The 56,409-nt window shown below is 67.4% G+C and carries 52 protein-coding genes; 27 read left to right on the top strand and 25 right to left on the bottom strand.

Annotation, left to right across the window (positions count from 1 at the left end):
- The first annotated feature begins 110 nt into the window (after positions 1–110).
- From PIGHUM_RS13125 to PIGHUM_RS13100, 6 genes are all read left to right on the top strand, one after another.
- Positions 111–1,391 (top strand): MdtA/MuxA family multidrug efflux RND transporter periplasmic adaptor subunit, encoded by a 1,281-nt coding sequence (locus PIGHUM_RS13125; protein WP_281279077.1) that lies wholly within the window; start codon positions 111–113, stop codon positions 1,389–1,391.
- Positions 1,388–4,495 (top strand): MdtB/MuxB family multidrug efflux RND transporter permease subunit, encoded by a 3,108-nt coding sequence (locus tag PIGHUM_RS13120; RefSeq protein ID WP_124080056.1) that lies wholly within the window; start codon positions 1,388–1,390, stop codon positions 4,493–4,495. Before PIGHUM_RS13125 ends, PIGHUM_RS13120 begins: the two co-directional genes overlap by 4 nt.
- Positions 4,492–7,614 (top strand): multidrug efflux RND transporter permease subunit, encoded by a 3,123-nt coding sequence (locus PIGHUM_RS13115; protein ID WP_124080055.1) that lies wholly within the window; start codon positions 4,492–4,494, stop codon positions 7,612–7,614. Before PIGHUM_RS13120 ends, PIGHUM_RS13115 begins: the two co-directional genes overlap by 4 nt.
- On the top strand, positions 7,611–9,140 hold the full coding sequence (locus tag PIGHUM_RS13110) for an efflux transporter outer membrane subunit (protein WP_124080054.1): 1,530 nt from the start codon (positions 7,611–7,613) through the stop codon (positions 9,138–9,140). The genes PIGHUM_RS13115 and PIGHUM_RS13110 overlap by 4 nt, the downstream gene beginning before the upstream one ends.
- A 250-nt stretch (positions 9,141–9,390) precedes the next feature.
- On the top strand, positions 9,391–10,194 hold the full coding sequence (locus PIGHUM_RS13105; protein WP_124080053.1) for an IclR family transcriptional regulator: 804 nt from the start codon (positions 9,391–9,393) through the stop codon (positions 10,192–10,194).
- 234 nt (positions 10,195–10,428) lie between these two features.
- Positions 10,429–12,774 (top strand): cytochrome P450/oxidoreductase, encoded by a 2,346-nt coding sequence (locus PIGHUM_RS13100; protein ID WP_124080052.1) that lies wholly within the window; start codon positions 10,429–10,431, stop codon positions 12,772–12,774.
- A 27-nt stretch (positions 12,775–12,801) separates the two neighbouring features.
- On the opposite strand, the gene PIGHUM_RS13095 is transcribed toward PIGHUM_RS13100, so the two are convergent.
- Positions 12,802–13,821, bottom strand: coding sequence for a hypothetical protein (locus tag PIGHUM_RS13095; protein WP_124080051.1), 1,020 nt, complete (start codon positions 13,819–13,821; stop codon positions 12,802–12,804).
- A gap of 204 nt (positions 13,822–14,025) precedes the next feature.
- On the opposite strand from PIGHUM_RS13095, the gene PIGHUM_RS13090 reads away from it, so the two are divergent.
- Both PIGHUM_RS13090 and PIGHUM_RS13085 read left to right on the top strand, forming a co-directional pair.
- Positions 14,026–14,496, top strand: a complete 471-nt coding sequence (locus PIGHUM_RS13090) for a tRNA (cytidine(34)-2'-O)-methyltransferase (RefSeq protein ID WP_124080050.1) — start codon at positions 14,026–14,028, stop codon at positions 14,494–14,496.
- Between the two features lie 160 nt (positions 14,497–14,656).
- Positions 14,657–15,013, top strand: a complete 357-nt coding sequence (locus tag PIGHUM_RS13085) for a Fic family protein (protein ID WP_124080049.1) — start codon at positions 14,657–14,659, stop codon at positions 15,011–15,013.
- 15 nt (positions 15,014–15,028) lie between these two features.
- Here the strand turns inward: PIGHUM_RS13085 and PIGHUM_RS13080 are convergent, their stop codons facing one another.
- A complete protein-coding gene (locus tag PIGHUM_RS13080; protein ID WP_124080048.1) occupies positions 15,029–16,474 on the bottom strand; it encodes an NAD-dependent succinate-semialdehyde dehydrogenase in 1,446 nt (481 codons plus the stop codon).
- A gap of 189 nt (positions 16,475–16,663) precedes the next feature.
- On the opposite strand from PIGHUM_RS13080, the gene PIGHUM_RS13075 reads away from it, so the two are divergent.
- Positions 16,664–17,794: a cobalamin-independent methionine synthase II family protein gene (locus tag PIGHUM_RS13075; protein WP_124080047.1), complete on the top strand. Its 1,131-nt coding sequence runs from the start codon at positions 16,664–16,666 to the stop codon at positions 17,792–17,794.
- A gap of 19 nt (positions 17,795–17,813) precedes the next feature.
- On the opposite strand, the gene PIGHUM_RS13070 is transcribed toward PIGHUM_RS13075, so the two are convergent.
- The 8 genes from PIGHUM_RS13070 to PIGHUM_RS13035 all read right to left on the bottom strand — a co-directional run bounded on the left by PIGHUM_RS13070 (position 17,814) and on the right by PIGHUM_RS13035 (position 23,883).
- Positions 17,814–18,476, bottom strand: a complete 663-nt coding sequence (locus PIGHUM_RS13070) for a Vgb family protein (RefSeq protein ID WP_124080046.1) — start codon at positions 18,474–18,476, stop codon at positions 17,814–17,816.
- A 37-nt stretch (positions 18,477–18,513) separates the two neighbouring features.
- Entirely contained in the window at positions 18,514–19,746 is a 1,233-nt protein-coding gene (locus PIGHUM_RS13065; RefSeq protein WP_124080069.1) for a helix-turn-helix domain-containing protein, read from the bottom strand.
- 78 nt (positions 19,747–19,824) lie between these two features.
- Positions 19,825–20,802, bottom strand: a complete 978-nt coding sequence (locus tag PIGHUM_RS13060) for a Bug family tripartite tricarboxylate transporter substrate binding protein (RefSeq protein WP_124080068.1) — start codon at positions 20,800–20,802, stop codon at positions 19,825–19,827.
- 87 nt (positions 20,803–20,889) lie between these two features.
- Complete coding sequence (locus PIGHUM_RS13055; RefSeq protein WP_124080045.1) at positions 20,890–21,474, bottom strand: LOG family protein; 585 nt, start codon at positions 21,472–21,474, stop codon at positions 20,890–20,892.
- Between the two features lie 22 nt (positions 21,475–21,496).
- Positions 21,497–22,549: an NAD(P)H-dependent glycerol-3-phosphate dehydrogenase gene (locus PIGHUM_RS13050; RefSeq protein ID WP_124080044.1), complete on the bottom strand. Its 1,053-nt coding sequence runs from the start codon at positions 22,547–22,549 to the stop codon at positions 21,497–21,499.
- 15 nt (positions 22,550–22,564) lie between these two features.
- Positions 22,565–23,083, bottom strand: a complete 519-nt coding sequence (secB, locus tag PIGHUM_RS13045) for a protein-export chaperone SecB (protein WP_124080043.1) — start codon at positions 23,081–23,083, stop codon at positions 22,565–22,567.
- 117 nt (positions 23,084–23,200) lie between these two features.
- The gene (gene grxC, locus PIGHUM_RS13040; protein WP_124080042.1) at positions 23,201–23,476 is read right to left on the bottom strand and encodes a glutaredoxin 3; all 276 of its coding nucleotides are present in this window, start codon (positions 23,474–23,476) and stop codon (positions 23,201–23,203) included.
- Positions 23,477–23,478: 2 nt separating this feature from the next.
- A complete protein-coding gene (locus PIGHUM_RS13035; RefSeq protein ID WP_246013161.1) occupies positions 23,479–23,883 on the bottom strand; it encodes a rhodanese-like domain-containing protein in 405 nt (134 codons plus the stop codon).
- 268 nt (positions 23,884–24,151) lie between these two features.
- On the opposite strand from PIGHUM_RS13035, the gene gpmA reads away from it, so the two are divergent.
- From gpmA to PIGHUM_RS13015, 4 genes are all read left to right on the top strand, one after another.
- Entirely contained in the window at positions 24,152–24,904 is a 753-nt protein-coding gene (gene gpmA, locus PIGHUM_RS13030; protein ID WP_124080041.1) for a 2,3-diphosphoglycerate-dependent phosphoglycerate mutase, read from the top strand.
- Positions 24,901–26,262 (top strand): murein hydrolase activator EnvC family protein, encoded by a 1,362-nt coding sequence (locus tag PIGHUM_RS13025; RefSeq protein WP_124080040.1) that lies wholly within the window; start codon positions 24,901–24,903, stop codon positions 26,260–26,262. The genes gpmA and PIGHUM_RS13025 overlap by 4 nt, the downstream gene beginning before the upstream one ends.
- A gap of 135 nt (positions 26,263–26,397) precedes the next feature.
- Positions 26,398–27,912 carry a S41 family peptidase gene (locus tag PIGHUM_RS13020; protein WP_124080039.1) on the top strand — a complete coding sequence of 505 codons (1,515 nt, stop codon included), beginning with the start codon at positions 26,398–26,400 and terminating at the stop codon, positions 27,910–27,912.
- A complete protein-coding gene (locus PIGHUM_RS13015; RefSeq protein ID WP_124080038.1) occupies positions 27,909–28,664 on the top strand; it encodes a HesA/MoeB/ThiF family protein in 756 nt (251 codons plus the stop codon). Before PIGHUM_RS13020 ends, PIGHUM_RS13015 begins: the two co-directional genes overlap by 4 nt.
- A 51-nt stretch (positions 28,665–28,715) precedes the next feature.
- Here PIGHUM_RS13015 and PIGHUM_RS13010 read toward each other — a convergent pair whose 3' ends face one another.
- Positions 28,716–29,855, bottom strand: a complete 1,140-nt coding sequence (locus tag PIGHUM_RS13010) for an alpha/beta hydrolase family protein (RefSeq protein WP_124080037.1) — start codon at positions 29,853–29,855, stop codon at positions 28,716–28,718.
- Entirely contained in the window at positions 29,852–30,409 is a 558-nt protein-coding gene (locus PIGHUM_RS13005; protein ID WP_124080036.1) for a VOC family protein, read from the bottom strand. The genes PIGHUM_RS13010 and PIGHUM_RS13005 overlap by 4 nt, the downstream gene beginning before the upstream one ends.
- 185 nt (positions 30,410–30,594) lie before the next feature.
- Between PIGHUM_RS13005 and PIGHUM_RS13000 the strand changes: the two genes are divergently transcribed.
- From PIGHUM_RS13000 to PIGHUM_RS12990, 3 genes are read left to right on the top strand one after another with little or no spacing between them, the layout of a single operon-like run.
- A complete protein-coding gene (locus tag PIGHUM_RS13000) occupies positions 30,595–32,241 on the top strand; it encodes an FAD-dependent oxidoreductase (RefSeq protein WP_124080035.1) in 1,647 nt (548 codons plus the stop codon).
- Positions 32,238–32,441: a DUF2783 domain-containing protein gene (locus tag PIGHUM_RS12995; RefSeq protein ID WP_124080034.1), complete on the top strand. Its 204-nt coding sequence runs from the start codon at positions 32,238–32,240 to the stop codon at positions 32,439–32,441. The genes PIGHUM_RS13000 and PIGHUM_RS12995 overlap by 4 nt, the downstream gene beginning before the upstream one ends.
- On the top strand, positions 32,438–33,391 hold the full coding sequence (locus tag PIGHUM_RS12990) for an MBL fold metallo-hydrolase (protein WP_124080033.1): 954 nt from the start codon (positions 32,438–32,440) through the stop codon (positions 33,389–33,391). Before PIGHUM_RS12995 ends, PIGHUM_RS12990 begins: the two co-directional genes overlap by 4 nt.
- A 35-nt stretch (positions 33,392–33,426) precedes the next feature.
- On the opposite strand, the gene PIGHUM_RS12985 is transcribed toward PIGHUM_RS12990, so the two are convergent.
- From PIGHUM_RS12985 to PIGHUM_RS12975, 3 genes are all read right to left on the bottom strand, one after another.
- Positions 33,427–34,236: a helix-turn-helix transcriptional regulator gene (locus PIGHUM_RS12985; protein WP_124080032.1), complete on the bottom strand. Its 810-nt coding sequence runs from the start codon at positions 34,234–34,236 to the stop codon at positions 33,427–33,429.
- A 10-nt stretch (positions 34,237–34,246) separates the two neighbouring features.
- Positions 34,247–35,224, bottom strand: coding sequence for a tripartite tricarboxylate transporter substrate binding protein (locus tag PIGHUM_RS12980; RefSeq protein WP_124080031.1), 978 nt, complete (start codon positions 35,222–35,224; stop codon positions 34,247–34,249).
- A gap of 77 nt (positions 35,225–35,301) precedes the next feature.
- Positions 35,302–36,285 (bottom strand): amidohydrolase family protein, encoded by a 984-nt coding sequence (locus tag PIGHUM_RS12975; protein ID WP_124080030.1) that lies wholly within the window; start codon positions 36,283–36,285, stop codon positions 35,302–35,304.
- A 93-nt stretch (positions 36,286–36,378) separates the two neighbouring features.
- On the opposite strand from PIGHUM_RS12975, the gene PIGHUM_RS12970 reads away from it, so the two are divergent.
- Positions 36,379–37,284 (top strand): LysR family transcriptional regulator, encoded by a 906-nt coding sequence (locus PIGHUM_RS12970; RefSeq protein WP_124080029.1) that lies wholly within the window; start codon positions 36,379–36,381, stop codon positions 37,282–37,284.
- Here the strand turns inward: PIGHUM_RS12970 and PIGHUM_RS12965 are convergent.
- The gene (locus PIGHUM_RS12965; protein WP_124080028.1) at positions 37,281–38,651 is read right to left on the bottom strand and encodes an HdeD family acid-resistance protein; all 1,371 of its coding nucleotides are present in this window, start codon (positions 38,649–38,651) and stop codon (positions 37,281–37,283) included. The genes PIGHUM_RS12970 and PIGHUM_RS12965 overlap by 4 nt on opposite strands.
- A gap of 237 nt (positions 38,652–38,888) precedes the next feature.
- On the opposite strand from PIGHUM_RS12965, the gene PIGHUM_RS12960 reads away from it, so the two are divergent.
- The 5 genes from PIGHUM_RS12960 to PIGHUM_RS12940 are packed head-to-tail and all read left to right on the top strand — an operon-like array spanning position 38,889 to position 43,276.
- Positions 38,889–39,857, top strand: coding sequence for a Bug family tripartite tricarboxylate transporter substrate binding protein (locus PIGHUM_RS12960; RefSeq protein ID WP_124080027.1), 969 nt, complete (start codon positions 38,889–38,891; stop codon positions 39,855–39,857).
- A gap of 42 nt (positions 39,858–39,899) precedes the next feature.
- Positions 39,900–40,781 carry a fumarylacetoacetate hydrolase family protein gene (locus PIGHUM_RS12955; RefSeq protein WP_124080026.1) on the top strand — a complete coding sequence of 294 codons (882 nt, stop codon included), beginning with the start codon at positions 39,900–39,902 and terminating at the stop codon, positions 40,779–40,781.
- Positions 40,771–41,505, top strand: coding sequence for a class II aldolase/adducin family protein (locus tag PIGHUM_RS12950; protein ID WP_124080025.1), 735 nt, complete (start codon positions 40,771–40,773; stop codon positions 41,503–41,505). The genes PIGHUM_RS12955 and PIGHUM_RS12950 overlap by 11 nt, the downstream gene beginning before the upstream one ends.
- 54 nt (positions 41,506–41,559) lie before the next feature.
- Complete coding sequence (locus PIGHUM_RS12945; RefSeq protein ID WP_124080024.1) at positions 41,560–42,378, top strand: SGNH/GDSL hydrolase family protein; 819 nt, start codon at positions 41,560–41,562, stop codon at positions 42,376–42,378.
- A 25-nt stretch (positions 42,379–42,403) separates the two neighbouring features.
- Positions 42,404–43,276 (top strand): VOC family protein, encoded by an 873-nt coding sequence (locus PIGHUM_RS12940; RefSeq protein WP_124080023.1) that lies wholly within the window; start codon positions 42,404–42,406, stop codon positions 43,274–43,276.
- Positions 43,277–43,458: 182 nt separating this feature from the next.
- On the opposite strand, the gene slmA is transcribed toward PIGHUM_RS12940, so the two are convergent.
- Both slmA and PIGHUM_RS12930 read right to left on the bottom strand, forming a co-directional pair.
- Positions 43,459–44,037, bottom strand: coding sequence for a nucleoid occlusion factor SlmA (gene slmA / locus PIGHUM_RS12935; protein WP_124080022.1), 579 nt, complete (start codon positions 44,035–44,037; stop codon positions 43,459–43,461).
- Between the two features lie 70 nt (positions 44,038–44,107).
- The gene (locus PIGHUM_RS12930; RefSeq protein ID WP_246013163.1) at positions 44,108–44,860 is read right to left on the bottom strand and encodes a pyrimidine 5'-nucleotidase; all 753 of its coding nucleotides are present in this window, start codon (positions 44,858–44,860) and stop codon (positions 44,108–44,110) included.
- A gap of 384 nt (positions 44,861–45,244) precedes the next feature.
- Here PIGHUM_RS12930 and PIGHUM_RS12925 point away from each other — a divergent pair, with 384 nt between their 5' ends.
- The 3 genes from PIGHUM_RS12925 to PIGHUM_RS12915 are packed head-to-tail and all read left to right on the top strand — an operon-like array spanning position 45,245 to position 49,028.
- Positions 45,245–45,784, top strand: a complete 540-nt coding sequence (locus PIGHUM_RS12925; protein WP_246013159.1) for a (2Fe-2S)-binding protein — start codon at positions 45,245–45,247, stop codon at positions 45,782–45,784.
- Between the two features lie 10 nt (positions 45,785–45,794).
- Positions 45,795–46,802: an FAD binding domain-containing protein gene (locus tag PIGHUM_RS12920; RefSeq protein ID WP_124080020.1), complete on the top strand. Its 1,008-nt coding sequence runs from the start codon at positions 45,795–45,797 to the stop codon at positions 46,800–46,802.
- Between the two features lie 12 nt (positions 46,803–46,814).
- Positions 46,815–49,028, top strand: a complete 2,214-nt coding sequence (locus PIGHUM_RS12915; RefSeq protein WP_124080019.1) for a xanthine dehydrogenase family protein molybdopterin-binding subunit — start codon at positions 46,815–46,817, stop codon at positions 49,026–49,028.
- 111 nt (positions 49,029–49,139) lie between these two features.
- Here PIGHUM_RS12915 and argB read toward each other — a convergent pair whose 3' ends face one another.
- On the bottom strand, positions 49,140–50,066 hold the full coding sequence (gene argB, locus PIGHUM_RS12910; protein ID WP_124080018.1) for an acetylglutamate kinase: 927 nt from the start codon (positions 50,064–50,066) through the stop codon (positions 49,140–49,142).
- Positions 50,067–50,502: 436 nt separating this feature from the next.
- Here argB and cueR point away from each other — a divergent pair, with 436 nt between their 5' ends.
- On the top strand, positions 50,503–50,937 hold the full coding sequence (cueR, locus tag PIGHUM_RS12905; RefSeq protein ID WP_124080017.1) for a Cu(I)-responsive transcriptional regulator: 435 nt from the start codon (positions 50,503–50,505) through the stop codon (positions 50,935–50,937).
- A 27-nt stretch (positions 50,938–50,964) separates the two neighbouring features.
- Entirely contained in the window at positions 50,965–51,261 is a 297-nt protein-coding gene (locus PIGHUM_RS12900; RefSeq protein WP_124080016.1) for a copper-binding protein, read from the top strand.
- 138 nt (positions 51,262–51,399) lie between these two features.
- Here the strand turns inward: PIGHUM_RS12900 and hslU are convergent, their stop codons facing one another.
- From hslU to PIGHUM_RS12870, 6 genes are all read right to left on the bottom strand, one after another.
- Entirely contained in the window at positions 51,400–52,719 is a 1,320-nt protein-coding gene (gene hslU / locus PIGHUM_RS12895; protein WP_124080065.1) for an ATP-dependent protease ATPase subunit HslU, read from the bottom strand.
- 5 nt (positions 52,720–52,724) lie between these two features.
- Positions 52,725–53,261 (bottom strand): ATP-dependent protease subunit HslV, encoded by a 537-nt coding sequence (hslV, locus tag PIGHUM_RS12890; RefSeq protein WP_124080015.1) that lies wholly within the window; start codon positions 53,259–53,261, stop codon positions 52,725–52,727.
- 346 nt (positions 53,262–53,607) lie between these two features.
- Positions 53,608–54,033 carry an RNA polymerase-binding protein DksA gene (dksA, locus tag PIGHUM_RS12885; protein ID WP_425466725.1) on the bottom strand — a complete coding sequence of 142 codons (426 nt, stop codon included), beginning with the start codon at positions 54,031–54,033 and terminating at the stop codon, positions 53,608–53,610.
- 97 nt (positions 54,034–54,130) lie between these two features.
- Positions 54,131–55,261 (bottom strand): CobW family GTP-binding protein, encoded by a 1,131-nt coding sequence (locus PIGHUM_RS12880; protein ID WP_124080013.1) that lies wholly within the window; start codon positions 55,259–55,261, stop codon positions 54,131–54,133.
- Between the two features lie 34 nt (positions 55,262–55,295).
- A complete protein-coding gene (locus PIGHUM_RS12875) occupies positions 55,296–55,784 on the bottom strand; it encodes a Fur family transcriptional regulator (RefSeq protein WP_124080012.1) in 489 nt (162 codons plus the stop codon).
- Positions 55,785–56,133: 349 nt separating this feature from the next.
- Positions 56,134–56,409 (bottom strand): DUF4351 domain-containing protein (locus tag PIGHUM_RS12870; RefSeq protein WP_222929253.1); only part of this gene is annotated, 276 nt, incomplete at its 5' end.

Here is a 56,409-nt window from a genome sequence, read left to right as displayed (position 1 = left end):
AAGGCCCCCACGCTACGCCTTCGGCTGCGCTGCCCCCCGAGGGGGCGCCTTTTGCCTTGGGGCGGCCCGGCGGCAAAAATGAAGGCCCCCACGCTGCGCCTTCGGCTGCGCTGCCCCCCGAGGGGGCTACGCGGTCCCGCGGCAAAAGACCCCGCTGGCCATGGCTGCTGGTCCTGATCGCGGTCCTGGCGGGAGCGGGGTACTGGTGGTGGCATGCGCATCAGCGCGAGGCCGCCGTGCAGGCGCCGGGCCCCGGCCCGGGCGGACCGGGCGCCTTCATGCAGGCGCCGACGCCGGTGCGGGTGGTCGAGGCGCGCAGCGAAGACATGAAGGTGTTCATCAAGTCGCTGGGCACGGTCACTTCCTACAACACGGTCACCGTGCGCAGCAAGGTCAACGGCGAACTGCAGAAGGTGTTCTTCCAGGAAGGCCAATTGGTCAAGGCCGGCGACCTGCTGGTGCAGATCGACCCGCGCGCCTACCAGGTCGCGCTGGCGCAGGCCGAGGGCACTCTCGAGCAGAACCGCGCCCAGCTCGACAACGCGCGGCGCGACCTCGAACGCTACAAGACGCTGTACGAGCAGGACTCCATCGCGCGCCAGCAGGTCGACACCCAGACCGCCCTGGTGCGGCAATACGAAGGCACCATCAAGACCAACCAGGCCGCCGTCGACAACGCCAAGCTGCAGCTCGACTACACCCGGGTGACCGCGCCGATCGCCGGCCGCCTGGGCCTGCGCCAGGTCGACCAGGGCAACCTGGTGACCAGCAGCGACGCCACCGGCCTGGTCATCATCACCCAGACCCAGCCCATTTCCATCCTGTTCACCATCGCCGAAGGCGACCTGCCCGACGTGCTGGCCCAGTTGCGCGCCGGCAAGACGCTGGCCGTGCAGGCCTATGACCGCGCCGATATCCGCCACATTGCCGACGGCGTGCTGGCCACGCTGGACAACCAGATCGACACCGCCACCGGCACGGTCAAGCTCAAGGCGCGCTTCGAGAACAAGGACGAAAGCCTGTTCCCCAACCAGTTCGTCAACGTCCGGCTGCACGTGCGCACCCAGACCGGGGCCACCGTGATCCCGGCCGGCGCGGTGCAGCGGGGCACGCCCGGCACGTTCGTCTACGTGGCGAAGGAAGACAACACCGTCGGGCTGCGCGTGCTCAAGCTCGGGCAGGTCGATGGCGAGCGCGTCGCCGTGCTGGAGGGCCTCAAGCCGGGCGAGCGGGTCGTGGTCGAAGGCGTGGACCGGCTGCGCGACGGCGCCCAGGTGCAGGTGGTCAGCGGCACGCAGCCCGCCGCCGCGGCCACCGTTCCGCCGCAGCAGCGCGGCCCCGGCACGCCGGGTCAGGGCCAGCGCCGCCGTCCCGGACGCGAGGCGCAATGAATCCGTCGCGGATCTTCATCCTGCGCCCCATCGCCACGACGCTGGCGATGGTGGCGATCCTGATCTCGGGCCTGATCGCATACCGGATGCTGCCGGTATCCGCCCTGCCCGAAGTGGACTACCCCACGATCCAGGTGGTGACGCAGTATCCGGGCGCCAGCCCCGACGTCATGACTTCGCTGGTCACCGCCCCGCTCGAACGGCAATTCGGGCAGATGCCGGGCCTGGCGCAGATGTCGTCCATCAGCTCCGGCGGCGCATCGGTCATCACGCTCAAGTTCAACCTCGACCTCGAACTGGACGTGGCCGAGCAGCAGGTGCAGGCAGCCATCAACGCCGGCTCCAACCTGCTGCCCGGCGACCTGCCCGCCCCGCCCGTGTACAACAAGGTCAATCCGGCCGATACGCCGGTCCTGACGCTGGCCATCAGTTCTCCCACGCTGCCGCTCTACCAGGTGCGCGACCTGGTGGACACGCGCATGGCGCAGAAAATCTCGCAGGTCTCGGGCGTGGGCCTGGTCAGCATCGCGGGCGGGCAGCGCCCCGCCGTTCGCATACGCGCCAACCCGCAGGCGCTGGCCTCGCTGGGCCTGAACCTGGCCAGCGTGCGCAGCGCCATCACCGGCGCCAACGTCAACCAGCCCAAGGGCAACTTCGACGGCCCCATGCGCGCCACCACGCTCGACGCCAACGATCAGTTGAAGACCGTCGAGCAGTACAACGACCTGATCATCGCCTACGCCAACAACGCGCCGGTGCGGCTGTCGGAGGTGGCGCAGATCGAGCGCGACGCCGAGAACACGCGGCAGGCAGCATGGGCCGACGGCCAGCCGGCCATCCTGCTGAACGTGCAGCGCCAGCCCGGCGCCAACGTGATCCAGGTGGTGGAGAACATCCGCGCGCTGCTGCCCGGCCTGCAGGCCGGGCTGCCGAGCACGCTGGATGTGGCGGTGCTGTCGGACCGCACCGAATCCATCCGCGCCTCGGTCAAGGACGTGCAGTTCGAGCTGATGCTGGCGGTGGCGCTGGTGGTCATGGTGACCTTCGCCTTCCTGCGCAACCTCACCGCCACCCTGATTCCCAGCGTGGTCGTGCCGCTGTCGCTGATCGGAACCTTCGGCGTCATGTACCTGGCGGGCTTCAGCGTCAACAACCTGACGCTGATGGCGCTGACCATCGCCACCGGCTTCGTGGTGGACGACGCCATCGTCATGATCGAGAACATCGCGCGCTACCTGGAGGAAGGCGAGTCGCCGGTCCAGGCCGCGCTCAAGGGCGCCGCGCAGATCGGCTTCACGCTGATCTCGCTGACTTTTTCGCTGATCGCCGTGCTGATCCCGCTGCTGTTCATGAGCGACGTGATCGGCCGCCTGTTCCGCGAGTTCGCCATTACGCTGGCGGTGTCCATCCTGATCTCGCTGGTCGTCTCGCTCACGCTGACGCCCATGATGTGCTCCAAATACCTGCGCCACGTGCCCGACGCGCAGCAAGGCCGCTTCTACCGCAAGAGCGGGGAATGGTTCGACCGGATCATCCGCGGCTACGACCGGCTGCTGACCTGGGTGCTGGCCCACCAGCCGCTGACGCTGCTGGTGGCGCTGGCCACCCTGGCGGTGACCGCGCTGCTGTACATCGCCATCCCCAAGGGCTTTTTTCCGCAGCAGGACACCGGCGTCATCCAGGCCATCAGCGAAAGCTCGCAGTCGGTATCGTTCCAGGCCATGGCGCAGCGCCAGCAGGCCGCGGCGGACATCATCCTGCGCGACCCCGACGTCGCCAGCCTGTCCTCGTTCATCGGCGTGGACGGCACCAACGCCACGCTCAACAGCGGCCGCCTGCAGATCAACCTGAAGCCGCACGACGAACGCAGCGCCACCGCCGCCGAGATCATCGACCGCCTGCAGCCGGAGCTCGCCAGGCTCGAAGACATCCGGCTGTTCATGCAGCCGGTGCAGGACCTCACCATCGAGGACCGGATCAGCCGCACGCAGTACCAATTCACGCTGCAGAACCCGGACCTGGATACGCTGGGCATCTGGACCCGCAAGCTGGTCGAGCGGCTGCAGCAACTGCCGCAGATGGCCGACGTGGCGCACGACCTGCAGGACCGCGGCCTGCAGACCTACATCGAAATCGACCGCAACGCGGCCTCGCGGGTGGGCGTCACCGCCACCGACATCAACAACGCGCTGTACGACGCGCTGGGCCAGCGGCCGATCTCGACCATCTTCACGCAGGCCAACCAGTATCGCGTGGTGCTCGAGGTCGCACCGCAGTTCCGCCAGGACCCGTCCTCGCTGTCGCGCATCTACGTGGCCACGACCGACGGCAAGCAGATCCCGTTGACCAACATCGTGCGGGCCTCGGAGCGCACCACGCCGCTGTCGATCAGCCGGCTCGGCCAGTTCCCCTCCGCCACGGTGTCATTCAATCTCGCGCACGGCGCCTCGCTGAGCAAGGCGGTGGAGGCCATCCAGCAGGCCGAGCGCGACATCGGCATGCCGCTGGCCATCCAGACCAGCTTCCAGGGCGCGGCGCAGGCCTTCCAGGCCTCGCTCAACAGCACCCTGCTGCTGATCCTGGCGGCCATCGTGACGATGTACATCGTGCTGGGCGTGCTGTATGAGAGCTACATCCACCCCATCACCATCCTGTCGACGCTGCCCTCGGCCGGCGTGGGCGCGCTGCTGGCGCTGATGCTGGCCGGCCGCGACCTGGACATGATAGGCATCATCGGGATCATCCTGCTGATCGGCATCGTCAAGAAGAACGCGATCATGATGATCGACTTCGCGCTGGAGGCCGAGCGCCGCCAGGGCCTGTCGCCGCGCGAGGCCATCCACCAGGCGGCGCTGCTGCGCTTCCGGCCCATCCTGATGACGACCTTCGCGGCACTGTTCGGCGCGGTGCCGTTGATGCTCAGCACCGGCAGCGGCGCCGAGCTGCGCCAGCCGCTGGGGATCGTGATGGTGGGCGGGCTTCTGCTGAGCCAGTTGCTGACGCTGTTCACCACCCCGGTGATCTACCTGATGTTCGACCGGCTCAGCCTGGCGCTGCGGCGCAGGCGCGGCGCGAACACGGCCAAAGCGGTCGGCGCGCCATGAACATCTCGGCGCCGTTCATCGTGCGGCCGGTGGCTACGGTGCTGCTGGCCATCGCCGCCGTGCTGGCGGGCGTGCTGGGCTTCATCAAGCTGCCGGTGGCGCCGCTGCCGCAAGTGGATTTCCCCACCATTTCGGTACGCGCCAGCCTGGCCGGAGCCAGCCCGGAGACCATGGCCTCGAGCGTGGCCACGCCGCTGGAGCGGTCGCTCGGCAGCATCGCCGGACTCAACGAAATGACGTCGCGCAGCAGCCAGGGTTCGACCAATATCACGCTGCAGTTCGACCTGAGCCGCGATATCAACGGCGCCGCGCGCGACGTGCAAGGCGCCATCAATGCGGCGCGCAGCATGTTGCCTTCGGCCCTGCGCAGCAACCCCACCTACAGCAAGCGCAACCCGACGTCCGCCCCCATCCTGATTCTGGCGCTGACCTCCAAGACCATGGATCAGGGCCAGCTCTACGACGTGGGCTCGACCATCCTGGCGCAGCGCATCGCCCAGATCAAGGGCGTAAGCGAAGTGAACGTGGGCGGCAGTTCCCTGCCGGCCGTGCGGGTCGAACTCAATCCGCACGCGCTCAACCACTACGGGATCGCGCTGGACGAAGTGCGCACGGCGCTCTCGAATGCCAATGCGCGCGGCCCCAAGGGCGTGCTGGAGAACGACACCACGAGTTGGCAGGTCGCCACCAACGACCAGCTGCGCAAGGCGCAGGACTACGCCGCCCTGAACGTGGCCTACCGCGACGGCGCCCCCGTGCGGCTGAGCGACGTGGCGCGCGTCGAAGACTCGGTGGAAGACCTGTTCAACATGGGCTTCTTCAACAGCGAGCCTGCCATCCTGCTGGTGGTCAGCCGCCAGCCCGACGCCAACATCATCGAGACCGTGGACCGCATCCTCGACGCCTTGCCGCAGATGCGCGCCATGGTGCCGGGCGACGTTTCGCTGACGGTGGCGCAGGACCGCACGCCCAGCATCCGCGCCTCGCTGGCCGAGGCCGAGCACACGCTGATCATCGCCGTGGTCCTGGTCATCCTGGTGGTGCTGCTGTTCCTGCGCAACCTGCGCGCCGCGCTCATTCCCAGCGTCGCGGTGCCGGTATCGCTCGTCACCACCTTCGCCGTGATGTACCTGTGCGGCTATTCGCTCAACACCATGTCGCTGATGGCGCTGATCGTGGCCACCGGCTTCGTCGTGGACGACGCCATCGTGGTGCTGGAGAACATCTCGCGCCATGTCGAGGCGGGCATGTCGCCGCTGCGCGCGGCGCTGGTGGGCTCGCGCGAGGTCGGCTTCACGGTGCTGACCATGAGCGTGTCGCTGATCGCGGTATTCATTCCCATCCTGCTGATGGGCGACATCGTCGGCCGGCTGTTCCGCGAGTTTTCCGTGACGCTGTCGGTGGCCATCCTGGTGTCGCTGGTGGTATCGGTCACGCTGACGCCGATGATGTGCGCGCGCATGCTGCGCACGCGCCAGGAGCAGGCCCGGCGCGAGCCCGGCCGCGCCGCGCGGGCGCTGGAATCGTTCTTCGCCGGCATGACGCGCGGCTACGGCCGCGTCTTGCAGTGGGTGCTGCGGCATTCGCTGCTGACCTTGCTGGTGCTGCTGGTGGTGATCGGCCTGAACGTCTACCTGTACGTGCAGGTGCCCAAGGGCTTCTTCCCGCAGCAGGACACGGGCCAGATGATGGGCATGGTACGCGCCGACCAGGGCACCTCGTTCCAGGCCATGCGGCCCAAGCTGGAGTATTTTCGCCAGGTGGTGCTGGCCGATCCGGCCGTCGAGAGCATCGTCGGCTACAGCGGCGGCCGCGGCGGCAGCAATACCAGCTTCATGATGATCCAGCTCAAGCCGCTGGCCGAGCGCAAGGTCGATGTGGACGCGGTGATGAACCGCCTGCGCTTCAAGCTCGGCAACGTGCCCGGCGCGCGCATGTTCCTGATGCCCAACCAGGACATCCGCATCGGCGCGCGTTCGTCCAACTCCAGCTACCAGTATTCGCTGATGGCCTCCGAGCTGGACGACTTGCGCACCTGGATGCCGCGCGTGCAGCGAGCGATGGCGCAGTTGCCCGAGCTCACCGACATCGACACCGACGTCGAAGACAAGGGCCGCCAGATCTCGCTGCAGATCGACCGCGAGACCGCCACGCGCCTGGGCGTCGACATGTCCATGATTGCCTCCGTGCTGAACAATTCGTTCAGCCAGCGGCAGGTATCGGTGATCTACAACGCCCTGAACCAGTACCGCGTCGTCATGGAAGTCGACCAGCGCTACGCGCAGAATGCCAGCGCGCTGGAACAGGTCAGCGTCATTACCGCCAACGGCGGACGCGTGCCGCTGTCGGCCTTCGCCAAGTGGACGACCACCAATGCGCCGCTCAGCGTATCGCACCAGAGCCAGTTCGCGGCCGACACGATCTCGTTCAACCTGGCGCCCGGCGTCTCGCTGGACCAGGCCACGCGCGCCATCGAACGCGCGGTGGCGGCCATCAGCCTGCCGACCAACGAGATCCAGGCGGGCTTCGCGGGCAGCGCCCAGGCGCTGAAATCCTCGTTGAACGCCCAGCCCTGGCTGATCGTGGCGGCGCTGGTGACCATGTACCTGGTGCTGGGCATGCTGTACGAGAGCTACATCCATCCGCTCACCATTCTTTCGACGCTGCCCTCGGCCGGGCTGGGCGCGCTGCTCGCGCTGATGATGCTGGGCCACGAGTTCTCGCTGATCGCGCTGATCGGCGTATTCCTGCTGATCGGCATCGTCAAGAAGAACGCCATCATGATGGTGGACTTCGCGCTCGACGCCGAGCGCCGGCGCGGGCTGGCGCCGCGCGAAGCCATCCACGAAGCCTGCCTGATGCGCTTCCGGCCCATCCTGATGACCACCATGGCCGCCATGCTGGGCGCCGTGCCGCTGGTGATCAGCACCGGCACCGGCGCCGAACTGCGCCAGCCGCTGGGCATCACCATCGTCGGCGGGCTGCTGGTCAGCCAGCTGCTGACACTGTTCACCACCCCCGTGGTCTATCTCTACCTGAACCGCCTGCACTTGAAGGTGCAATGGCGCTGGGGCCGCAACAAGCAGGCCGCCCTGGCGCTTCCCGGAGACAATTTATGAACAAGACGTGGCCCGCACCCGCGGGCACGCCCTGCCCTTCGCCGGTCCGGCTCCGCGGCATCCCCGCGAGCGGCGTCCGGCCGGCCTGCGCCGCCTTGCTGTCCATCCTGCTGAGCGCCTGCGCCGTAGGCCCCGACTACGTGCGGCCCCAGGTCGACACCGGCGTCCAGTTCAAGGAAACGGAAGGCTGGAAATCGGCCCAGCCGCGCGACGACGTCCGCCGCGGCCCCTGGTGGGAGGTGTTCGGCGACCAGGAGCTGTCGCGCCTGATGGCCCAGGTCGAAACCGCCAACCAGACCATCGCCCAGGCCGAGGCGCAATACCGCCAGGCCCTGGCGGCCGTCCAGGCCGGCCGCGCCAGCCTGTACCCGAGCGTGAACGCTTCGTCGTCCTTCACCCGCACCGGAACCGGCGCGAGCAGCAACACCACGACCAACAGCAGCGGCACGGTCGTGCAGGGCGGCTCGTCGGGCAGCATACGCAACCAGTTCAGCCTGAGCGGCACCGCGAGCTGGGAACTGGACCTGTGGGGCCGCATCCGGCGCACCGTCGAGTCCCAGACGGCCAGCGCCCAGGCCAGTGCAGCCACGCTCGCCAATGCCCATCTGAGCGCCCAGGCCGAACTGGCGCGCAACTACTTCCAGCTGCGCATCATGGACGAACAGAAGCGCCTGCTGGAGGCCACCATCAAGATCTATGAGCGCTCGCTGCGCCTGAACGAGAACCGCTATGCCGTAGGCGTGTCAGCCAAGGCCGAGATCGCCCAGGCGCGCACGCAGCTGGAATCGACGCGCGCGCAGGCCGTGGACCTGCGGTGGCAGCGCGCCCAGCTCGAGCACGCCATCGCCATCCTGACCGGCCAGCCGCCTTCCGCCTTCAGTATCGCGCCGACCGAGTTCACTGCCGGCCTGCCCACCATCCCGGCCGGCCTGCCGTCGGAACTGCTGGAGCGCCGGCCCGACATTGCCGCGGCCGAGCGCGACATGCATGCGGCCAACGCCCAGATCGGCGTGGCCAAGGCGGCGTATTTCCCCACGCTGACCCTGTCCGCATCGATGGGCTACCGGGCGTCGGAGTTCTCCGATTGGCTGACCGCGCCGGCACGCTTCTGGTCGCTCGGCCCGGCGCTGGCCGCGCCCCTGTTCGACGGCGGGCTGCGCCGCGCCCAGACGCGCCAGGCCGAGGCCGCCTACGACCAGAGAGTCGCCGCCTACCGGCAGACCGTGCTGTCGGCGCTGGCCGAAGTCGAGAACTACCTGGCGCAACTGCGCACCATGGAAGACGAGCAGGTCGTGCAGCAGCGCGCGCTGGACGCCGCGCGCGAATCGCTGCGGTTGACCACCAACCAGTTCGAGTCCGGCCTGATCGACTTCCTGAGCGTGGTGTCGGTACAGACCTCGGCGCTGAGCAACGAGCGTACGGCGCTGACCCTGCTGGGCAGCCGCCTGACCGCCAGCGTCAACCTGATCGCGGCGCTGGGCGGGGGGTGGCATGCCGAAGAGGTCATGCCCCCCACTACGCGCTGACGCGCGCCCTGAATGGTGGACGCCCAGCCGCTACGCGGCAGCCTCCCGAGGGGGCCTGGGCCCGCCTTGGGGCGGCCCGGCGCCGGGCCGAGGGGGCGGAACGAACGGACCGGCAAAGCCGGATCCGCTGTGCCCTGGAACGAGCTAGCTTGCGGCGTCGCGTGCTCGAAGAAGGACGGCCGCAGCTGTTCGACGGTGCCGGCCCGCGCTTTTGCGTAACATAAGCGCTGTCCCGTCGATTCGTCCCGCCATGGCCACTTCGCCTCCTCGCAAGCCTCCCGCGGCCCGCCGCAGCACCGTGCAATCCGCGGGCACCAGCATGGCGGTGCTGAAGAACCTGGCGGCGATGGGCGGCGCGGCGTCTCTGACCGCGCTGGCCGCGCGGCTGGGCGAGAACCCTTCCAAGATCCACCGCTACCTGGCCAGCCTGGTCGAAGCCGATTTCGTCATCCAGGATCCCGCCACGTCACGCTACGTGCTCGGCCCGGAATCGCTGGCCATCGGGCTGGCCGCCATCCGCCAGTCGGACGCGCTCACGCTGGCCTCGGCCGAACTGGCCCGGCTGGGAGAAGCGCACGATTTATCGTGCTTCGTGGCCGTGCTGGGCAACCAGGGCCCCACCATCGTCCGCTGGGTGGAGCCGGTTCATCCGGTCGCCGTCAACGTGCGCGTCGGCTCCGTCATGCCGGTGCTCTGGTCGGCCACCGGGCGCGCCTTCGGCGCCTTTTCGCGCACCGCCGCGCTCGCGGCGCTGATCGACCGCGAATGGATGGGCGCCACGCCCGCCCAGCGCGCGCTGCTGCCCGACCGCGAAGCCGTCGATGCCTTGTTGCGCGAGGTGCGCGCGCTGGGCTGCGCGCCGGTGCGCGACGTCCTGCTCAACGGCATCAGCGCGGTTGCGGTGCCGGTTTTCAATGCGGACGGCGGCGTCGCCGTCGTCATCACCGCGCTGGGCCCTTCCGGCGCGTTCGACCCGGACCCGTCCGGCGCCGTCGCCCTGACCCTGCGCCAGGGCGCGGCCAACATCGGCAAACGCCTGGGCTACGGCCTGTAGGTTCCGCTCCGGAAGATCGGCCTTCCAGGCCGAACCCCGCGCGCCATTCATACCTCCCCCGGTTCCCGGCCTCCCGCCCGGGAACGCGCTCGCACGTCCCGCCATCCGGCGTTACAACATTCAGGGTTAGCCGCTATCGCAAATTTACGCATTGCGTACAATAATTACGCAAATGACCAAGCGCCCCCTGATGTCACCCCACCGCGGGCGCTTCACGCATCAAGGAGACCCGCCGTGGCCGCATCAACTTCTTCCTCCGCCGAGGGCTGCCCCTTCCACGCAGCGCCGCCCGCCCCGCAAAGCGGCCCTACCGGCTGTCCCATCAGCGCGCGCGCCGCCGAGTTCGACCCGTTCAGCGACGGCTACCAGCAGGATCCGCCCGACTACGTGCGCTGGGCGCGCGAACAGGAACCCGTTTTCTACAGCCCGCAGCTGGGCTACTGGGTGGTCACCCGCTACGACGCCATCAAGGCCATCTTCCGCGACAACCTCACCTTCAGTCCGTCCATCGCGCTGGAGAAGATCACACCCACCGGCCCCGAGGCCAACGCCGTACTCGAGCAGTACGGCTATGCGATGAACCGCACCCTGGTCAACGAAGACGAACCGGCCCACATGCCGCGCCGGCGCATCCTGATGGAGCCCTTCACGGCCGAAGAACTCAAGCACCACGAACCGATGGTGCGCCGGCTCGCGCGCGAGTACGTGGACCGCTTCATCGACAACGGCCGCGCCGACCTGGTGGACCAGATGCTGTGGGAAGTCCCGCTCACCGTAGCCCTGCACTTCCTGGGCGTGCCCGAGGAAGACATGGATACGCTGCGGCGCTACTCCATCGCCCATACCGTCAACACCTGGGGCCGCCCCAGGCCCGAGGAACAGGTGGCCGTGGCGCATGCGGTGGGCAACTTCTGGCAGTACGCCGGCAAGGTGCTGGAGAAAATGCGCCAGGCACCGGACCAGCCCGGCTGGATGCGCTACGGCATACGCAAGCAGAAGGAGCATCCGGAGGTCGTGACCGACTCCTACCTGCATTCGATGATGATGGCGGGCATCGTCGCCGCCCACGAGACCACCGCCAACGCCACGGCCAACGCCATCAAGCTGCTGCTGCAGCATCCCGAATCGTGGCGCGAGATCTGCGAAGATCCGAGCCTGATCCCGAATGCCGTGGAAGAATGCCTGCGCCACAACGGCTCGGTGGCCGCCTGGCGCAGGCTGGTCACGCGCGACGCGCGCATCGAAGGCGTGGACATCCCCGCCGGCTCCAGGCTGCTGATCGTGACCTCCTCGGCCAACCACGACGACCGCCACTTCGCCGACGCGGATTTCTTCGACATCCGGCGCGACAACTCCAGCGATCACCTGACCTTCGGCTACGGCTCGCACCAGTGCATGGGCAAGAACCTGGCGCGCATGGAAATGCAGATTTTCCTGGAGGAACTGACCCGCCGGCTGCCGCACATGCGGCTGACCGGGCAGCGCTTCACCTACGTGCCCAATACCTCGTTCCGCGGCCCCGAGCACCTGTGGGTGGAATGGGATGCTGCGCGCAACCCCGAAAGGCAGCGGCCGGAGATCCTGCAAACCCAGGTGCCGGTGCGCATAGGCGAGCCCTCGCGCCACGCCATCGCCCGCCCGGTGGTGGTGGAAAGCGTGGCGCGGGCCGCCGGCGGCATCGTCCGGCTGCGCCTGGCCTCGCCCGACGGCAAGCCGCTGCCGCGCTGGACGCCGGGCGCCCACATCGACGTGGAATGCGGCGATCCGGAGCGCTCGCGCCAGTACTCGCTGTGCGGCGACCCCGCCGATACGCGCACGCTGGAGATCGCCGTGCTGCACGAGCCGCAGGGCCGAGGCGGATCCGCGTGGATACATGCCCATGTGCAGGCCGGCGACCGGCTGCGCATACGCGGGCCGCGCAACCACTTCCGCCTGGACGAGAGCGCGCGCAAGCTCGTGCTGATTGCCGGCGGCATCGGCATCACGCCCATCAGCGCGATGGCGCGGCGGGCGCGCGGACTGGGCCTGGACTATACGGTCCATTACAGCGGCCGGCGCCGCGCGGACATGGCGCTGCTCGACGAACTGGCGGCGCTGCACGGACCGCGGCTGCAGGTCTACGTGTCGGAGGAAGGACGGCGCAACGACCTGGCCGCGCTGCTGGGCGCGCACGAGCCGGGCCGGCAGGTCTACGCCTGCGGGCCGCTACGCATGCTGCACGCGCTGGAGGCCCTGGGCGCCGGCTGGCCGGACGATGCATTGCGCATCGAGCATTTCGCATCCGACCTGCCGCAGCTCGACCCCTCGCGGGAACATGCGTTCGAAGTGGAGCTGAAGGACTCCGGCATTACCGTCGCCGTCCCCGCCGACCGCACCGTGCTCGCGGCGCTGCGCGCCGCCAACATCGACGTGCCCAGCGACTGCGAGGAAGGATTGTGCGGTTCGTGCGAGGTGCGGGTGCTCGCAGGCAAGGTCGATCACCGCGATAAAGTGCTCACGCGCGCCGAGCGCGAGGCCAATGACCGCATCATGACCTGCTGCTCGCGCGCCTGCGGCGGCAAGCTGGTACTGGAGTTGTAGCGAAACGGGCGCAGCCGCCCGCTGCGTTCAACGCGCGCGCGTCATGGCCCCGGTCAGGGCCGCGTTGGCTTCGCCCAGCAACGTGCCGGCAATGGCCCGGTAGCGGGCCGCATCGGCGTCCACTTCGATGTCCTTGCGCTCGAAGCTGCGGCCGCTCAGCAGGCCGGATACCGCGCCGATGACATTGACGGCGGTATTGGTCACGTCGCGCGTCGTGCCGTAGGCCTCCTGCGAATGGACCGCCTGGCCCAGCTTCACCACCGTGGTCGCATTCGGGCAATAGCCGACGCACTGGCTGCCGCGCACGGTGGTGTAGTTGACCCCGCTTCCCGCCCGCACGGACAGCCCCTGCCCCATCGATACTTCGGCGGCGCCGCCGGCCACCAGCGAGTTGCCGCTGCTCGCGGTATTCAGAAAATCGATGTAGTAGGTGACCTGGGCCACCCCCGCCTTCTGCTCCTTGACCAGCTCGGGCAGTACGCGCATGGGGTTGTTGGCATCGAAGCCGGCAAAGCCGGAGGCGACGCCGGATTCGCCAGGGAACAAGGCCAGCTTGACACCCGTCGGCGCGACCATCAGCACGTCGCCGGTCGCGCTGGAATCGAGCGCGGCAGGATTGGCGACGGCTGCCATCCGGGCGTAGGCCGACGCGGCGCCCAGCGCCGACGGCTCGATGACGGCGAAGCCTCCCGCGCGCAACCTGGCGATGAAATCGGCATAGGCCGCGTCGGCGATGGCCTGGTAATCGGCCGGCTCCAGCCCGCGCAGCTTGCCGCTCATGGCGGCCGAGGCCGAGCCCGAGCTGAAGAGCGCGCTGCGCTGCGACGCGGCTTTGGCGGACTGGCTGAACGCCACGCGAAAAGCGCCGATGACGATGCGGCTCTCGCCCTTGACGTAGTCCGCGCCGGATACCTCGACACGATCCAGCGGCACGCCGAAGGCGCCGCGCTCGGTCGCGGGTTGATTGCCTCCCGGCGTGACGCAGCCGGCCAGCCCCCATGCAAGACTCAATGCCGCGGCAGGCCGCAGCGTCCGGATCCATTTCACGAGCCCTTCCCCCTTTTCTGTTCAGGCGCCGGGAAGTTCACGCGCAGTCGTGGACCCGGGCGCCGATCCCGCGCATTGCGCGGGCAAGGGGGCGATTCTGCCGCGGCCCCGTTGGGGCAGCAATCCCGCGAACTCGGGGGGACGGGCCGCCGCGCAGCCTCGATGCGGTACCATCGGCGCATCCTCACCCTCTCCGGCTCACCCGTGTTCCACGTCGTCCTCGTCTCGCCAGAAATTCCGCCCAACACCGGCAACGCCATCCGGCTGGCCGCCAATACCGGCGTGCAGCTGCATCTGGTCCGGCCGCTGGGGTTCGAGCTGGATGACGCCAAGCTGCGGCGGGCGGGCCTCGATTACCACGAATGGGCCGCGATGAAAGTGCATGACGGTTTCGCCGACGCCATCGCCGCCACCGGCGCCGCGCCCGACCGGGTGTTCGCCTTCACCACGAAAGGATCGCGGCCGTTCGGCACCGCGGCTTTCCTGCCGGGCGACGTGTTCGTGTTCGGCAGCGAAACCTCCGGCCTCCCCCCGGCCATCCGCGACGCGTTTCCCGAAGCGCAGCGGCTGCGCCTGCCCATGCGCCCGGGCCAGCGCAGCCTGAACCTGTCGAATTCAGTGGCGGTCGCGGTGTTCGAGGCCTGGCGGCAGCAGGGGTACGCGGGTGGAATGTGAGCCGGCGCGTGCTTCGCGCAAGGCGTAGTAATTGCCGTCAGCGTGCCCGATGGTCTGAGCAAGCCCTATCGTTGCAGAACATCGGCTTGGCCAGCGGGCAGGAACTCAATCTTGCGGGCCTGCTGCTGTTCGGCAGGCAGCCAGTTACCAGCCCGCGTTCATGGTCAAAGCGGTGGCCTTCCCTGGCACCGTGCGGCGCAATCCCACGCTGACCGAACATGCCACGCACATCCTGCCATATCGCGGCTTGGGCACCGGCATCCCGCGCGCCCTGGGGGAATGGCCCGACATCCGGTTCGAGGACGAAATAGCGGGCAACCAGTTCAAGGCGGTGATCCCGAGGCCGGCGGCCGGCGACACCACCCCGCAAGTTACCCCGCAAGTTGGAACGCTGCTTGCGCGGCTCGATGGCGAAATGACCCGGCCGGACAAGCCCAACAGCCGGAACCAGCGCTACCGGCTGACGGGCATCGGACGGCGCTGGCTGGAAACGCATCCCGGTGGCAGTTCGAATTGACGGCGTCCGCCTCGCCTACCAATCCACCGCGATGTACTTGGTCTCCATGTACTCCTGCATGCCCTCGTAGCTGCCCTCGCGTCCCAGCCCGCTCTGCTTCATGCCGCCGAACGGCGCGGCCGGATCGGAAACCAGGCCGCGATTGACCGCCACCATGCCGAACTCCAGGCCTTCGGCGAGCTTGAGGCCGCGCGCCAGGTCGCCGCTGTAGACGTAGGCCACCAGGCCGTATTCGGTGGCATTGGCCAGTTCGAGCATGCGCTCGGCGGAGTCCGCCTTCACGATGGGCGCGACCGGCCCGAAGATCTCTTCGGCCAGCAGGCGGCTGTCGAGCGGCACGTCGGCCAGCACCGTGGGCTCGTAGAAATAGCCCGGCCCCGGCACGCGGCTGCCGCCGCAGACCAGCCTCGCGCCCCGGCCCACGGCGTCCTGCACCAGCTCGTCGACCTTGTCGCGGGTCGCCTCGTCCACCAGGCTGCCGACCTGCGTCCCTTCGTCCAGGCCGTGGCCGATCTTCTGGGCGCGCATGCGCTCGGCGAACGCCTCGACGAAGGCATCGTAGACCCCGGCTCCCGCATAGAAGCGGTTGGCCGCCGTGCAGGCCTCGCCCATATTGCGCATCTTGGCGATCATCGCGCCGTCGACGGCGGCCGCCACGTCGGCATCGTCCAGGACCAGGAACGGCGCGTTGCCGCCCAGCTCCATGGGCGTCTTGAGCACCTGGTCGGCGGCGGCCTTGATCAGCGTGCGGCCCACTTCGGTCGAACCGGTGAACGACAGCAGCCGGATGCGCGGGTCGTGCAGCCAGTGGTCCACCAGCGGCGAAGAGCGCGACGACGGCACGATGTTGACCACGCCCGCCGGCACGCCGGCTTCTTCCAGCAGCTCGGCCAGCGCCAGCATGGTCAGCGGCGTGGCGGACGCGGGCTTGACCAGCGCGGTGCAGCCCGCCGCCAGCGCCGGCGCGATCTTGCGCGTACCCATGGCGGCCGGGAAGTTCCATGGCGTGACCAGCACCACCACGCCTATGGGCTGGTGCTGGACCATGATGCGGTAGCCGCCCGCCGGCGCATGGCTCAGCGAGCCGAGGTTGCGGCAGGCTTCCTCCGAATACCAACGGAAGAACTCGGCCGCGTAGCGCACCTCGGCGCGGCTGTCGGACAGGGGCTTGCCGTTTTCCAGCGTGATGATGCGCGCGAGGGTCTCCAGCCGCTCCATCATCAGCCCGTGCACCTTGCGCAGGATCTCGGCGCGCTCGCGCGCGGGCACGGCCGACCACTTCGGCAGCGCCGCCGCGGCGGCGTCTGCGGCGGCCCGCGCCTCGGCGATGCCGCCGTCCGCCACCTCGGCCAGCACCTTGCCGGTCGCGGGATCCGACACCTTGAACGTGCCCCGGTCCGAGGCGGGCACCCAGTGGCCGTCTATGTAAAGTCCAGTGTGCAGCTTGGGCAACTCATGCATGAGGGTCTCCGTCGAAAAATCGTGAACGCGCGGGATCATGGAACCATGATATTCCGTCTCGACGACGCCAACAGGCCCAGACCTGCCCAGGATGCCGGGCGAACCGCGCAGAACGGCTAACATACCTCCGGCGAATATGCCGCCCGCCTGGCGCGGACAGACTCGCGCCCATGAACCCTAAGGAATGCCATGCCCATCCTCACCACCCACGTCGGCAGCCTCCCGCGCGGAGACGAATTGGCGCAACTGCTGCTCGCGCGCGACCACGGCCAGGAGGTCGAGGCGGAGCACTTCGAAGCCGTCGTGCAGGCCGCCATCGATGAAGCGGTGCGCAAGCAGGCCGAGGCGGGCGTGGACATCATGAGCGACGGCGAACTCGGCAAGGTCGGCTATGCCACCTACATCACCGAACGCCTGGAAGGCTTCGGCGGCCACGTGGACCGCACGCCGGCCAAGGATCTCGCGCCTTTTCCCGAACTGCGCAAGAAACTCGCCGCCATCATGGGCGCGCAGGAGTTCGTGCGCGCGGCCTGCATCGGGCCGGTCAAGCTGCGCACGCTGGAGCCCTGCCTGGCCGACATCCGCCGCTTCCAGTCCGCGCTCCAGCGGCACGGCCAGGGCCGCCGCGGCTTCATGAACGCGGCCTCGCCCGGCCTGGTCACGGCCTTCCAGCCCAACCAGCACTACCCCACGCACGAGGCCTACCTGGCCGACCTGGTGCAGGCCATGCAGCCCGAATACGAAGCCATTGCCGCGGCCGGCCTCGATTTGCAACTCGACTGTCCGGACCTGGCGATGTCGGCGCATACCGGCTATCAGAATCTCGGCGAAGCCGAGTTCATCGAGCGCGTCTGGCAGAACGTGGAGGCGCTGAACGCCGCCACGCGCAACATTCCCGCCGAGAGACTGCGCATGCACATCTGCTGGGGCAACTACGAGGGCCCGCATCACTGCGACATCGCACTGGAGAAGATCATCGACGCAGTGCTGGCGGCACGCCCCGCCACCATCCTGTTCGAAGCCGCCAATCCGCGCCACGAGCATGAATGGGAAATCTGGCGCGCAGCCAAGCTGCCCGAGGAAAAAATCCTCGCGCCCGGCCTGATCGACAGCTGTTCGAACTATGTCGAGCATCCGGAACTGATCCGGCAGCGCATCGAGCGTTTCACGTCCTTCGTCGGCGAAGACCGCGTGGTGGCGAGCACCGATTGCGGCTTCGGCACCTTCGCCAACTACGGCAAGATCGACCCGGCCATCACATGGATGAAGCTGGCGGCGCTGCGGGAAGGAGCCGACCGGGCGATGCGCCGGGCCGCCTGAGCCTGGGACGAGACCGCGCCTAGGACCTGTTCACGTCCGCTCGCGCGGCGCCGCGCGGACGGCGCACGGTGCGCAGCTTGCCGCTCTCGCCCCCGCCGCAGAAGAACAGATCCGCGCCGTCCGACTCCAGTCCGGAGACACCCGTGCCGGACGGCATGCCGACCACCTCCTGCACCTCGCCGCTGGCCGGATCGAGCCGCCGCAAGTCGCTGGCGCCGTCTTCCCAGGTACCGTGCCACAGCTGGCCATCGACCCAGGTCACGCCGGTGACGAAGCGCTCGGCCGCGATGACCCGCAGCAATGTGCCGGTTTCCGGGTCGAGCTGGAGGATCCGGCGCGCCTTGTAGTGTCCGACCCAGAGCGAGCCTTCGGCCCAGGCCAGCCCCGAACTGTCCTCGCCGGCGGGCGATGCGATCGTGGCGATGACCCCGCCGGTACCAGGGTCGATCTTGTTGATGCGACCGTCCGCGAGCTGGAACAAGTGCCGGCCGTCGTAGGCCGTGCCGGCCCGCGCGGCAACGTCGATCGTGCGAACGACCTCGCCGCTGGCCGGATCGAGAGCCTGGAGTTTCTCGCCGGTGGCGAACCAGACGAGGCGGCCATCGTAGCTCACGCCGTGGATGGCCTCGGCGCCGGGGAAGGGTCCGTATTCGCGGACGATGTGCGCTTGGAATGTATTCATGATGTGCTCCTTTCCGGGATGATGGGGTACGCAGGAGTCATCCTAGGTCCGCCGGCAGCGGCGGTGGGAGTAACAAGCTTGTCGCGAATCCCGGCAGCGGCGAGGCCGCCCAGCGCCGGGCCCGGCCCTGGCCGAAGGCCTGGACCTTGCCCTCCCGGCCCAGCGCGTCCAGCGCGCGCTGCACCGTCCGTTGGCTCGACCCGAGCGCCAGCGCCATGGCGGAACTGGACCAGGGCTGGCCGTCGGCAAGCAGCGCCAGTACGTGCGCGTGCGGTTCGCGCGCCGGGTGTTCGAGCACGCCGACCTCGCCCGGCCGGGCCGGCGCCAGCAGGAAACCGCGCGAGGTCGCCCGGACGCCGGCAATCGGCTCCAGGGCCGCGCGCAAGCGCCCCATTTCGACGCGCAGCCGCGCGCGGTGCGTCTCGTCGGGATGGCGGGTGCGAAAGACGCGCGCGATGAGGTCGGCGCGCGGAACGTCTTCGGGCCAGGCCAACCCCAGCGCGCGCGCCAGCTCGAACAGCACCGGCCGGCGCGCCAGCGGCACGGAAAGCCTGCCGGCGCGCACCACGTGCCGGCAGGCGTCGATCACCAGCATGGCGCTGGCCTGCAATGCCTCCACCTCGTCGAGCAACAGCGGCTGCTCGCCTCCGCGCGCGATCAGGCGGGCCGCCGGCAGATCGAGATGGCGCGCGGCCAGGCCGATTTCCGCTTCCAGCGCGGGAATGCCCGCCGACTGCGCCGCCTGGCGCGCCCGGGCCAGCGCGGCGCGCGCCGCGGCCGCGCGCACCCTGCGCACGGCGACGCCGGCTTCGGCCATGGCATGGGCCGCGCGCGCGGCGGGCCGCAGGAAGGCAATAGAAGCATCGAGCGAGGCCAGCGCGCGTTCGGCCGTATCGAGGCGGCCGAGCAGCAATGCGTGGCGAGCCTCGAGCAAACGCGCGTGCGCGGCGTTGTGCCGGTCGCCCCGCGCCTCGAGAAGGGTGCGAGCGGCCTCCAGCGCCTGCGTGGGCCAGTCCAGTTCGCGCGCGGCCAGCGCGATCTCCGCCTCGGCCACCACGCAGCGGGCGCGCGCCACCGGCGAACGCTGGCCGAAAGCGCGCGCTGCGCGCCGGACCAAGGTCCGGGCGCGGCCCAGCTCGCCCAACTGCGCCATGGCGATGCCGCGCAGCGCGAGCGCGTCCGCATCGTCGCGCAAGGCGATGCGATTCAGTGCGTCTAGGGGGTCGCCGGCGGCGAGCGCCCGCGCCGCGGCGACGATGGGCTCATCCACTGGATGGACGCGGGAGACGCCGCGGCGGCCTCGGCCGGCGGCACGCCCTGGGGACATGCGCCGGCCCGCCGAGCCGGATCAGTCCAGCGTCAGGTTCAGGCGCTTGATCACCGCGCCCAGGGTCTGCTGTTCTTTCTTGATCAGCGCGGTCAGTTCGGCCGGCGTGGACGGCGCAGCCGTGAAGTACTGCGCGGTGAGCTGCTTCTGGACCTCTTCGTCCTTGATGATCTGCACCAGTTCCTTGTTCAGCCGGTCGATGATGGGCTGGGGCGTGCCGGCCGGCATCAGGACGGCTTGCCAGGAAATGACCTCGAAGTTGGGCACGCCGGCTTCGGCCATGGTGGGCAGGTCGGGCAGCGCCGGGCTGCGCTTGAGGCTGGTCACGGCCAGCGCCTTGACCTTGCCGTCGCGTACCTGCGGCATGGCGATGGCCGGCACCATGAAGCCGGCCTGCACCTGGCCGCCCAGCATGGCGGTGATGACCTGCGGGAAGCCGGCATAAGGCACGTGCAGAATGTCCAGGTTCTCGTTGCCCTTGAGCAGTTCCATCGCCAGGTGGGCGGAGCTGCCGGCGCCGACGGAGCCGTAGTTCAGCTTGCCCGGCTCTTTCTTGAGCAGCTGGGTGAAGGACTTGACCGAATCGACGTTCAGCGAAGGCGGCACGACCAGGACGTTGGGGCTGGTGGCCACCAGCGTGACCGGCGCCAGGTCCTTGAGCGGATCGTAGTTGAGCTTGCTGTACAGCGCCGGCGCGGTGGCCAGCGGTCCGTTGATGGTGAACAGCATGGTGTAGCCGTCCGGCGCCGCGTGGGCCACCGTGCCGGTTCCGATGTTGCCGCCGGCGCCCGGCTTGTTGTCGATGACGATCGCCTGGCCGAGCTGCTTGCCCAGCGGCTGCGCGATGACGCGGGCGATGATGTCGGGCGACGAGCCGGCCGGGAACGGCACGACCAGCTTGATCGGACGGCTGGGCCAGTCGGCCGGCTGCGCGGCGACGGGAGCTGCGGCCGCGCCGGCCATGACGGCGACGGCGGTGCCGAGCAGGCGGCGGCGCATCGTGCCGGCGCAAGCGAGGGAATCAAAAGCACGCATGGATATCTCCAGTTATTCGTGTCTGCTTGTTGTTTATCGGGCGGCCAGACCTCATACCGCTTCGCCATTCTCTGCCCATCGATCCACATGCACCGGCTGCGCGCTGGCAAGGCGATCCAGCAAGCGGCCGATGTCGGTGTCGACGATCAGCAAATCCAGATGGTCCGCGCGTACGAAGCCCTGTTCATGGGCATGGCGCGCGAAGGCCAGCAACGTATCGTAATAGCCGTAGGCATTGAGCAAGCCGATCGGCTTGTCGTGGTAGCCGATCTGTTTCCAGGTCAGCACCTCGAAAAGTTCGTCCAGGGTGCCGAAACCGCCGGGCAGCGCGACGAAGGCGTCGGACAGTTCGACCATGCGCGCCTTGCGCGCATGCATGCTCGGCACCACGAACATGTCGTTCAAGCCCTTGTGGCCGATTTCACGGTCCCACAGGCGCTCGGGGATGATGCCTGTCACCGGCCCGCCGGCGGCCAGCGCGGCATCGGCGATTTCGCCCATCAATCCCACGCTGCCGCCGCCGTACACCAGGCGCAGGCCGCGCTGCGCCATCGTGCGGCCGACGTCGCGCGCCAATTGGGCGTAGGCGGGATCCTTGCCCGCGCTCGCGCCGCAGTATACGCAAACGGTATCCATCCGGACTCCTGGAAATTCGCCGCTACGCGCCAGGGCGCGAAGGGGCGGTTTCCTCTTTGGGGTTGCGCGCCATCAGGCGCGAGACGGCTTCAGCCGGAGAAACGCCTTCGAACAACACGGCGCATACCGCCTCGGTGATGGGCATCTCGATGCCGTGCCGGCGGGCCAGGTCGCGCACCGCCGGCGCGCAGCGCACGCCTTCGGCGACCTGGGTCATGTCCCCCAGGATATCGTCCAGCGACTTGCCCCGGCCGATCTCCAGGCCGACGTGGCGGTTGCGGGACAGGTCGCCTGTCGCGGTCAGAATCAGGTCGCCCAGGCCGGTCAGGCCGGAAAACGTGTCCGCCTGCGCCCCCAGCGCCACGCCCAGCCGCGTCATCTCGGCCAGTCCGCGGGTCACCAGGGCGGCACGGGCGTTGGCGCCCATCCCCAGGCCGTCGCCGATGCCGCAAGCGATGGCCATGACGTTCTTGAGCGCGCCGCCGACTTCGACGCCGATCACGTCCTCGCTGCCGTAGACGCGTATGGCCGCGCCGTGCAGCGCCTCGGTGACGCGGCCGCGCAGTTCGGCGCTGGCGCTCGCGACGGTCAGCGCGACCGGCAGCCCCTGCGCGACCTCGCGCGCGAAAGACGGGCCGGACAGCACGCCGGCCATGATGCCGGTCCCGGCGAAGGCTTCCTGGGCGATGGCGTGCGGCAGGCGGCCGGTGGCGGCGTCCAGGCCCTTGCAGGTCCAGACCACGGCCAAGTCGTCCAGGCCGTGGCGCTGCACGCCCTCGGCCACCTCGCGGCAGGCCTGCTCCATGCCGGCCACCGGTACGCCCAGGATCATCAAGGACCGCCCCGCGCCGCGCAGATGCTCGAACAGATCGTCCAGCCCGCTGGTGACGAGCAATGCCTCGGGCAGGGCGACGCCCGGCAGGTAGGACGCGTTCTCGCGCGCCTGCGCGATGCGGCGCGCCTGCTCCGGCCGACGCGCCCACAGCATCGTGGGATGGTTGCGGGCGCTGGCGGCGGCCAGCGCCGTCCCCCAGCTACCCGCCCCCAGGACGGCGACCTGCAGATCCGTCGCCATGGCGCGCCTCTCGGCTCAGTGTTTTACGCCAGCGGGCAGGATCAGGCCGCTGTCCTGGCTGCCGTTCTGGCCGGCGGCGGCCTGCTGCTCGGCCATGGCCTGGGCGACGCGCTGCTCGTAGATGGCCTGGAAGTTGACTTCGGCCAGGTGCAGCGGCGCCATCGAGGCGCGCGTGATGGCGTCGGCGATATTGCCGCGCAGGTAGGGATAGATGATGCCGGGGCAGGCGATACCCAGGATCGGATCGAGCTGCTCGACCGGCAGGTTGGCCAGTTCGAAGATCCCGGCCTGCTTGCCCTCGACCAGGTACAGGACCTTGTCACCGATCTTGGTGGTGACGGTGGCGGTGACGGTCACTTCGAACACGGTTTCCGCCAGCGCCTGCGCGCCCACGTCGATGGCAACCTCGACGCCGGGTTGCTCGGTTTCCAGGAAGATCTGGGGAGCATTCGGCAGCTCCAGCGACAAGTCTTTCAAGTAGACGCGCTGGATGTTGAACACGGGGGCGGCTTGTTGCTCTTGATTGTCGGACATGAGGGGAAACTCAGGAAAACGGAAAGCCTGCTGGCTGGATCCGGCCTCCGGTAAGCGCGAGGCCGATACGTATACACCGATAAAAACATGCCGGAGCGAGCCCCGGCCACTGCGAAATCATTGCCCCGGCACGGCATCGCCGTTGAGCAGCGGCAACAGCCCGCCCGCGCGGTCGAGCGCGGCCAGGTCGTCGAAGCCGCCCACATGAGTATCGCCGATATAGATCTGCGGCACGGTGCGTCGGCCGGTGCGCGCCATCATCTCGGCGCGCAGCTGCGGTTCGGCGTCGATGCGAAGCTTCTCGATCTGCTCGACGCCGCGCTGCTTGAGCAGCATTTCGGCCCGCGTGCAGTACGGACAATACCCCGTGGAATACATCGACACCTTTTGCATGGTTACCCCTTGGCGATGGGCAGGCCGGCCCGCACCCATCCGGACAGGCCTCCTGCCAGGCTGCTGACTTCGGCGAAGCCGCCGGACTTGAAGCTGGCGACGGCCTTGGCGGCGTCGCGGCCATCGGCGCCCACCAGGATCAGCGGCTTGTTCTTGGGCAGGCCGCCGGCCTTCTGGGCCAGGGCGTCGGCCGGAACGCTGCGCGACTGGGCGATGTGGCCGGCTGCATAGTCGGCGACGGAGCGGATGTCGACGAAAACGGCTTGGCGCTGGTTGACGGCGGCCGTGGCTTCGGCAGGACTGAGCGCGCCGCCGGACTGGCCGCCGCGCATGGATTGCCACACCAGCAGGCCGCCCGAAACGAGCGCCAGGGCAATCAGGAGAATGTTGTCGACGATGAATTCCACGTACGGATCCTGGTAAAGGTTGCGAAGGCGTTACGCCCGCTTACGAACTGGCAAATGGCCGGAAACCGGCGGACCACCTGGTGTTCCGCCGGTTTCCGGCCTTGTCGGCAGGGCCCGGTCCGGCCCCCGCAGCAAGTCGGTGCCACGGGATTATAAAATGTGCGGATAAGTACCGCTTTTTCAAGCCGGGCCTGCCGTTTTTCCCTCGTACGGGCGGCCCGGCCGATTGTATTCAACCTCCACCACGCAGCCCGGCTGCCCCCAGGACATGGTCAAACTCGTACTGATGCGTCACGGCGAAAGCCAATGGAACCTCGAAAACCGCTTCACCGGCTGGACGGACATCGATCTGACGGAAAAAGGCCGCGAAGAGGCCCGCAAGGCCGGCGAACTGCTCAAGCAGGAAGGCTACGACTTCGACCTGGCCTACACCTCGGTGCTGCGCCGGGCGATCCGCACGCTGTGGATCGCGCTGGACGCCATGGACCGCATGTACCTGCCGGTGGAGCCCAGCTGGCGACTGAACGAACGCCACTACGGCGCGCTGCAGGGTTTGAACAAGGCCGAGACCGCCGCCAGGTTCGGCGAGGCCCAGGTGCTGACGTGGCGCCGCGCCTACGCCATCGCGCCCGATCCCCTGGCGCAGGACGATGAGCGCCACCCGCGCTTCGACGCCCGCTACCAGGACCTGGACCCCGCCGAGCTGCCCGCCACCGAATGCCTGAAGGACACCGTTGCGCGCGTGGTGCCTTACTGGAACGACACCATCGCCCCCTCGCTGAAAGCCGGCAAGCGCGTGCTGATCGCCGCCCACGGCAACAGCCTGCGCGCGCTGATCAAGCACCTGGACGGCATCTCGGACGACGACATCGTCGGCCTGAACATCCCGACCGCCCAGCCGCTGGTCTACGAACTGGACGACGACCTCAAGCCCATCCGCCACTACTACCTTGGCAATGCCGACGAGATCGCCGCCGCCATGGCGGCCGTGGCCGCCCAAGGAAAGGCCCAGGCCAAGTGAAGCGGCTGGCGGCGGTTCTGCTGATCGCGCTGCCCGCCTCGGCCGGCTGGCCGCTGCCGGCCGCCGCCGCCGACGCGGGCAAGGCGACCGACCCGGCGGCGGTCGCGCGTGAGCGCGAAGCGCTGCGCAAGCGCCTGGATGCGCTCAAGAAAGACATCGCCGAAGGCGAGGAAGAGCATGCCGACGCGGCCGACGCCTTGAAGGAGTCGGAGCAGACCATTTCCCGGGCCAACCGCCGCCTGGCCGAGATCGGCGGCAACCAGCGCCGCGCCAATGCCGAACTGGCAAAGCAGACACAGGCCATCGCCGAGAAAGAAAAGAATCTTGCCCAGCGCCAGGCCCATCTGGCCGAACTGCTGCGCCGCCAGTACGCGGTGGGCGGCCTGACGCCCTGGGGCGCGCTGCTGTCGGGCGACGACCCGCAGCGGCTGAACCGCAACCTCGCCTACCTGGGCTACATCGCCCAGTCGCGCGCGCAGACCGTGACCGAGTTGCAGGAAGAACTGGACGACCTGGGCAAGATGCGCGCCCAGGCCGACGCCAAGCGCGCCGAGCTGGCCCAGCTGGCCGCCGAGGAAGCCGGCCAGCGCCAGGAGCTGATCAAGCAGTCCGAGCAGCGCCGCAAGGTGCTGCAGCAATTGTCTTCCAAGCTGGACACCCAGCGCCGCCAGGCCGCCAACCTGGCGCGCGACGAACAGCGCCTGTCCCGTGTGATCGAAGACCTGACCCGGATGTTGGCGCAGCGCGCCGAGGAAGCCCGCCGCAAGGCCGAACAGGCGCGCAAGGCAGAGCAGGCGCGCCGGGCGGCGGAACAGGCCCGGCGCGCTGCCGAGCAGCGGGCCGCGGAACAAGCCGCGCGCGCCGCCGGCAAGCCGCCGCCTCCCCCTCCTCCGCCGCCGGAGCCGCCGCCCGAACGCGCCGTCGCGCGCAACGACACGCTGCCCGACGCCTCGCTGGCGGGCCAGTTCGAGAAACTGCGCGGACGCCTGCGCCTGCCGGTGCGCGGCGACGTGGTCGGCCGCTTCGGCTCGCCGCGCGGCGAGGGAGGTTCGTGGAAGGGCGTGTTCATCCGCGCCTCCGAAGGCACGGACGTGCACGCGGTGGCCGCCGGCAAAGTGGTGTTCGCGGATTGGCTGCGCGGCTTCGGCAACCTGCTGATCATCGATCACGGCAGCCAGTATCTGTCCATTTATGGCAACAACCAGTCGGTGCTGCGCCACGTCGGCGACGATGTCAAGGGCGGCGACGTGGTCGCCAACGTCGGGGCGACCGGAGGGCAGGCGGAATCAGGCCTATACTTTGAACTCCGGCATCGCGGCGCGCCGTTTGATCCGCTCAATTGGGCGTCGTTGCGCTGATCCCCCCGGCACGGATATCCTTTTCGCAGGCGCCCTGCGCGCGCCATTTTTTTTCCATCAATCGACATTCGACGAGAACCCGAGCGGCCCCTGGGAGTCCAAGCGTTTCAACCCAGCTGTGGCCCGGAGGAATACATGGGCAGCAAGAGTAAAGTTCGCAGTATCGGCCTGGTCGGTGTCGGCGTGGTCGCCGGCATCATGGTCAGCCTGGGCATCACAGCGGTCGCGCAGCGCGAAACGCGCGGCCCCCTGCCGCTCGAGGAGATCCGCCAGTTCTCCAATGTGTTCGCCACGATCAAGAACAATTACGTCGAACCGGTCGAAGACAAGAAACTGATCGACGGCGCCATCGCCGGCATGCTGTCCGACCTGGATCCGCACTCGGCCTACCTGGATGCCGACGCCTACCGGGAAATGCAGACCGTCACGCAGGGCGAGTTCGGCGGCCTGGGCATCGAGGTCGGCACCGAGGACGGCTTCGTCAAGGTCATCTCGCCCATCGAGGACACGCCCGCCGCGCGCGCCGGCGTGAAAGCCGGCGACCTGATCGTCAAGATCGACGACAAAACCACCAAAGGCCTGCTGCTCAACGACGCCGTCAAGCTGATGCGCGGCAAGCCCAAGACCTCGATCACGCTGACGCTGGTGCGCAAGAGCGAGCCCCAGCCCATCGTCGTGACCATCGAGCGCGACGTCATCAAGGTCCAGAGCGTGCGCAGCAAGACACTGGACAACGGCGTGGCCTTCGTGCGCATCGCCCAGTTCCAGGAACAGACCGGGGCCGACCTGGCCACCCACCTGGAGCGTCTGGGCAGGAACGGCACGCCCAAGGGCCTGGTGCTGGACCTGCGCAACGACCCGGGCGGCCTGCTGCACAGCGCCATCGGCGTCTCGGCGGCCTTCCTGCCGCAGAACTCGCTGGTGGTCTCCACCGACGGCCGCACGCCCGACGCCAAGCGCAAGTATGAGACCACGCCGGCCGACTACCTGCGCGGCGCCGACGACTACGTCAAGCGCCTGCCGGCCTGGACCAAGACCGTGCCCATGGTGGTGCTGGTCAACGCCGGCTCGGCCTCCGCTTCGGAAATCGTCGCCGGCGCGCTGCAGGACCAAAAGCGCGCCAAGGTACTGGGCGCCCAGACCTTCGGCAAGGGCTCGGTGCAGGTGATCCTGCCGATCTCGCGCGAATCCGCCATCAAGCTGACGACGTCGCGCTATTACACCCCGAGCGGCCGCTCCATCCAGGCCAAGGGCATCGTGCCGGACTTCTCGGTCACCGACACGCCCGACGGCGACCTGTACGAGCGCCCGCGCGAGGCCGACCTCGCGCGCCACCTGATGAACGACAAGGATCCCAACGACGAGCGCAAGTCGATCGCCCAGGATCCCGCCAAGGAAGCCGAGCGGCGCCAGCTCAAGCCCATCGAGTTCGGCAGCGCCGACGACTTCCAGCTGGCCCAGGCCCTGAACCTGCTGGCCGGCAAGCCGGTACAGCTGGCCAAGGCCGAGGACGTCGCCAAGGCCGCCGCCGAAGTCGCCGAACGCAACAAGACGCCTGCAGAGAAGGCCAAGGACGCCAAGGACGCAGCCAAGGAAACCGGCCCCGCCCAGACGCCGCCCGAGCAACCCGAGCCCGCTCCTGCGAAGTGAACGACGAGCAGTTGCTGCGCTATTCGCGCCATGTGCTGCTCGATGAAATCGGCATCGAAGGGCAACAGCGCCTCCTGGAGGCGCGCGCCCTGATCGTCGGCGCCGGCGGCCTCGGGTCGCCGGCGGCGTTCTATCTCGCCTCGGCCGGGCTGGGCACGCTGGTGCTGGCCGACGACGACACGGTCGACCTGACCAACCTGCAGCGCCAGATCCTGCACACGACCGAACGCGTGGGCCGCTACAAGGCCGAATCCGGCCGGCAGACCCTGCACGCCATCAATCCGGAAATCGAGGTCGTCGCGCTGACCGAGCGCCTGACGGGCGACGCGCTGTCCGCCCAGGTGGCGGCGGTGGACCTGGTGCTGGACTGCACCGACAACTTCGCGACGCGCCACGACATCAACCGCGCCTGTGTGCAGCACCGCAAGCCGCTGGTGTCGGGCGCCGCCATCCGTTTCGACGGCCAGGTCAGCGTATTCGACCTGCGCCAGGACGACGCGCCTTGCTACCACTGCCTGTTTCCCGACGCCGGCGAGGAAGTCGAGCCGGTCAACTGCGCCACCATGGGCGTGTTCGCGCCGCTGGTCGGCATCATTGGCGCCACCCAGGCGGCCGAGGCGCTCAAGCTGGTGGCCGGCGTGGGCGCGAGCCTGTCCGGCCGGCTGCTGATGCTGGACGCGTTGGCGATGAAATGGCACGAAGTGCGGGTCAGGCGCGACGCGCAGTGCCCCGTCTGCGGGGCGGCGCACTAAACTCCATGCCAGAAGGAACTTCGCAAGGCCCCGGCCTGGCGATACGGCCGCCTACCGCAGCACGGCGGCGTCGACCCAATCCCGTATCGCTTGTGCGCTGAGATCGATCAATTCCGGCTGGTTCGACAGATAGTGGTTGCCGCCGGCAACCGGCACTTCCGCCAATCTGTCTCCCGCCGCCTGCTTCCACAAGGCAGCCGTACTGGGAAAGGTCGAGGCGTCTGCGGTATGCGTCAGCAGCAATACCGGCACGGAAGTCCGAGCGATGTTGTCGGGACCGTCCGCCTGGGATCGGGACGACCATTGAGACAGCCAGGACCGCAGCGTACTGAGTCTGCCCATGGAATTGGCGCCATAGTTGACGGCCCGGGGATCGCCCCAGATCGACCCGGGCGCTCTGTCGTTGGCATCCAGCGATAAATCGACAAGGCGCGGATCCGCGTGCGTTCGATACACCAGGAATGTCTGGTCGGCAGGCATGTCCTTCTGGCAGCGTAGCCATGCGAGCCTTGCGTCGACCCATGCTTCGATCCGGTCGCGGCGCTGCAATTGCGCGGTTCTGAATCGTGCAACGAAGCCGCGATCCAGCGGCTCGCCATATGGCCGGGCATACAGGTCCAGGGCGGCATCCGTCAGGAAGGGATCGCGCTCGTCGACCACCGATGGATCGAGCCATTCGGCCAGTAATCGGGAGCGCCCTGCATGTGCAGCGGACAATGCCAGTCCGTCGGCGGGCGGCAGATCATCGGCGGACAAGTGCGTGGGCAGGCCGTCGGGATAGGTATGCGCGGTCAGGCATTCCGCCTGGGCCTGGTAGAAGCTCGCCAGCGCCGCTCCCCCGGAGTTCCCGATCAACACGATCTTGCGATAGCCCCGGCCGCGCAGCGCCTTCACCCCCGCGCCGAGATCCTGCAAAACCTGCTCCATGAGCAGCATGGTGTCGTTGCCTGCGTATCGGGAATTGAGTCCCAGGCAGGCTATGCCGCGCTGGGCCAGCGGCCCCAGCAGGTAATGCGCCATGAAATTCGACGTAGGGTGCATGACGATGGCCGCAACGGCGCGATCGTCTTCCCCGGGAACGGCCAGCGCTCCGAAAATCCGGGGCCGGAGGTTCTGCAACCCGCTCTGGCTCTCCATATGAACGCCCGGACGGACATCCAGCGTAAGCAATTCGATCTGGTAGGGCTTCATGGTTGGGTAGTCGACGGGTTGGTGGCTGCTGCGGGTAGATTCCGACGGATCGCTGTCCAGCCGGCGAGGTCGTCATGCGCCCGGGCGGCAAGCGCCAGCATGTGCGTGGCGCTCACTGCCGAGGTGGTCAATTCGACGCGCAATCCGTTGGGATCGAAGAAATAGATCGACTCGATGATGTGGTGGTCGGTGACCCCGAGCACCTCCACCCCATGGTGTTCCAACCTTTCCTTCATGCTTTTGAGGGCAGCGCGGGATTCGACCCGCAGGGCGATGTGATTGACCCAGGACGGCGTATTGGGAGAAGGAAGCGCCGCCGTATCGTCGCCCAGATCGAAAAAGGCGATGTATGCACCGTCGGTCATCTGGAAAAAGATATGCACGTACGGGCAGTACTCGCCGGTGGACGGCACATAGTCTTGGCGGATCACATGAACGAGCGGCAGGCCGAGCACCGTCTCGTAGAAATGGCGGGTTTCTTCCGCGTCCCGGCAGCGCCAGGCGAAGTGATGCAAGCCCAGGACAGGCGGGATATCGGGAACATGCGTCGTCATGGCAGGCGAGCTCCATAGATTCTGCGGCCGGAAGCGGCCTCAGGGCATGGATTCTGCCCATGTCGTCGCCATCGGTCTGTCCTCAACAATCAGGACACGGGACCTGTCGTGAATCTTGAGGACAGACAGCCTGCCGGCGCTCTCCTAACCTGCGGCGTAACGCAACTTTGCAGGAGCCCTGCGTCATGTCCGCCAGCAGGTACGAACTTCCCGTCTATCCGTTTCATCGTCCCGCAGAACTGGATGGCGCTCAACTACGGCACCCGGTCGTCGTCATCGGGGCAGGGCTGGCCGGCCTGACCATGGCGGCGGATCTCTCGCTGCGCGGCATTCCGGTAATCGTGCTGGACGATGACGATACGGTAGGCGTGCGCGGCGCGTCCAGCCGCGGGATCTGCTATGCGCAGCGCAGCCTGGAGATCTTCGATCGTTTGGGCATTGCCGGGCGGATACTGGAAAAAGGCGTCACCTGGTCCATCGCCCGCACGCTTTCGGGCCGCGACACGCTCTACACGCTGGACCTGGCCCGCCAAAGCGCATCGCGCATGCCGCCATTCGTGAACATCCAGCAGTTCTACGTCGAGTGGTACCTGGTCGACCGCCTGGCGGAACTGGGAAACGCGGAAATCCGCTGGAAGAACCGCGTGACCGGCATCGACTGCCGCGCGGACCATAGCGTGCTGACGGTGGACACGCCCGAAGGCCGCTATCGCATGCAGGCAGAATGGGTCATCGATGCCGAAGGCGTCCACAGCACCGTGCGGGAAAGCCTGGGCCTGCCTCTGGACAAGGAGTTGGGCAGCGATCGTTGGTGTATCACCGACGTACGATTCCGGCAGGATCCCGCTGCGGAACGGTGGACCTGGGTGGACGCCCCGTTCAACGAAGGCCGCGCGGTCTGGCGGCACCTGATGGCCGACAGCGTCTGGCGCCTGGATTTCCAGATGGACCCCGACTCCGATCCCAAGGAAGTCAGCCGCCACGAGGTGGCGGAGCAACGGGTGCGGGCGATGCTGGGCCCGGACGCCGACTTCGAGATCGTATGGGTCGGTCCATACGCCTATCGCACCCAGTTGCTGAAGGAGTTCAGGCACCGGCGCGTGTTCTTCATAGGCGATGCCGCGCATGTCACCAGCCCCTTCGGCGCGCGCGGCGGCAACAGCGGGATCCAGGACGCTGACAATCTGGCCTGGAAATTGGCGCAGGTCATCAATAGCCGCTGCAACGAGAACCTGCTCGACTCGTACTGCGAGGAACGGCGCGCCGCGGCCGAGGCGAACATCCGCATCACCCGGCGCAGCGGCCGCTTCATCCGGCCCCAAAGCCGAGCGGAACATGTCTTGCGGCAAGCGGTGCTTGACCTGAGCCGACGCTTTCCCTTCGCCCAGGCGCTTCTGAACACGGGCCGGCTCTGCACTCCCCACGACTATGCGGGTATGTCGCGCCTCGGCACAGGCGCATACGCCGGCCGCGCAATGCCGGACTTCACACTGCAAGGCAAGAGCGGGCCCACCAGCCTCACCGCCGTGCTGCGCGAGGCGGGCAACCGGCTGCTGCTGCTCGCCAACGACACCGGACCCGCGGCGTGCCGCTATCTTCGCACGCTCGAATCGGAACTGCCGGTGCGCGTCGCGTTCGTGGCAGGCAGCGAAGGCGAACTGCAGGATCCGCATGACTACCTATCGGCCCTGGTCGGCGCGCGAGCCGGACAGGTCGCCGTCATACGCCCGGACTCCCATCTTGCCGGCGTGGCCGCCGATCCAGGCCATGCCGCATCGCTGGTGCGCCACGCGCTTGCGTTCCCCACCCCATCTTCCCCGGAGACACCATGACAGCCAGAAGCGATTTGCACATACAGGCCCCCGACGACTTCTACGAACAGCTCGTGGCAGCTCATTCAGGGCTTGCGCCGGAACAAAGCGAGGCGTTCAACGCCCGGCTGGTCCTTTGCCTTGCCAACCAGATAGGCGCTGCCGAGACGCTGCGCGCATGTCTCGCCATGGCCGCCTTGGGCGAAGGAGAACAGGCATGAACCCTGTTTCCTTCGCCTCCGAATCGGATACCAGGGAGCAGCACGGACGCCTGGTCGAACTGGGCAACGATGTCTTCGGATTCATGAGCGACTCCGATCCGAACTGTGGCTTCATCGTCGGCGACGACGCAGTGCTGCTGGTCGATACGCGGGCCACTCCGGCCCTGGCCAGAGAATTGCGATCGGCCGTCCGTTCGGTCACCGACAAGCCCATACGCTACCTGTTCCTCACTCACTACCATGCCGTTCGGGTACTGGGAGCGGCCGAATTCGGCGAAGCAACCATTATCAGCAGCGCTCAGACCCGCCAATGGATCCTGGAGCGCGGGCAAGCCGATTTCGATTCGGAATTGGGCAGGTTCCCTCGCCTCTTTGCCAACGTGGAGGAGGTCCCGGGGCTGACCATGCCCCACCTGACGTTCGATGGCGGCATGAGCCTGTGGTTCGGACAACGCGAGATCCAACTGATGCGTTTTGGCGCCGGCCACTCCTACGGCGACTCCGTTTGCTGGCTGCCCGGCGACAAGATCCTCTTCACCGGCGACCTCGTGGAAAACCGTTGCGGGGTCTACGCCGGAGACGGCTACCTGCAGGCCTGGAGCGGCACATTGCAACAGCTGCGCAACCTCGACGCCGAGGTTGCCGTTCCCGGCCGCGGGGCGGCGCTCATCGGCGCCGCGCAGGTCAGGGACGCCATCGACGGGACCCGCGGATTCCTGGACACCATACTGGCCCATGCCCGCAGCAGCCTGGATAACGGCGAATCGCTACGGACCTGCTACGAGAAAACGCTGGCCGCCATGAAGCCGTCATACGGAGATTGGCCGGTATTCCAGCATGTGCTGCCGTTCGACGTGGCCAGAGCGATGGAGGAACTTTCGGGGGGAGAACATCCCACGGTATGGACGGCGGAAAGAGACCGTGAATTGTGGGATCTGCTGCATGGATGATTGCATGAGGCGCGGATAGGTCCAGGCGCGGCTTTTCATCGAGAAGCCGTGGCCTGCTCCAGCTCATCCAGGTTTCCCCCGAGCAATTCGAGCAATCCCCGCTGCCCGCGTATCCCGAGACGCTGGCACGCACGGTTCTTGTAGGTATTGACCGTGGAAACCTCCAACCGCAGTTCGCGGGCGATCTGCTTGGCCGTCCAGCCATGGCAGCATCGAGCCAATACCTGCCGTTCCCGTTCCGACAGCGTAGCGCTGAGCCTCTGGTAGCGCAGACGCGGTTCGGCCATTGCGCGCAGCCGCGCGATCAGGCGATGCTTCGATACCAGCATCAGCAGGTCGGCGGCCATGTGCCGCATCGATTCGATCTCGCGCTCGGCGAAACCGCCATTCGGGACACAGCGATACAGGTTCAGCGATATCGCCCTTCCCTCGCTTGCCGTCGCCAGGGTACATCGCTGGGCGATGGCAAGGTCTTCGTAGCAGCGCGCGCGGTATTCCGCTACCGCCACCTCGTGGCTGGACTGCAGCACCATAGCGCAGCTGGACGGGCTTCCGCGCATGACTGCATCCACGCTGTCGAACCGATAGAAGCCCTTGCTCACGTAGCACATCCCGGCCTGGTATGCGCCATTGCCGGAAATGCTGGCGGCTTCGAGCGTGCATCCGCCGCCGTCGAGCCGGCGATCGATGATGGACAGGTGCTGCACCGGCCCCCATGCCTGAATCTCCGCCAGCATTGCCGCCGGCAATGCATGGTCCCCGAGGGCGGCCGCCGCCCGCATGCCCCATGGCAGGCCTCGAACGCTCTCATCGCGCTCGCCCGCATCGACCAGCCAGCAGTCCACTATGCCCTCGCTAATCGGCGATCACGCCTGCCGCGTGGATGATTTCCGACCACTTTCGCGTCTCGGACTGCAGCCGGTCGCGCATCGTCGCCGCCTCGATCGGGTCTGCGTCGAAACTCAGCTTGGAAAGCGCCGCCACCGTCTCCGGATTTCTCAGAACTTTGCCGATGGCCTCGTTCAGCACTTGCACCACAGGCGCGGGCAGGCCGCCAGGACCCATCAATGCCCACCAGGTGCCCAGATCCGTCTCGTGAACGGGATACCCGGCCTCCGCGAAGGTCGGCACCTCGGGCAGGTAGGCCGAACGCTTGGCACCCGTCACCGCCAGCGCCTTCAATTTGCCCGCCCCGACCAGATTCTGCACGCTCCCTATCGAAGCGAACATCATGTCCACCTGGCCGCCCATCAGGTCCGTCATCGCCGGCGCCGTTCCCTTGTAAGGAACTTGCATGACCTGGATTCCGACGGTGCGCTTGAACGCCTCGGGAAACAGGTGGGTGGGATTGCCATTGCCGGCCGAAGCATAGGTCAGTTTGCCGGGGCTGGCCTTCGCAGCCGCCACCAGGCTGGCGAGCGACGCATGGCCGGCGGCCCCAGGGTTGACCAGCAACGCCAGCGGGGACAAAGCGACGGAAGAAATGGGCGTCAGATCCTTGATCGGATCGAAAGGCATGTTCCTGAACAGGCTGGGATTGGTGGCGAGGTTGAGCCCATCGAGCAGCAGCGTATAGCCATCGGGCGCAGCGCGAGCGACGAGCGCGCCGCCGATATTGCCGCTGCCGCCCGGACGGTTTTCGATAACGACCGGCTGGCCCAATACGCCGCTCAGCCGCTGCCCGACTTCGCGCGCAAGGATATCCGTCGCGCCGCCCGGGGTATACGGCACGATCAGCCGTATCGGTTTGTCCGGATACGTGCTCGCCGCGGCGAGCCCCATACCCAGGCACATGATTGCGCCGGCCAAGCCGGCAATGGTCATCCTCTTCATGTCGTCTCCTCAATCACCATGCCGGTTGTGACCGGCTTTCTGCCATTCCGCCGCCCTTGGACGGCCACCCCACGTTCTCAGAACCCGAAAATCCGCTGCGCATTGCGCCCGCGCACGAGCTGGCGCGCGGGTTCCGGCAAGGCATCGACCCGCGCCAGGCAACTCTGCATATCGCCGATGTTGTGTGGATAATCGGAGCCGTACAGAACATTCTCTGCACCGCACACACTCACGCACATCTCCAGCGCGTCCTGGCGGAATACGACGGCATCGACCAGTATGCGGCGCATGTACGCGCTAGGCGGCTGTTCGATTCGGGCGGCGCATGCCGGGATTCGCTCATGGCAGATATCGAGCCTGCCAACCAGGTAGGGCAAGGCCCCGCCTCCATGGGCGGCGATCATGTGCAGCTTCTGGTACCGATCGAAGAATCCGTCGTAGATGCAGCGGGCAATCGCCAGCGACGTGTCAAAGCAGAAGCCCAAAGGCGGCGCCAGGTTATAGGTGGCCATGTCCATCATCGCCACACCGGGAGGCGCCGTGGGATGCACCAGCACAGGCAGGGCAAGATCGTCGATGGCACGCCATACCGGAGCGAACAATGGATCGGTCAGAGAGGCTCCATCGATGTTGGCGATCACCATCACCCCCGAAGCTCCCGAGGCATGAGCGCGCTTCAGCTCTGCGACGGCGAGATCCGGATACTGCCAGGGAATCGTGGCAAAGAACCGGATCCGGTCCGGATACGCTCGCCGGGCCGCGGCCAGCTCATCGTTCATCGTTCGCGCTGCCAGCAGGCTGACCTCTGGCCCGCCGAAAAAACAGCTTGGCGCAGTCAGCGAAACGACCGACACATCCACTCCCGCCGCGTCCATGTTCCGGATGCGGGCTTCGTAGTCGAACATGTTGCGGTTCAACGTGAAAAAAGGCGCCCCGTCGCAAAGAATCAACGGCAGATCCGCTGTTTCCCTGAACTGGTACTTAGTCCCGCCATGATCGCGCAGCAGCTTCAGCCACGCCTCACTGACCATATGCGTATGCACATCGATTACCGGACTCATCTCTTGCCTACCGTGACATTGACAGGCCGCATTACACGCCATGATCTTTCACAATAAAATCGAAATATATTTTCGATCTCGCAAATTTTTTTTATGAATATCACGCTGCGCCAAGTACGTGCATTCGTCCACGTCTATCAACTGGGCAGCCTGACCCGGGCTGCCGCCAGAATGTCGCTGACCCAGGCTGCGGTCAGCGTCCTGGTGCGGCAATTCGAAGAGGAGCTCGGGGTGCGCCTATTCGACCGCACCACACGCACGCTCAAGCCCACTCAGGCGGCCGTCGATGCGCTCGGCCCTGCGCTCGACGTGCTGGCAGGCGTCGACAGGCTGGGCAACAGCGCTCGCGGCACGTTGGAGCGCACCCGCGGCAGGGTCACATTCGCCGCGACGCCGGCTGCGGCGGCGGCTTTCCTGCCCGCCGTGCTGAAAACCTTCGCGGCCGACTTCCCGGCAATCAGCGTCACCATGCGCGACATGGCTCCTCGGGATCTGGTGGATAGCGTCGTCGATGAAGCCGTGGAATTCAGCATAGGAACACCCGGGCGGCGCTCGCGGGAGGTAGCGCTGGAACCACTCATCGCCGACTACCTATGCCTGATCTGCCGGCGCGACTCCCCCTTGTCCTCGCGACGGTCCATGAAGTGGAAGGCGATCGAAGGCCTGACGACCATAGCCGGCCCGCGCGGCAGCGGTATCCGCGATCTGATCGAAGACAGTCTGGGCGCGGCGGGCGTCGAGTTCTCGCCTACCTACGAAGCCGAATACCTGTCCACCGCATTGGCCATGACGGAGCAAGGCCTGGGTGTTGCCATCCTGCCTTCCTATCTGGTCGATTTACGGGAATTATTCGCCATCAAGCTGACAGAACCCGTCATCGCCCGTGATCTGTTCATCGTCACCAAGAAGGGACGATCTCTCTCGCCCGCAGCCGAGAGCCTGATCGCCACCATGAAGGCGCATGTAGGCACACTGAGCAGCCGGCCTGCCCGCGCTTAGGAGCGCGGCTTGTGCGCCGCCTGATCCTCGCGGCGCCAGCGGGCGCGCAGCCGGGACATCTGCCGCAGCGCCGACTGCAACATCTTCCACCAGCCGAACGGCCGCGGGTCGGCCAGCATGCTCAAGGCGCGCGCGTAGTCGAGCGTCAGCCCGGGCGTCCAGGCCATGGTCAGCGCGCGCTGGCGGATCTGCGCCGCCACCCACAACTCGGGCGTCATCAGCAGCCGCAGCAGCACGCCCCATCCTGCCTCCGGTCCGTGCAGGCGACCGACCACGCCTTCCAGCGCGGCCTCCAGCGCGCCCGACACGGTGCTGGAGCAGTTGCGGTGGGTCAGGTTGTAGACCTTGAGCTCGCGGCAGCTTTCCCAATGGGCCCGCAGCTTGCCCGCGTCGTAGTTGCGGATGCGCACCTGCACGTTGGAAGGCCGCCATGCCTGGGCCTCGGTAGCGTAGTCGGGCTGGAATACGCCGGGCACGTTGTTCTCTTCGGTGGCCCGCAGGAGATTGCCGAATTCGTCCGGGGAGCGGTCGATCTCCACGCCCGGATACAGGCTGATGTAGATGCCTTCCGGCGCCTCGAGCGCGGCATGGCCGGTCGAGACCACGCCATTGACGTCGACCGCCACGATGTAGCGGCCGACCACGGGATAGTTGCGCGTCTCGGTGCGCGCCGAGCCGGAAGGCGTCCAGACGTGCACGGTGAGCGCGTGCTCGGTCGCTTCCGGCGGGCCGTCCCACACTTTGCGCGGCACAGGCATTTCCGTGCCGGTCGGGCGCAGCTCGAGATTGCGGCTGGACAGGAAGGCCGGATTGGAGTCCAGGTTCTTGGCCCGCCAGGACAAGGACAGCAGCTTGAGCCCGGCGAAAGCCAGGAACAGGCCCATGCAATAGGGCAGCGTTCCCGCATAATGGGTGGGATAGGGCTGGAAGAAGAAGATCGCCATCAGGATTTCCAGCACGCCCCATGCGAATACGTAGCGCCAGCGCGGATAGCGCACGACGTAGCCGGCCAGGCACTGGATCAGCCCGTCGAGCAGGAACAGCAGCCCGAAGATCATCGACAGCACGAAGTTGCCGTGGTGCTGCCCCGCCAGGATCAGCCCGCCGGCCAGCAGGACGAACAGGCCCTTCGTATAGCGCAGCACGCGTTGTCCGCCGACGCCGCTGTGCGCGATGGCCAGCGTGGCCAGGCCCTCGACCACGAACAGGATCGCGAACAATCCGATGGGAAAGTAGCGCACGCCGTCGAGCGCATCGACGATCATCGCCGCCCCCGCCAGCAGGAACACGATGCCGGCGGCGGCCAGCGCGCGCCAGCGATGGCGCAGGTAGTCAGCGCCCAACAGGACCAGAATCAGATGTGTCATCGCTGCCGCCTCCTTCCAGCGCTCTGCGCCTGGGCGCGCTGATCATACATCACGCCCGTGACGCGCCCGCGGCTGCTTAACCATCCGATCAACCCGAGTACAGATTTATTCAATAGACGCTCCCTTGCCGCAATGCAACCATCTCCGCCGTCAACGACACCCGATACGAACCGCGGGCCGTCGCCGGCGCCGGAGAGCGCCAGAACGGCCCTGCCCTGCAAGCAGGGAGGAGACACCATGAAAATACTATCGCCCGGCATCCGCCGCACGGCCGCGCTGGTGCTGGCCACGGCCTGCGCCTCGGCAGGCGCACAGCAGTTCCCCGCCCGCTCCATTGAACTGTACGTCGCTTTCGGGCCAGGCGGGGCCGGCGACGTGGTGGCGCGCATCGTCGCCAAGAAGGTGGCCGAGAACATCGGCCAGGCCGTGGTGATCGACAACAAGCCCGCTCCCATGGTGGCGCCGGTGGCGGTTGCCAAGGCCAAGCCCGACGGCTACACGCTGCTGATGGCGGGCAGCGGCACGGCGCTGACCGACTCGCTGTTCAAGCGGCTGCCGTACAGCCTGATGGGCGACTTCAAGCATGTCTCGACCATGGCGTCGTTCGACTTCGCGTTCATCACCGACGCCGGCTCGCCATTCAAGACGGTCGCCGACGTGGTCGCCTATGCCAAGGCCAATCCCGGCGCGCTCAACATCGCCACCTCGCGCCTGGGCAGCACGCTGCACCTCGCGGCCGAAATGTTCAAGTCGGCCACCGGCATCGAGGCCGTGATCGTGCCCTACAAGACCACCGGCGAAATCATCGCCGCGCTGCGCTCCAAGGCCGTGCAGGTGGGCTTCGAGATCCTGCCCGGCGTCAATGCGCAGATCGAGCAGAAGCTGCTGCGGCCCATCGCCGTCACCTCGCGCCAGCGCTTCCCGGGACTGCCCGAGGTGCCGACCATCGCCGAGAGCGGCTATCCCGGCTACGAAGCCAGCTCCTGGAACGGCATCAGCGTGCCGGCGGCCACGCCCGCACCGGTGATCGAGCGCCTGTCGCGGGAATTCAACGCCGCGGTGGCCTCGCCGGAGGTGCAGAAAGAGCTGATCGCGCTGGGCGTGCGGCCCGAAGCCAGCACGCCGGAACAGATGACCGCGCGCATGCAGCAGGACATCGACAAATGGCGCGCCACCCTTGCCAAGGTCGGCATCGAACCGCAATAGGGCGCCGCGGCGGCCGCCCGGTTTCTCTGGAGTCAGCAAGCAATGAAGATTTGTCGTTTCAACGATGGCGAACCGGGGCTGGTGGACGGCGACGCCGTCTATCCCCTGCGCGCGCCGCTGGTCGCAGCCGGACTCATCGCGCCCCATGCGGGCATGAACGAGGTCGTCGGCGTGCTGGCGACCCACCCCGGCGCGGCCGAAGCGCTGGCGGCGGCCCGCCGCGGCGCGCCGCTGGCCGGCGGCTCGGTGCGCCTGCTGACGCCGCTGGATGCGCCGCCCGCGATCTGGGCGGCGGCGGCCAACTACGACTCGCACCAGGCCGAGATGAAAGAGCGCGTGGGCGCCTACGACCGCACCCGGATGAGCGGCGACGACCTGATGGCCGAGATTTTCCTCAAGCCCGCCTCGTCCCTGGTCGGCCCGGACGGCACCGTGCTGCTGCCGCGCGTTGCGCGCCACGTCGACTTCGAATGCGAACTGTGCGCGGTAATCGGCCGGCCGGCGCGCAAGGTGAGCGCCGAGGCGGCGCTGGACTACATCTACGGCTACACCATGTGCTGGGACATCAGCGTGCGCGACCCCTGGGGCCGCCAGCGCAACACGCGCAACATCCGCAAGGGCTTCGACACCTTCTGCGGCGTCGGCCCGTGGATCGTGACCCGCGACGAGATCGCCGAACCGCAGGATCTTCATATCGAGGTCCGGCAGAACGGCAGCACCGTCATGCAGGCGCACACGCGCGACATGATCAACGGCCTGCGCGACCTGATCCGCTTCCTGTCCAGCGTGACCACGCTGCAGCCCGGTACGCTGATCACCACCGGCACGCCGGCCGGCGTCTCGCAGCTGGCCGATGGTGACCGGCTGGTCGGCAGCATCACGGGCATCGGAACGATGACGCTGCACGTTCGCGATGAATCCTGACCCCGCCCCCCTGCTCGCCAAGGCGGCCCAGGGCTGGCGCTTCCTGTACCGGCGCGGCTTCATCGAAGGCTTCGGCCACCTGGCGGTACGCCTTCCCGGGGCCGACCGCTTCATGGTGACGCGCCATTCGCTGGGGTGCGATGCCGGCCCCGAGGATTTCGTCACCCTGGATTTCCATGGCCGCAAGCTCGCCGGCCACGGCGACGCGCCCGGCGAATTTCCCATCCACCTCGAAGTGCTGGCGGCCCGGCCCGACGTCGGCTGCGTGATCCACTACCACGGCATGCACTCGACCGCCTTCACCACCAGCGGGCATGCGCTGCGGCCCATACACCTGATGGGCACGCTGTTCCACGACGGCATTCCCGTCCACCCCGACCCGCGCCTGGTCAACGACCGCCCGCGCGGCGCCGCGCTGGCGCGCACGCTGGGCCCGCATCGCGCGGTGCTGATGTGCGCCCACGGCGCCACCATCACCGGCGCCACGGTGGAAGAAGCCGTGGCGGGCGCCTTTCTGTTCGAGGAGAACGCCCGGCGCGCCTGGCTGAGCGCCAGCCTGGGCAGCCCGCAATGGCTGCCCGCCGAGCTGGCGGCCCAGGCCGGCGAGGAGCTGCTGCGCACGCGCGGACCGTTCCGCCGCGTCTGGGCCATGGTCGAGGCCGAAGACGCCGACGCCCGAACGCGACCCTCCGAATCCATCACAGACCTGCCCCGCCAGGCTTGAAGCCGGCGCAACAGGCCCACCCGCCGCACCGCGATCCTCCAGGAGACCACCATCATGCAATGCGCTTTCGCCAGGCTTTCCCTCCGCCTCGCCGCCCTGGGCCTGTCCCTGGCCCTGTTCCTGCCGCTGGGCGCGGGCGCGCAGCCGTCGCCCGCCTTGAAACATGCGCCCGCCGAGGCGCCCACGCGCGTGCTGTTCGTCGGCAACAGCCTGGTCTACTACAACAACGGCCTGTCCACCCACGTGCACCGCATGATCAGCGCCGCCAATCCCGCGCTGGAAAGCACGGTCAAGTCCAGCTACAAATCTGTCCACATCACCGGCGCCACGCTGGACCAATACCCGCTCGAGCACTTCCTCAAGCCCGGCATCCTGAACGTCAAGGAGCCCTTCCAGCTCGTCGTGCTGGCCGGCAACAGCACCGACGCCTCGGGCGAGGCCCAGCGCGACCGCTACCGCAAGAAAGTCCTGGAATTCGACGCGCTGATCAAGCGGGCCGGCAGCCATACCGCGCTGTACTGGCTGCCCGCGCCGGTCAAGCCGCATCCGCTGGCCGAAACCGGCATGACCCAGAAGAACGCGGACATGCTGCTGTCGGTAGGCAATGAAATCGGCGCGCTCGTCATCCCGGTCGGGCCGGCCTTCGATGAAGCCTACCGCCGCCGCCCCGGCATCAAGCTCCAGACCGAGTACGACGGCAACCATCCCACGCTGGCCGGCACCTATCTCTCGGCCGCGGTGGTCTACGGCAGCCTGTACGGCAAGCCGTCCAAAGGCAATACCTACGATTACTTCGGACGCGTGGACAAAGAAACCGCCGCCTTTCTTCAACAGGTGGCCGACGACACCGTCAATGCCTTCTACGGCCGCTGACCCCGGCCCTTCCCAAGGATCCGCCATGCATCTGCGCAGCGTCGAACTCCACATGCCGGACCGCGCCGGCGCCGTCGCCTTCCTCGCCTCCCCGTGGGGCCTGGCGGAGGTGGCCAGCCGCGGCGACACCACCTACCTGCGCGGCACCGGCGCGCAGCACTACCTCGTCAGCGTGAAAGAAGCGCCCGAACGGCGTTTCGCCTCGGCCACGCTGGCCGGCTCGCGCGAAGAGGTGGAAGCACTGTGGCTGCGTGTCCAACAGGCCGGCGCGGCGCACGGCCCCTGGGTGGACGAATACGACGAACCCGGACGCGGCGCCGGCTTCGAAGTGCGCGGCGCCGGCGGCGAACCCTACCGCTTCGTCGCCGAGCGCGACCCCGCGCCCGCGGCCCTGCCCGTGGACAGCCACCGCCCCATCCGTCTCGCGCACGTCGTGTTCAACACCTCCGACGTCGAAGCCGCCTCGCAATTCCTGGTGGACACCTTCGGCTTCCGGATCAGCGACCGCACCCGGCGCATGAATTTCATCCGCTGCGACGACCTGCACCACGTCATCGCGCTGGCCGCCTCGGCATCCAAGCGGACGCTGAACCACGTCGCCTTCGAAATGCGCGACACCGACGCGGTCATGCGCGGCATGGGCCGGCTCAGGGACGCCGGCCTGGCGACCGCCTGGGGCCCCGGCCGGCATGGCCCGGGCAACAACGTGTTCGCGTACTTCGTCAGTCCCTTCGGCGCGTGCATCGAATACACCGCGGAGATCGACCGGGTCGACGACAGCTACCCGACCGGCACGCCGGAATCGTGGAAGTGGCCGCAAGGACGTATCGACCAGTGGGGGATTTTCACGCGGGACGACGAACGGCTGGCGGCGTCGGGAGAAGCGTTTCCGTATTGACCCGCCGAGGTGGCAGGCATGACCCGCCTCGATCCGCGACGAGGCCGCCCCGCAAACCGCAAAGCTGGAAAGGCACGGTAAAGACCTGCCGCGATGTTATGTCCTTCGCCGCGGCCCGCCATCATCAAAATTGAGGATGACAGACTGAAGAAACCTCCGTCCGCTTGCCGGGCAATGACGGCTCAGGACAGCATGATCTGTATCTGCACGTCCAGATGCTCGGATGGCGAACGCTTCCATCCGCTTTTCGCATAGCGGTGCCAGCGGCCCAGCACGAAGTGCAGGATCAGGCTGGCGCGGGCGTGGATATCGTCGGTAGCGGGCAGTTCGTTGGCGGCGAGCGCGTTGCGCAGGCACTGCCGCAGCGAGGCTTCGATCCGGTCGAGGAACTGGTTCATGCGCCCCTGCAGACGCTCGTCTTCGGATACGAGGGCGTCGCCGATCAGCACGCGCGTCATGCCCTTGTTGCGCTCGGCGAAAGTGAGCAGCATGAGGATGGCCTTGCGCGCCTGGATCAGGCCGCTGGCCTCGGATTCGGAAATGACGTTGAACAGGCCGAAGACCGAGTTCTCGATGAATTCGATCAAGCCTTCGAACATCTGCGCCTTGCTGGCGAAGTGGCGGTAGAGCGCGGCTTCGGAGACTTGCAGGCGGGCCGCCAGGGCCGCGGTGGTGATGCGTTCGCCCTTGGGGTGCTCGAGCATTTCCGCCAGCATCTGGAGGATCTGGGTCTTGCGTTCGCCCGACTTGCTAGAGGCCATGACGCGGAGGAATCCATGCAAAGAGAAAAGGATCGCCCTGGCGACCCGGCCGCGCACGCGGTCAAGATGGTCAAAAGCGGCGAAGGGCGCGGCGCTGTAACAACAAGTGACTGACGGAGTTTACTTGAAGGTCGACGAAAAGCGGGCGGCCGCGGTGCGTCTTGGCGAAAGGCGTGCCTGAATGTCGCACGTGAACCGTGCGCATGCCGACCTGGCGAGCCCCGCGCAGATTGGCCGCGGTGTCTTCCACCAAGACCGAATTGTGAGCGCTTACCCCCTCCATAGCCATGACGTGGCGGTAGAGAGCGGGGGAAGGCTTGACCCGGAATTCGCCATGGAAGCGCATGTCTTCGACGGCCCACAGGCTGTCGAAGCAGTCCAGGATGCCGAGGTGGCTCAGAATGGTGCGCGCGTAGTTGTGAGGCGCGTTGGTGAGCAATACCTTGCGCCCCGGAAGCCGTGACAAGCGGTTACGTAGATCACTGTCCGCGCGCACCAGCGGACGGACGTCGAAGCTGTGGCTGCGGTGCAGGAATTCCGCAGCCGAAACGCCGTGGTGCCTGACCATGCCGATCAAGGTCGCGCCGTAACGCTGCCAATAGCGCTTGCGGATCACATGGGCCTCGTCCATGGAAACGTTCAGCGTCTCCATCACCGCATGGGTCATGGACAGATCGATGTGCGAAAAAATGGCGTGCGAGGCATCGTGCAGCGTGTTGTCCAGGTCGAAGAACCAGACCGGCTCGCCGGCTTTGCGCAGCCGCCGCGTCGCCCGCACCCGCCCCAGCGGCCGCCGTATCTGCCGCCGCGGCGCCGTGGCCAGCGATGGCACGCCGGTAACCGCGGCAGCGACTTCGGGAATGAGGAGAGGCCCCCCCCTACGCGCTGACGCGCGCCCCCCAGGGGGCGAAACTGGCGGACTGGCGGAGCCGGATCCGCGGTTTCCTGGGTCGAGGGGGGGAGTCTTGGGGGGAGGCACTGTATTGCTTGCGATTTTCCGTTGGGGCGGCGGCACGGGTTTGGACGGCCGGCGAACTTGCCGCGGGCATCGTAGCACGCAGGAAAGCCGGGGCAGCCGCCGAGCCGAGGGCGGATGAACGAGGACGGGGCGGGAACGGGAGTTGCTGGTTGCAGGCGCTCTTTCTTGTACGCCGCATGCTCGGGCGAGCCCCAGCCCGAACGCGGATGCGATTTCCTGGAGCACGCCATGTCCCACGTCATCTCCGCGCCTCCCGCGGTTGCACGGCCGCAAACCCATGCCGATTCACGGCCAGTCTCTCCCGCGCAGGAGGTCACGCTGCGCGTGAATGGCCAATCCCGCCGCCTGCACATCGATCCGCGCACGACGCTGCTGGACTGCCTGCGCGAGCAGCTCGGCCTGACCGGCGCCAAAAAGGGCTGCGACCACGGGCAGTGCGGCGCCTGTACGGTCCATGTGAATGGAAGGCGGGTCAATGCCTGCCTGCTGCTCGCGGCGGCGCTGGACGGCGACGAGGTCACGACGATCGAAGGATTGGCGCGGGACGGCGCCCTGCATCCCGTCCAGGCGGCGTTTCTGGAGCACGACGCCTATCAGTGCGGCTACTGCACGTGCGGCCAGATCATGTCGGCGGCGGCGCTCATGTCCGAACCCTGCGGCCCGGCCGATGCCGACGTGAAGGAGTGCATGAGCGGCAATATCTGCCGCTGCGGCGCCTACCGGAACATCGTGGCGGCGGTGCAGGACGCGCGCGGCCGGGAAACCTGAGGAGACCGCCATGGAGATGTTCCGACTGACCCGCGCCGACGCGGTCGAACAGGCTTTACGCATGGCAGCGCCTGCACTGGACCGGCGCGGCGCGGCGCCGCCCGTGCGCTTCCTGGCCGGCGGCACGACGCTGGTGGACCTGATGAAGCTGGACGTGGAACGGCCCGGCCTGGTCGTGGATATCAGCCGGCTGCCCCTGGACCGCATCGAAACCACCGCCCAAGGCGGCGTGCGCATCGGCGCGACGGTGCGCAATGCCGACCTCGCCCATGCCCGGCCCATCCGCGAACGCTACCCGGTACTGTCCGAGGCATTGCTGTCGGGCGCCTCTGCGCAACTGCGCAATATGGCGACCACCGGCGGCAATCTGCTGCAACGCACCCGCTGCGTCTATTTCCGCGACGTCGCCATGCCCTGCAACAAGCGCGAACCGGGCTCCGGCTGTTCGGCCATCGACGGCTACAACCGCAACCTGGCGATACTGGGCACCAGCGCGGCCTGCATCGCCAGCCATCCGTCGGACATGAACGTTGCACTGACGGCCCTTGGCGCGACCATCCATACACGCGGAGCAGCCGGCGAGCGCCGGATCGCCATCGACGATTTCTTCCTGCTGCCCGGCGACACGCCGCAGCGGGAAACGGTACTGGAGCCCGGCGAGCTGATCACCCACGTCACGCTACCGCCTTTGCCGCTCGGCACGCGATCGCACTATCTGAAGCTGCGCGACCGCGCCTCCTACGAGTTCGCGCTGGTATCGGCGGCGGTCGTGCTCACCATGAAAAGCGGCCGCATCACGCAGGCGCGCATCGCCATGGGCGGCATCGGCACGCGCCCCTGGCGCTCGCCCGAAGCGGAGCGGCTGTTGACCGCCGGCCCGGCCGGCGATGCGGCGTTCGAGGCGGCTGCGGCCGCCCTGCTCGAGCATGCCCGGCCGCAGAGCCAGAACGCGTTCAAGATCGAGCTGGCCAGGCGCTGTCTGGTCCATGCCCTGCGGACCACGATCCAACTTGCCTGAGGGAGGCCGGCCATGACTCATCCAGTACTCCAGCCAGAGGCGGTCATCGGTGGCGCATTCACCCGGGTGGAAGGCCCGCAGAAGGTGACCGGCGAGGCACGCTATACGTCGGACCGGTGCTTGCCCGGCATGCTGTACGCTGTTCCGGTATGCGCCACGATAGGCCGCGGCCGGCTGCGCGCCCTCGACGCCACGCAAGCGTCGCGCATGCCCGGCGTGCGCCGCATCTATACGCGCGCCAACATCGGGACCTTCCATCGCCTGCCCGAGGACGGACCGCAGATCGACGAGCGCCGGCCGCCGTTCGAAGACGACGTGATCCGCTATTACGGCCAGTACGTGGCCGTGGTCGCGGCCGACACTCTCGAGCAGGCCACGGCCGCCGCAGCCGCCGTCCGCGCGGACTACGAGGCGCAGCCTCCCGATGTGGAAGAAACGCTGTCGCCGGACGGCGAGCAGGCCGTCGACACCCGGCGCGGCGACGCGGCAGCAGCTTTTGCAGCGGCAGACATCAAGATCGACCATACCTATACCACCCCGGCCGAAACCCATAACCCCATCGAATTGCACGCCACCGTCGCGGTGTACGACGGCCAGGACTTCACGCTGTACGAAACCACGCAGGCGATCGGCAACCAGCGCGCCGCCATGGCGCAGATGCTGGGCGTGCCGGCCGAGCAGGTGCGCGTGGTGACCGAGCACCTGGGTTCGGGATTCGGCGGCAAGCTGTGGACCTGGGGCCATTCCCTGCTCGCGGCAGCCGCTTCGCGCGACTTGCGCCGGCCGGTCAAGCTGGTGCTCAGCCGCCGCATGATGTTCCACACCGTCGGCCATCGCGGCAGCACGCAGCAGCGCGTACGCCTTTCGGCCACTCCCGAAGGCCGGCTGACCTCGCTGCAGCACGATTACCTGTTCCAGGTCGCGCAAGAGGAATACCACAAGGAAAACTGCGGCGAGGCCAGCGGCTTTCTCTACAGCACGCCCAACCTGCGGGTCGCGTACGCCTCGTCGCGCCGGCATGTCGGACCGACCACCTCGATGCGCGGGCCGGGCGCCGTGCCCGGCCTGTTCGCGATCGAGTCGGCCATGGACGAACTGGCCATCGAGCTGGGCGTCGATCCGGTGGAGCTGCGCCTGCGCAACGAGCCCGAAATGGATGAAGCCGACGAGATTCCGTTCTCTTCCCGCCATCTGCGGGAATGCCTGGTACAGGGCGCCGAGCGCTTCGGCTGGGCGCGCAGGACGCCGCAGGCCGGCTCCATGCGCCGCAGCGGCGACATCCTCGGATGGGGAATGGCGGCCTGCTCCTGGATGGCCAAGCGGCTGGCCGCCCAGGCCAGCCTGGAACTGCGCGCCGACGGCCGCGCGCGCGTGGCGAGCGCGACACAGGATATCGGCACCGGCACCTACACCGTCATCGCTCAAATGGCGGCAGCCGCCACCGGCCTGCCGCTCGCGCGCATCGACGTTGCCCTGGGCGATACCCGGCTGCCGCCGGGTCCCCTGTCCGGAGGCTCGATGGCCACCGGCTCGCTAGTGCCTGCGGTACTGGCCGCCGGCCGCGACGCGATCCGCCAATTGCTGGCCTGCGCCGCACGCTGCGGCCTGCCGGCCTTTGCCGGCCAGCCCGCCGAGGCGCTGCGCTTCACCGGCGGCCGCATCCACCGCGCGGACCTCCCGGCCTCGGCCGGCGTACCCTACGAAGCCGTCCTTCAGGCGGCCGGCCTCGTCCACGTGACGGGCCATGGCCAGGCCGCGGCCAGCGACGCCGACGAGCGCGCCAAGCAGCATTCCCTGCACTCCTTCGGCGCGCATTTCGTCGAAGTCGCCTGGCAACCCGCCATGGCGCGCCTGCGGGTGGAACGCGTAGTAACTGTGATCGACGCCGGCAAGATCATCAACCCCCGCACCGGCCGCAACCAGATCGAAGGCGCCATCGTCATGGGGCTGGGCATGGCCCTGCTGGAAGAAACCCTCTACGACGCGCGCAGCGGCGCGCCGGTCAACAGTAACCTGGCCGACTACATGATGGCCACCCACGCCGACGCGCCCGACATCGACGTCCACTTCCTCGACTATCCCGATCCCGTCCTCAACGAACTGGGCGCGCGCGGCATAGGCGAAATCGGGCTGGCCGGCATAGCCGCCGCCATCACCTCCGCCGTCCACCACGCCACCGGCGTGCGCATACGCGAGCTGCCCATAAAACTGGAAAAGCTGATGTGACGGCTGTCTTGGCGTTCGAATGTCTCGATGACGGGCACAGCGGATCTGGCTTTGCCAGTCCCGCCAGTGCCGCCCCCTGGGGGGCGCGCGTCAGCGCGTAGGGGGGAGCCTTCAACTGGATTTGATCATCGTGCCGATGCCTTGATCGGTCAGGATTTCAAGCAGCAGGCAGTGTTCGACGCGGCCGTCGACGATGTGGACGGAATTGACGCCGCTCTTGGCGGCTTCCAGGGCCGAAGAGATCTTGGGCAGCATGCCGCCGGAGATGGTGCCGTCGGCGAACAGCTCGTCGATCTTGCGGGCGGTCAGGCCAGTCAGCAAGTTGCTGTTCTTGTCGAGCACGCCGGGGGTATTGGTCATCATGATCAGCTTTTCGGCGTGCAGCACCTCGGCGATCTTGCCCGCCACCAGATCGGCGTTGATGTTGTAGGCCATGCCGTCTTCGCCGAAGCCGATGGGCGAGATCACGGGGATGAACTGGTCGTCCTGCAAGGCCTTGACCACCGAAGGATCGATGGAGGCGATCTCGCCGACAAAACCCAGGTCCAGGTGGGCGCCGGGGTTGTTCTTGTCGGGCATCAGCATCTTGCGGGCGCGGATCAGGCCGCCGTCCTTGCCGGTCAGGCCCACGGCCTTGCCGCCGAACTCGTTGATCATCATGACGATGTCCTGCTGGACCTGGCCGCCCAGCACCCACTCGACCACTTCCATGGTCTCGGAATCGGTCACCCGCATGCCCTGCACGAACGTGCCCTGCTTGCCCACGCGCTTGAGCGCGTCGTCGATCTGCGGGCCGCCGCCGTGCACCACGATGGGGTTCAGGCCGACCAGCTTGAGCAGCACCACGTCGTGCGCGAAGCTGCGCTGCAGGCGCTCTTCCGTCATGGCGTTGCCGCCGTACTTGACCACGATGGTCTTGCCGTGGAAACGGCGGATATACGGCAGCGCCTCGGCCAGCACGCCGGCCTTGATGCGCGGCGTGAGCGTGGCCAGCGGCCCTTGCTCGGAAGAAGAATCGGCTTGGTTGGTGTCGGTCATGGCGGCGCGCCCGGGGAAATGGAAAGGACAAACAGCTTCAATTGTAGCCATAGCGCGGCGGCGGTTTCGCGGTGCCCCGCCCCTGCCGTCCGCGTCACGTTGTCCCCAGCGTTCTCCACCCGGCCATACAGGGCTTGCCCACAGCCTTGCGCACAGCCAGTCCACAGCGGCAGACGGGGTTTTCCACCTGCTATCCCCAGGGCATCCACAGGCTTGCCAACAGGATGCGCACAACCATGTCCACACCTTTTCCCCATGGAATTTCACAGGGTATCCACACACTTGCCCCCAACCTTATCCACAGCCCGGCCGACAGCCGCGCCAGCACCTTGAAATCCGGCTGCGCGCAGCCATTTACCTTCACATGGTGTCAGGGTTTACACTGGGAAAGCATCGAGGGCGGAGGGCATGCGGCCCGGCCCGCCAGGAGACAGCCATGCAAGCACTCAATATCGGCCAGGCCGCCGAAATCTCGGGCGTGTCGGCCAAGATGATCCGGCACTACGAATCCATCGGCCTCATCCCGGCCGCGCAGCGCACCGACGCCGGCTATCGCCTCTACAGCCAGGGCGACATCCACACGCTGCAATTCATCCGCAACGCGCGCGATCTGGGTTTTTCCATCGCCCAGATCGGCACGCTGCTGCAGTTGTGGGGCGACCACGGGCGCCCCAGTTCGGAGGTCAAGCAACTGGCCATGGCCCACATCCATGAGCTGGAAGACAAGATCCGCGCGCTGCAGGCCATGAAGGGCACGCTCGAGCAGCTGGCTTCCCGCTGCCAGGGCGACGAGCGCCCCGACTGTCCCATCCTCAACGGACTGGCCAACCCGGGCATCGCCGCGTGCCGGGCGTCCGCCGTCCTCGCATAGCGCAGCTATGCCCGATCAGGAGCAACTATGAAACGCATCTTCACGCTACTGCTGGCCGCGGCGGCCGGCCTGGTCTTCACCGCGGGCGCCGTGCTGGCCCAGACGCTCAATGCCGAAGGCGAAGTGCGCCGCGTCGATGCCGCCAACGGCAAGATCACGCTCAAGCACGGTCCCATCGCCAATTTGAAGCTGCCGGCCATGACCCTGGTGTTCCGGGTGTCCGACCCGGCCATGCTGAGCCGCGTCAAGCCGGGCGATACCGTCCGTTTCGCGGCCGAACAGGTCGACAACCAGTACACCATCACGGCCATCGAACCGAAATAAGCCCACCCGGGGGGGGAGCCCACCCCCTACCCGCTTGCGCGGGCCCCCTTTAGGGGGCGGCGCTGGCGGACCGGCGGAGCCGGATCCGCGGCGCCCTGGGTCCGCGCGGCATCCGCATCATGCGACGCGGGCGGGGCGCTACAGCACGTAGCGCGCCAGGTCCTGGTGCGCGGCGGCCTCTTCGAGCTGCCGGTTGACGTATTCCGCGTCGATGAGGACATTTTCGCCGCTGCGGCGCGTCGCATCGAACGACAACTCTTCCAGCAGCTTCTCCATGACGGTGTAAAGCCGCCGCGCGCCGATGTTCTCGGTCTTCTCGTTGACCGCGAACGCCAGTTCGGCCAGGCGCGCGATGCCGTCGTCGGTGAAGGTGAGCGTCACCCCTTCGGTATCGAGCAGCGCCGTGTACTGCTTGATCAGCGAGGCATCGGTATCCGACAGGATGCGGATGAAATCCTTGCTGGTCAGCGACTCCAGCTCCACACGGATCGGAAAGCGCCCCTGCAATTCAGGGATCAGGTCCGACGGCCGCGCTAGGTGGAAGGCGCCCGAGGCGATGAACAGGATGTGGTCGGTGCGCACCATGCCGTACTTGGTGTTGACCGTCGTGCCCTCGACCAGCGGCAGCAGGTCGCGCTGCACGCCCTGGCGGGAGACGTCGCCGCCGCTCACTTCCTGGCGCGTGGCGATCTTGTCGATCTCGTCCAGGAACACGATGCCGTTCTGCTCAACCGCGGCCAGCGCCTTGGTGCGCAGCTCTTCCTCGTTCACGCGGCGGCCGGCTTCCTCGTCCACCAGCAGCTTGAACGCCTCTTTGATGCGCAGCTTGCGGGCTTTTTTCTTGCCCTGGGACAGGCCGGCGAACATGCCGCGGATCTGTTCGGTCATTTCCTCCATGCCGGGCGGCGACATGATTTCCATCTGCGGCACGGCCTGGGCCACCTCGATCTCGATTTCCTTGTCGTCGAGCTGGCCTTCGCGCAGGCGCTTGCGGAACGTCTGACGCGCGGCGCTGCCTTCGTCGCGCTGCGGGTTGCCCATGGCGTCGCGCGGCGGCGGCACCAGCACGTCGAGAATGCGGTCTTCGGCGGCGTCCTCGGCCTGCGTGCGCACACGCCGCATCTCGGCCTCGCGCACCTGCTTGACCGCCACCTCGGCCAGGTCGCGGATGATGGTGTCGACGTCGCGCCCCACATAGCCCACCTCGGTGAACTTGGTCGCCTCGACCTTCACGAACGGCGCATCGGCCAGCTTGGCCAGGCGGCGCGCGATCTCGGTCTTGCCCACGCCGGTGGGGCCGATCATCAGAATGTTCTTGGGATGGATCTCGTGGCGCAGCGGCTCGGACACCTGCTGGCGGCGCCAGCGGTTGCGCAGCGCGATGGCCACCGAGCGCTTGGCCTTGTCCTGGCCGACGATGTATTTATCGAGTTCGGAGACGATCTCGCCAGGAGTCATCATGTTCATTCGAGCACCTCGACGGTGTGATGCTGATTGGTGTAGATGCACAGATCGCCCGCGATCTGCAGCGATTTCCTGACGATGTCCTCGGGCGCCATCTCGGTGTTCTGCAGCAGCGCCAGGCCGGCCGACTGCGCATAGGCGCCGCCCGAACCGATCGCCGCCAGGCCATGCTCGGGTTCGAGCACGTCGCCGTTGCCGGTCAGCACCAGCGTCGAATCGCGGTCGGCCACGATGAGCATGGCCTCGAGCCGGCGCAGCACGCGGTCGGTGCGCCAGTCGCGCGTCAGGTCGACGGCGGCGCGCAGCAAGTGGCCCTGGTGCTTTTCCAACTTGCCCTCGAAACGCTCGATCAGCGTGAACGCATCGGCGGTGGCGCCGGCGAATCCCGCCAGCACGGAGTCCTTGTACAGGCGCCGCACCTTGCGCGCGCTGCCTTTCATGACGATGTTGCCCAGGGTGACCTGACCGTCGCCGCCCAGCGCGACGCGGTTGCCGCGGCGCACGCTGATGATGGTCGTGCCGTGAAATTGTTCCATAGGGTGGGGGTCCCCCCCTGCCCGCTGCGCGGCCCCCCCAAGGGCGGCGCTGGCGGACCGGCGGAGCCGGATCCGCGGCGCCCAGGATCAGGGGGATGGCCGTAGTCGGTTAGGGGATGAAGTAGGGTTGTGAAGTAACTGTCGAGAATGCAGTTTAGGAGACTGGGGGCAGAACGGCGATTCTTCAAGAGGATGCTTTTGCCACAGGCCGCCCGACACAAAAAATGCCCCCACGCTTGCCGCCTCGCGGCGGCGCTGCCCTCCGGGGGGCGTTTTTACCTTGGGGCGGCCCGGCGGCAAAAAAACGGCGCCCGAAGGCGCCGTCTCATTGCGGGTTCCCGAGGGATCAGTCCCCGTACAGCTTCTGCCGCAGTTCGCGGCGCTGCTGCGCTTCCAGCGACAGGGTGGCCGTGGGGCGCGCCAGCAGGCGGGCGACGCCGATGGGCTCGCCGGTTTCCTCGCACCAGCCGTACTCGCCGGACTCGATGCTGGCCAGCGCCTGCTGCACCTTCTTGAGCAGCTTGCGTTCGCGGTCGCGCGTGCGCAGTTCCAGCGCATGCTCTTCCTCGATCGTGGCGCGGTCGGCGGGATCCGGCACGAAAGGCGTCTCGCGCAGGTGCTCGGTGGTTTCGCCCGCGTTCTGCAACAGCTCGCGTTCGATTTCCTGCAGCCGGTGCTTGAAGAAAGCGAGCTGGGCCTCGTTCATATAGTCGGCCTCGGGCATGGCCAACAACTCTTTTTCAGAGAGCACGGCCTGAGCCGGCTTGGTCATCACGTTTTCCAACGCGTTCTCCTGAGTGACTTCGGTTGAGCTTGAAGCTTTCGTTGCCATGAAATGCTCCACGCAAAGCGGGCGACGCCCGCTTCGCTTATTTGACGAGGCACTGCTCCAGGCCGTGCATGAATACGTCGCGGGGCAGGTTGCGGCCGATGAAGACCAGCTTGCTGCCGCGCTTTTCCCCTGGTGCCCAGGCCCGGCCGGCATCGGCCCCCATCAGCATGTGCACCCCCTGGAACAGCATCCGGCGATTGACGCCACTCATGTACAAGATACCCTTGTACCGCAATAAATCGGTTCCGTACACCTGCACCACGCCGCCCAGGAATTCCTCCAGGCGCATGGGGTCGAAAGCCTTGTCCGACTTGAACACGAAGGCGCCGATGGCGTCGTCGTGATGGTGGTGGTGATGGCCGTGCGCGTGGTCGTGGCTGGGGTCGTTGCAGCCCTCGGCTTCGCAATGTTCGCCGTGGTCGTGGCCATGATGCGCATGGTCGTGGTCATGGTCGTGACCGTGATCGTGCTCCGCCGCGTCGGGATGCTCTTCGGCCAGGAATTCCGGATCGATGTCGAGGATGGCGTTCAGGTTGAAGCCATTGATGTCGATGATTTCCTTCAGGTCGACTTCGCCGAAGTTGACCGGCGTGATCGGCGCGCGCGGGTTGATGTGCAGCAGGCGCGAGCGCAGCGCCTGGAATTCGGCGTCGGTGACCAGATCGACCTTGGACACCAGGATGCGGTCGGCGAAACCCACCTGATTGAGCGCCTCGGGCTGCTCGTCCAGGGTCTGCATGCCGTGCTTGGCGTCCACCACGGTGATGACGGCGTCCAGCCTGAAAAAGCTGGCGACCTCGTCTTCCATGAAGAAAGTCTGGCACACCGGGCCGGGATTGGCCATGCCGGTCGTCTCGATGATGACGCGCTCGAAATTCAGCGCGCCCTTGCGGTGCTTGTCCTTCAAGTCGATCAGGATGCGCACGAGGTCGCCGCGCACGGTGCAGCACACGCAGCCGTTGTTCATTTCGACGATCTGCTCGTCGCGTTCCTGGATCAGCAGGTCGTTGTCGATGCCCTCCGGCCCGAACTCGTTCTCGATCACCGCGACGCGGCGGCCGTGGTATTCGTTGAGAATACGGTTGAGCAGCGTGGTCTTGCCCGCTCCCAGGAACCCTGTCAGGACAGTGACCGGAATCTGCTTCGGCGTTTTGTCCGCAGCCTTCATCTCTACAACTCCTTGCACATGCGTCTCGGACGCTTCAATGCGTTTTTCGTCCCTCGCCGGCCCCTCGGCCGGCGCTGGCGCAGGCGGGACACCGCCCGCGCACCACCATTTCCACGTCGCGCCCTTCGAACCCTTCGGGCAGGCGATCGAGATTCTGCTGGATGCCCACCGGCGCATCGATACAGAACATGCGCCGGCACACATCGCATTGGAAATGCCCATGCGGATCGGCGTGATGGTGGTGGGCATGATCATGGCTCGCCTCATCGCCTGGCCGCGCGACGCTGAAGCGCCAGACGCGATCCTCGCCCGCGATGCGGTGCGCCAGCCCGGTTTGCACCAGCCATTCCAGCACCCGGTACACCGTGACGCGATCCACCGATACCGACGACCCGATGCGGTCGAACAGCTCCTGGTGCGACAAGGCGCTCGCGGCCGCCATCAAGGCCGCCAGCACGTGCACCCGGGTTGCCGTTACGCGCGCTCCCTGGGCTCGTATCGCCTCGCGGGCCAAATCCTCCACGCATCGCTCCTTCTTGCGGCCGGCCCGACAAACGGGGCCGGATTACAGCATAAGCCGCTTCCCTGGGGCAAACCCGGACTAACCCCCGGTTCCGCCCAGCTCGGCAAAACAGCGGACGGTGTAACACGAATCACCCCAGGCAATCGCCAGATATGTGTCCGTTTTGGGGGATTTCAAGGGCCGGTGCGTGTTTTGGTAACCGAATGGCGGTTCGCGGGCGGGAGGGGAAACTGAACCCGGCGCCGGATAGGGAAGGCGGCCCGAAGTACCGATAGGGGCAGCGATCGAAGGCTCGGGGCATTCATTGCCGAGGAACGGCCATGCGGCGGCACGCCAAGGCGCTACGGCTTCAGCCGTGAAACACTTCTTCCAGGCTGGCCGCGTCCAGTACGTTCAACGCCCAGCTATCCAGTTCGCCATCGGAAGCACCGGCCAGGCGTTCGCGCACGGCAAGCGGCAACGGACCGAAGCGGCGCGCCAGCAATTGTTCGAGCAGTCCCGCTTTGCCCTCCTGCAGCCCTTTCCTTCGGCCTTCCTCCCGGCCAGCTTCAAGCCCTTCCTGCTTCCAGCGCAGGCTCCAATCGATCTTTTCGGCAGTGATCATCGCATCGAACTCCTGCAGATT

Origin of the sequence: Pigmentiphaga humi, from assembly GCF_900606115.1 — a bacterium.
In the GTDB taxonomy this organism is placed as follows: domain Bacteria; phylum Pseudomonadota; class Gammaproteobacteria; order Burkholderiales; family Burkholderiaceae_B; genus Pigmentiphaga; species Pigmentiphaga humi.
Note: the sequence above shows the minus strand (reverse complement) of the source record. Positions and strands in the feature narration are given on the sequence as shown.

Bases quoted from the DNA above. Each gene is read 5' to 3' on its own strand.
- PIGHUM_RS13120 (WP_124080056.1), top strand. From the start codon at position 1,388: ATGAATCCGTCGCGGATCTTCATCCTGCGCCCCATCGCCACGACGCTG.
- PIGHUM_RS13115 (WP_124080055.1), top strand. From the start codon at position 4,492: ATGAACATCTCGGCGCCGTTCATCGTGCGGCCGGTGGCTACGGTGCTG.
- PIGHUM_RS13110 (WP_124080054.1), top strand. From the start codon at position 7,611: ATGAACAAGACGTGGCCCGCACCCGCGGGCACGCCCTGCCCTTCGCCG.
- PIGHUM_RS13105 (WP_124080053.1), top strand. From the start codon at position 9,391: ATGGCCACTTCGCCTCCTCGCAAGCCTCCCGCGGCCCGCCGCAGCACC.
- PIGHUM_RS13085 (WP_124080049.1), top strand. From the start codon at position 14,657: ATGGTCAAAGCGGTGGCCTTCCCTGGCACCGTGCGGCGCAATCCCACG.
- PIGHUM_RS13080 (WP_124080048.1), bottom strand. From the start codon at position 16,474: ATGCATGAGTTGCCCAAGCTGCACACTGGACTTTACATAGACGGCCAC.
- PIGHUM_RS13075 (WP_124080047.1), top strand. From the start codon at position 16,664: ATGCCCATCCTCACCACCCACGTCGGCAGCCTCCCGCGCGGAGACGAA.
- PIGHUM_RS13070 (WP_124080046.1), bottom strand. From the start codon at position 18,476: ATGAATACATTCCAAGCGCACATCGTCCGCGAATACGGACCCTTCCCC.
- PIGHUM_RS13060 (WP_124080068.1), bottom strand. From the start codon at position 20,802: ATGCGCCGCCGCCTGCTCGGCACCGCCGTCGCCGTCATGGCCGGCGCG.
- PIGHUM_RS13055 (WP_124080045.1), bottom strand. From the start codon at position 21,474: ATGGATACCGTTTGCGTATACTGCGGCGCGAGCGCGGGCAAGGATCCC.
- PIGHUM_RS13050 (WP_124080044.1), bottom strand. From the start codon at position 22,549: ATGGCGACGGATCTGCAGGTCGCCGTCCTGGGGGCGGGTAGCTGGGGG.
- secB (WP_124080043.1), bottom strand. From the start codon at position 23,083: ATGTCCGACAATCAAGAGCAACAAGCCGCCCCCGTGTTCAACATCCAG.
- grxC (WP_124080042.1), bottom strand. From the start codon at position 23,476: ATGCAAAAGGTGTCGATGTATTCCACGGGGTATTGTCCGTACTGCACG.
- gpmA (WP_124080041.1), top strand. From the start codon at position 24,152: ATGGTCAAACTCGTACTGATGCGTCACGGCGAAAGCCAATGGAACCTC.
- PIGHUM_RS13020 (WP_124080039.1), top strand. From the start codon at position 26,398: ATGGGCAGCAAGAGTAAAGTTCGCAGTATCGGCCTGGTCGGTGTCGGC.
- PIGHUM_RS13010 (WP_124080037.1), bottom strand. From the start codon at position 29,855: ATGAAGCCCTACCAGATCGAATTGCTTACGCTGGATGTCCGTCCGGGC.
- PIGHUM_RS13005 (WP_124080036.1), bottom strand. From the start codon at position 30,409: ATGACGACGCATGTTCCCGATATCCCGCCTGTCCTGGGCTTGCATCAC.
- PIGHUM_RS13000 (WP_124080035.1), top strand. From the start codon at position 30,595: ATGTCCGCCAGCAGGTACGAACTTCCCGTCTATCCGTTTCATCGTCCC.
- PIGHUM_RS12995 (WP_124080034.1), top strand. From the start codon at position 32,238: ATGACAGCCAGAAGCGATTTGCACATACAGGCCCCCGACGACTTCTAC.
- PIGHUM_RS12990 (WP_124080033.1), top strand. From the start codon at position 32,438: ATGAACCCTGTTTCCTTCGCCTCCGAATCGGATACCAGGGAGCAGCAC.
- PIGHUM_RS12980 (WP_124080031.1), bottom strand. From the start codon at position 35,224: ATGAAGAGGATGACCATTGCCGGCTTGGCCGGCGCAATCATGTGCCTG.
- PIGHUM_RS12975 (WP_124080030.1), bottom strand. From the start codon at position 36,285: ATGAGTCCGGTAATCGATGTGCATACGCATATGGTCAGTGAGGCGTGG.
- PIGHUM_RS12970 (WP_124080029.1), top strand. From the start codon at position 36,379: ATGAATATCACGCTGCGCCAAGTACGTGCATTCGTCCACGTCTATCAA.
- PIGHUM_RS12965 (WP_124080028.1), bottom strand. From the start codon at position 38,651: ATGACACATCTGATTCTGGTCCTGTTGGGCGCTGACTACCTGCGCCAT.
- PIGHUM_RS12960 (WP_124080027.1), top strand. From the start codon at position 38,889: ATGAAAATACTATCGCCCGGCATCCGCCGCACGGCCGCGCTGGTGCTG.
- PIGHUM_RS12955 (WP_124080026.1), top strand. From the start codon at position 39,900: ATGAAGATTTGTCGTTTCAACGATGGCGAACCGGGGCTGGTGGACGGC.
- PIGHUM_RS12950 (WP_124080025.1), top strand. From the start codon at position 40,771: ATGAATCCTGACCCCGCCCCCCTGCTCGCCAAGGCGGCCCAGGGCTGG.
- PIGHUM_RS12945 (WP_124080024.1), top strand. From the start codon at position 41,560: ATGCAATGCGCTTTCGCCAGGCTTTCCCTCCGCCTCGCCGCCCTGGGC.
- PIGHUM_RS12940 (WP_124080023.1), top strand. From the start codon at position 42,404: ATGCATCTGCGCAGCGTCGAACTCCACATGCCGGACCGCGCCGGCGCC.
- slmA (WP_124080022.1), bottom strand. From the start codon at position 44,037: ATGGCCTCTAGCAAGTCGGGCGAACGCAAGACCCAGATCCTCCAGATG.
- PIGHUM_RS12925 (WP_246013159.1), top strand. From the start codon at position 45,245: ATGTCCCACGTCATCTCCGCGCCTCCCGCGGTTGCACGGCCGCAAACC.
- PIGHUM_RS12920 (WP_124080020.1), top strand. From the start codon at position 45,795: ATGGAGATGTTCCGACTGACCCGCGCCGACGCGGTCGAACAGGCTTTA.
- PIGHUM_RS12915 (WP_124080019.1), top strand. From the start codon at position 46,815: ATGACTCATCCAGTACTCCAGCCAGAGGCGGTCATCGGTGGCGCATTC.
- argB (WP_124080018.1), bottom strand. From the start codon at position 50,066: ATGACCGACACCAACCAAGCCGATTCTTCTTCCGAGCAAGGGCCGCTG.
- cueR (WP_124080017.1), top strand. From the start codon at position 50,503: ATGCAAGCACTCAATATCGGCCAGGCCGCCGAAATCTCGGGCGTGTCG.
- PIGHUM_RS12900 (WP_124080016.1), top strand. From the start codon at position 50,965: ATGAAACGCATCTTCACGCTACTGCTGGCCGCGGCGGCCGGCCTGGTC.
- hslU (WP_124080065.1), bottom strand. From the start codon at position 52,719: ATGACTCCTGGCGAGATCGTCTCCGAACTCGATAAATACATCGTCGGC.
- hslV (WP_124080015.1), bottom strand. From the start codon at position 53,261: ATGGAACAATTTCACGGCACGACCATCATCAGCGTGCGCCGCGGCAAC.
- dksA (WP_425466725.1), bottom strand. From the start codon at position 54,033: ATGACCAAGCCGGCTCAGGCCGTGCTCTCTGAAAAAGAGTTGTTGGCC.
- PIGHUM_RS12880 (WP_124080013.1), bottom strand. From the start codon at position 55,261: ATGAAGGCTGCGGACAAAACGCCGAAGCAGATTCCGGTCACTGTCCTG.